32 protein-coding genes, 1 tRNA gene, 1 other RNA gene and 1 pseudogene are annotated in these 40671 nt (G+C 62.1%); 19 read left to right on the forward strand and 16 right to left on the reverse strand.

The annotated features are described in order from the left end of the window. Positions 1-948 (reverse strand): protoporphyrinogen/coproporphyrinogen oxidase (locus tag K419_RS0115660; protein WP_026842411.1); only part of this gene is annotated, 948 nt, incomplete at its 3' end. Positions 949-1101: 153 nt separating this feature from the next. Here K419_RS0115660 and K419_RS0115665 point away from each other — a divergent pair. Further along, positions 1102-1995, forward strand: a complete 894-nt coding sequence (locus tag K419_RS0115665) for a DnaJ C-terminal domain-containing protein (protein WP_026842412.1) — start codon at positions 1102-1104, stop codon at positions 1993-1995. An 83-nt stretch (positions 1996-2078) separates the two neighbouring features. Here K419_RS0115665 and K419_RS24490 read toward each other — a convergent pair whose 3' ends face one another. From K419_RS24490 to mfd, 4 genes and pseudogenes are all read right to left on the reverse strand, one after another. Further along, positions 2079-2630, reverse strand: coding sequence for a peptidylprolyl isomerase (locus K419_RS24490; RefSeq protein ID WP_318842537.1), 552 nt, complete (start codon positions 2628-2630; stop codon positions 2079-2081). Next, positions 2631-3038 (reverse strand): annotated as a pseudogene (locus tag K419_RS24495) (SurA N-terminal domain-containing protein); the annotation flags it as partial. A gap of 84 nt (positions 3039-3122) precedes the next feature. Continuing rightward, positions 3123-4085 (reverse strand): peptidylprolyl isomerase, encoded by a 963-nt coding sequence (locus K419_RS0115675; RefSeq protein ID WP_026842414.1) that lies wholly within the window; start codon positions 4083-4085, stop codon positions 3123-3125. Positions 4086-4144: 59 nt separating this feature from the next. Next, on the reverse strand, positions 4145-7618 hold the full coding sequence (gene mfd, locus K419_RS0115680; RefSeq protein ID WP_026842415.1) for a transcription-repair coupling factor: 3474 nt from the start codon (positions 7616-7618) through the stop codon (positions 4145-4147). A 232-nt stretch (positions 7619-7850) separates the two neighbouring features. On the opposite strand from mfd, the gene K419_RS0115685 reads away from it, so the two are divergent. From K419_RS0115685 to K419_RS0115715, 8 genes are all read left to right on the forward strand, one after another. Continuing rightward, complete coding sequence (locus K419_RS0115685; RefSeq protein ID WP_026842416.1) at positions 7851-8195, forward strand: hypothetical protein; 345 nt, start codon at positions 7851-7853, stop codon at positions 8193-8195. Between the two features lie 120 nt (positions 8196-8315). Further along, positions 8316-8406, forward strand: a tRNA-Ser gene (locus K419_RS0115690). 31 nt (positions 8407-8437) lie between these two features. Next, an RNA gene (gene ffs, locus K419_RS23210) (signal recognition particle sRNA small type) lies at positions 8438-8536 on the forward strand. A gap of 91 nt (positions 8537-8627) precedes the next feature. Then, positions 8628-10376 carry a DNA polymerase III subunit gamma/tau gene (gene dnaX / locus K419_RS0115695; protein ID WP_026842417.1) on the forward strand — a complete coding sequence of 583 codons (1749 nt, stop codon included), beginning with the start codon at positions 8628-8630 and terminating at the stop codon, positions 10374-10376. A 49-nt stretch (positions 10377-10425) separates the two neighbouring features. After that, positions 10426-10740: a YbaB/EbfC family nucleoid-associated protein gene (locus K419_RS0115700; protein ID WP_026842418.1), complete on the forward strand. Its 315-nt coding sequence runs from the start codon at positions 10426-10428 to the stop codon at positions 10738-10740. Between the two features lie 144 nt (positions 10741-10884). After that, the gene (gene recR / locus K419_RS0115705; protein WP_026842419.1) at positions 10885-11478 is read left to right on the forward strand and encodes a recombination mediator RecR; all 594 of its coding nucleotides are present in this window, start codon (positions 10885-10887) and stop codon (positions 11476-11478) included. Positions 11479-11638: 160 nt separating this feature from the next. Then, positions 11639-15190, forward strand: a complete 3552-nt coding sequence (gene nifJ, locus K419_RS0115710; protein WP_026842420.1) for a pyruvate:ferredoxin (flavodoxin) oxidoreductase — start codon at positions 11639-11641, stop codon at positions 15188-15190. A 105-nt stretch (positions 15191-15295) separates the two neighbouring features. Beyond that, a complete protein-coding gene (locus tag K419_RS0115715; RefSeq protein ID WP_012773903.1) occupies positions 15296-15496 on the forward strand; it encodes a cold-shock protein in 201 nt (66 codons plus the stop codon). An 82-nt stretch (positions 15497-15578) separates the two neighbouring features. Here K419_RS0115715 and K419_RS0115720 read toward each other — a convergent pair whose 3' ends face one another. Further along, positions 15579-16340, reverse strand: coding sequence for a pentapeptide repeat-containing protein (locus K419_RS0115720; protein ID WP_026842421.1), 762 nt, complete (start codon positions 16338-16340; stop codon positions 15579-15581). A 223-nt stretch (positions 16341-16563) separates the two neighbouring features. Between K419_RS0115720 and uvrA the strand changes: the two genes are divergently transcribed. The 4 genes from uvrA to K419_RS0115740 all read left to right on the forward strand — a co-directional run bounded on the left by uvrA (position 16564) and on the right by K419_RS0115740 (position 21446). Further along, complete coding sequence (uvrA, locus tag K419_RS0115725) at positions 16564-19407, forward strand: excinuclease ABC subunit UvrA (protein ID WP_026842422.1); 2844 nt, start codon at positions 16564-16566, stop codon at positions 19405-19407. A gap of 27 nt (positions 19408-19434) precedes the next feature. After that, positions 19435-19635 (forward strand): hypothetical protein, encoded by a 201-nt coding sequence (locus K419_RS0115730; RefSeq protein WP_026842423.1) that lies wholly within the window; start codon positions 19435-19437, stop codon positions 19633-19635. Positions 19636-19732: 97 nt separating this feature from the next. Further along, positions 19733-20299 (forward strand): hypothetical protein, encoded by a 567-nt coding sequence (locus K419_RS0115735; protein ID WP_026842424.1) that lies wholly within the window; start codon positions 19733-19735, stop codon positions 20297-20299. 160 nt (positions 20300-20459) lie between these two features. Beyond that, complete coding sequence (locus tag K419_RS0115740; protein ID WP_026842425.1) at positions 20460-21446, forward strand: serine/threonine protein kinase; 987 nt, start codon at positions 20460-20462, stop codon at positions 21444-21446. A 106-nt stretch (positions 21447-21552) separates the two neighbouring features. Here K419_RS0115740 and K419_RS0115745 read toward each other — a convergent pair whose 3' ends face one another. From K419_RS0115745 to K419_RS0115765, 5 genes are all read right to left on the reverse strand, one after another. Continuing rightward, entirely contained in the window at positions 21553-22056 is a 504-nt protein-coding gene (locus K419_RS0115745; protein WP_026842426.1) for an outer membrane protein assembly factor BamD, read from the reverse strand. Continuing rightward, complete coding sequence (locus K419_RS0115750; RefSeq protein ID WP_226377714.1) at positions 22053-23381, reverse strand: HAMP domain-containing protein; 1329 nt, start codon at positions 23379-23381, stop codon at positions 22053-22055. Before K419_RS0115750 ends, K419_RS0115745 begins: the two co-directional genes overlap by 4 nt. Before the next feature lie 44 nt (positions 23382-23425). After that, a complete protein-coding gene (locus K419_RS0115755; protein WP_026842428.1) occupies positions 23426-23950 on the reverse strand; it encodes a shikimate kinase in 525 nt (174 codons plus the stop codon). Between the two features lie 96 nt (positions 23951-24046). Further along, positions 24047-24334 (reverse strand): hypothetical protein, encoded by a 288-nt coding sequence (locus tag K419_RS0115760; protein WP_026842429.1) that lies wholly within the window; start codon positions 24332-24334, stop codon positions 24047-24049. A 28-nt stretch (positions 24335-24362) separates the two neighbouring features. Then, the gene (locus K419_RS0115765) at positions 24363-25148 is read right to left on the reverse strand and encodes a rhomboid family intramembrane serine protease (protein ID WP_026842430.1); all 786 of its coding nucleotides are present in this window, start codon (positions 25146-25148) and stop codon (positions 24363-24365) included. A 234-nt stretch (positions 25149-25382) separates the two neighbouring features. Here K419_RS0115765 and K419_RS0115770 point away from each other — a divergent pair, with 234 nt between their 5' ends. After that, on the forward strand, positions 25383-26843 hold the full coding sequence (locus K419_RS0115770) for a histidine kinase (protein ID WP_026842431.1): 1461 nt from the start codon (positions 25383-25385) through the stop codon (positions 26841-26843). Positions 26844-26884: 41 nt separating this feature from the next. Further along, positions 26885-28129, forward strand: a complete 1245-nt coding sequence (locus K419_RS0115775) for a LysM peptidoglycan-binding domain-containing protein (RefSeq protein WP_026842432.1) — start codon at positions 26885-26887, stop codon at positions 28127-28129. Positions 28130-28140: 11 nt separating this feature from the next. Here K419_RS0115775 and K419_RS0115780 read toward each other — a convergent pair whose 3' ends face one another. Further along, positions 28141-28860 (reverse strand): lytic transglycosylase domain-containing protein, encoded by a 720-nt coding sequence (locus tag K419_RS0115780; RefSeq protein WP_026842433.1) that lies wholly within the window; start codon positions 28858-28860, stop codon positions 28141-28143. Positions 28861-29072: 212 nt separating this feature from the next. Between K419_RS0115780 and K419_RS0115785 the strand changes: the two genes are divergently transcribed. Beyond that, positions 29073-29753, forward strand: a complete 681-nt coding sequence (locus K419_RS0115785) for a YceH family protein (RefSeq protein ID WP_026842434.1) — start codon at positions 29073-29075, stop codon at positions 29751-29753. Positions 29754-29953: 200 nt separating this feature from the next. Here K419_RS0115785 and gdhA read toward each other — a convergent pair whose 3' ends face one another. The 4 genes from gdhA to K419_RS0115805 form a co-directional block, all read right to left on the reverse strand. Then, entirely contained in the window at positions 29954-31303 is a 1350-nt protein-coding gene (gene gdhA, locus K419_RS0115790; protein WP_026842435.1) for an NADP-specific glutamate dehydrogenase, read from the reverse strand. Positions 31304-31672: 369 nt separating this feature from the next. After that, entirely contained in the window at positions 31673-32743 is a 1071-nt protein-coding gene (locus K419_RS0115795; RefSeq protein ID WP_026842436.1) for a type IV pilus twitching motility protein PilT, read from the reverse strand. 43 nt (positions 32744-32786) lie between these two features. Next, positions 32787-34499, reverse strand: coding sequence for a DUF4388 domain-containing protein (locus tag K419_RS0115800; protein ID WP_026842437.1), 1713 nt, complete (start codon positions 34497-34499; stop codon positions 32787-32789). Positions 34500-34703: 204 nt separating this feature from the next. Beyond that, positions 34704-35507 carry a triphosphoribosyl-dephospho-CoA synthase gene (locus tag K419_RS0115805; RefSeq protein ID WP_012528629.1) on the reverse strand — a complete coding sequence of 268 codons (804 nt, stop codon included), beginning with the start codon at positions 35505-35507 and terminating at the stop codon, positions 34704-34706. Positions 35508-35969: 462 nt separating this feature from the next. Between K419_RS0115805 and K419_RS0115810 the strand changes: the two genes are divergently transcribed. The 3 genes from K419_RS0115810 to K419_RS0115820 form a co-directional block, all read left to right on the forward strand. Further along, positions 35970-38453, forward strand: coding sequence for a penicillin-binding protein 1A (locus tag K419_RS0115810; protein ID WP_026842438.1), 2484 nt, complete (start codon positions 35970-35972; stop codon positions 38451-38453). A gap of 218 nt (positions 38454-38671) precedes the next feature. Beyond that, positions 38672-38956 carry an HU family DNA-binding protein gene (locus K419_RS0115815; protein ID WP_012528627.1) on the forward strand — a complete coding sequence of 95 codons (285 nt, stop codon included), beginning with the start codon at positions 38672-38674 and terminating at the stop codon, positions 38954-38956. Positions 38957-39415: 459 nt separating this feature from the next. After that, the coding region (locus K419_RS0115820; RefSeq protein WP_026842439.1) for a DEAD/DEAH box helicase at positions 39416-40671 on the forward strand (1256 nt) is incomplete at its 3' end.

Here is a 40671-nt window from a genome sequence, read left to right on the forward strand (position 1 = left end):
CCCCCCCCCGGACTTGAAATGGAAACTGAAGCCGCGGTAACTGTCGTGCGGCACGGTGTCCCGGGAAACGGCGGAATAGAAGTTCTCGCCGATGGGGATGATGCCGGCCATGGAGGGGAGCGTCAGCTTCCCTTTCTTGACCGCGGCACCTACCGTCTCTATGTTCTCCACCTTGATCTGCGTGAAGAGGCGGGAGAGTTCGGGGGAGATTTCGCCGGAGAGTTGCGCGGCTGCGGGGGGCGGGGTGGCCAAAACCAGCCGCGGCGCCTCGAAACCCTCGCCGCCGGCGAGTTCGATGACGTAACCTTTCCCCCCCTGCGCCACCCGGGCCACCTCGGCGCCGGTTACAACGGTGATGCCGGCAGCGGCGGAGAGCTTGTCGATCACGGTGTTGAGCCCCCCCTGCAGGGTGAAGCTCTTGATGACGTCTTTTCTCCTGGGTCGCTTGTTGAAGAGCATGTCGGCGGGAAAGTCGTTGGCGCGCTGCGAGATGACCGCGTTGAAAGCCGGTGCGAAGACCCGGTCGTAATTCTTGCGCCCCACGATGCGCCCGTAGTAGGAGGCGACGCTCTCCCCCTCTTTTTTAAGGGTGAAGATCCGCCATGCCGAGCCGAACAGCTCGGGGAAGGAGAGTTGCGAGGTTATGCTTTTAATCTCGTTATCGACAAGCATCTTGAAGGAGACTTTCTCCCTGGCCAGGATGCTCTCCATCATGCCGTGCTGCTCCATAAGCCCGATCAACCCCTGGTAGGAGTTGTAACAGGTGTGCGCCCCCAGTTCGAGCCAGAAGCCAGCCGCTTCACCGTCGAAGCGGTGCGAATGGAAGCACCCGCCCACCCGGCCGCTCTTCTCCAGGACCAGCGTGTTCAGTCCCGCGGCAGCGGCGTAGTTGGCAAAGCTGAGTCCGCTGATCCCTGCACCTATGACGATGGCGTCGAATTGCTTCATCTGACAGCTCCTCGCGTTAAAAAGTCGTTAATCACGCGCTTATATAAGCCCGGCTGCCGCAGCTTGTCAAGGTTTACAACATGTTGACAACCTTTGTTCCAGCTATTACATTCTGGACAGCTTATCCCATAGCAATAAGAAAGGACGTTACCCATGGCACAAAGAGATTATTACGAGGTCCTTGGCGTAAAGAAAGGGGCCTCTGTCGACGAGATAAAGCGGGCCTACCGCAAACTCGCCGTGAAATACCACCCGGACAAGAACCCGGGAGACAAACAGGCCGAGGAGCGCTTCAAGGAGATAAACGAGGCGTACGCGGTCCTGTCGGATCCCAAAAAGAAGGAACAATTCGACCAGTTCGGTTCCACCAACTTCCATCAGAAATTCTCCCAGGAAGACATCTTCAGGGGGTTCAACGTCGACGACATGTTCCGCGACCAGGGGTTCGGCACCGACGACATCTTTTCCCGTATCTTCGGCGACGCCCTAAGGCGCCAGCGCGGCGGCGGGCACGGGCGGATGGCGGCAAAGGGCGAGGACTTCTCCATGGAGATCCAGGTTACCTTCCGCGAGGCGTACGACGGGGCGGAGAAGCGTGTCGCCTTCATGCGCGACGGCGCCCGGGAGGAGCTGTCGGTGAAGATCCCGGCGGGGATCGAGAGCGGCGCGAAGCTCCGAGTCGCCGGGCGGGGAGGCGCGGGGCGCATGGGAGGTAGCTCCGGGGACCTCTACCTCACCGTCACTGTGGGGGCGGATCCGCTCTTTACCCGCGAGGGGGCCGACCTGGTGCTGAACCACGAGGTGAAATTTTCGCAGGCGGTGCTGGGGGGATACATCGAGGTCCCCACCATGTCCGGCGCCAAGCGGATCAAGATACCGGCCGGCATCCAGGCGGGTACCAAGGTGAGGCTCAAGGGGCTCGGGTTCCCTCTGGTCGGGGAGCAGGCACGCGGCGACATGTACGTGAGGATCGCGGTTCATGTCCCGGAAAAACTGAGCCACCGCCAGCGTGAGCTGGTGGAGCAACTGGCGGCAGAAGGGTTGTAACTTCAGGAGCAAAAGTAAAAAGCCGCTCCCGGATTCCGGGAGGGGCTTTTTTTGTCCCTGATCAGTGGGTTGCGGGAGAGGAGCTAGCGGAGTTCGATGGCTGCGCCGGCACGAAGCTCCTTCACCCACTGGGCGAAGCGCTCGTCGGACTTCTTCTTGTAGAGGGTGTCCTCGATGGAGTCCTTCACCTGATCGAAGGGCCGTCCTGCTTCCTGCTTCTTCCCCTCCAACTTGATGATGTGCAGCCCAGCTGGGCTGCGCACAATGGAGCTCACCTCGCCAGGCTTCATCGCGGACACGGTGTCCCCTATCTCGGGGAGCATGTCGGCCTTCTTGAAGGTCCCCAGGTCGCCGCCGTCTTTGGCTGCCGCCGGGTCGTCGGAGTACTTCTTGGCCAGAGCCGCGAAATCCTCTCCGGCGCGCGCTTTGGCCAGCACCTCGTTGGCGCGCGTTTCGGCCTTGGAGAGCTCCCCGGCGCCCCCCTTCTTGTCCACCTTGAAGAATATGTGGCGGGCGCTGTAAACCTCGCTGCCGCCGTATGCGGCGATGTTCGCCTGGTAGTATTCGCGCATCTCCCGCTCCCCCACCTGGACCTTGGAGCGGACCTCCTGGCTCATCAGCCTCAGGCGCTCCATTTGTTCCTTCAACTGGGTGCGGTACTGGGCCAGGGTCAACCCCTGGGTGACGAGCGCCTGCTCCAGGTTCTCCTGGGTCAGGTTGTTCTGCTTCTTCACGTCCTCTATGGCAAGCCGCACTTCCTCGTCGGAAACGTTGATGTTGAGCTCGCGGATCTTCTGCTCGATCAGTTTCCTCTCGACGAGGCGGTTCAACGCCGCTCCCCGAAGTCCGCTTTTGTCGGAGCCGGGAACCTTGTCCGCGTCCTTCTGGATCTGGAGGTACTCCTTGTCCAGTTCCTGGGTGGTGATGATTTCGTCGTTGACAATGGCGGCGATGCCGCTTACCTGTTTCGCGGTGGATGCTGCGGGGTGCAGCGCCAAAAGCGCCAGCACGGCGATGCCGATAATGATCTTGGACATGATGCTCTCTCTATTGCTTTTGCTGCCGGTTAGTAAAAACGGCCGGGCTCATGCCCGGCCGCCGTTGGTGCTGCCTTGTTCCTGCAGGCGCTAGCGCGCCTTGGGCTGTGCCGGCTGCTGTGCCGGTTTCGCGGCCTCTGCCTCGGGTGCGGCGCCCGCTCCCTTGCCCCCTTCTGCCGGCGCGCTCTTCAGCTCCTTCAGGGCATCTTCCTTGATGTTAAGCTTGGCGTTCTTCTTGAGTTCTTCCTTGAGCTTCTTGAAGGTCTCCTGCTGCCTTTCCGGCACCATGGCCGCCTTGATCTGGTCCTTCACATCCTCGAAGGAGCGTGCACCTGCGGGGCGGTCGCCGGTTTTCTTGATGATGTGGTAGCCGAACTGGGTCTTGACGATCCCGGAGGTCTCCCCCTCCTTCAGGCCGAAGGCGACCTTCTCGAAGTCGGGAATCATGGAGCCTTTGCTGAACCACCCGAGATCCCCACCTTTCTGCGCTGCGCCGTCTATGGAGTGTTTCTTGGCCAGTTCCTCGAAGCTTGCGCCGTTTTTCAGCTGGTTCTGGATATCTTTAGCCTCGGCTTCGCTCTTGACCAGGATATGGCTCGCCCTGATCTGTGCGCCGCTTTGGAACTTTTCCTTGTTCTTCTCGTAGAAGGCCTTCATGTCGGCGTCGCTGATGTTGCCGGACTCTTCGACCTTCTTCTTCAGGTATGCTTCGACGATGACGCGCTTTTTCAGGTCTTCGAGCTTCGCCGCCACTTCAGCGCTGCTGTCGATGCCCTCTTTTTTAGACTGCTGCAGGATCAGCTCGCGCACCACCATGGTGTCCAGCATCTCCTTTTTCCCTTCCGGGGTCTCGGTCATCGGCTTGAGGTAGGGGGGGAGAGCGGCCTGCTCCTTGTAGAAGTCGTTATCGGTGATCTTCGCGCCGTTGACCTCTGCCAGAACGATACCGTTACCCGGTCCCTTCTTCGCTTCGCTCTCTGCCTTTTGCTTGCATCCGGTCGCGGCTACGCAAAGCGCGAGTAACAGCACTGCGGCGGTCTTGGTGAAATGCACGGTTAGCTCCTTTTTCCAAAAAATGTAAGTGTATTCAAATGCGGTCGAACGCTAGCATATCAGCCTAGGCATTTCAAGAGATTTCTGGCCTCGGAAAGGACCCCCTCGAAGGAGCCGTCGGCCAGGCGCGCGTAGAGGCGGAAGTCCGGCGTGAACCGGTATTTCCCCTTCTCCTTCCTGAGCAAAGCCATGATGGCGTCGGGCGAGACGGGGGTTCGCTCGTGGAAGGAGAGGACCAGCTCGTTACCGGCCAGCTCGATCTCCTTCACCAGGAGCCGCTTCAGCGTCACCCGCAGGCGCATCACCTCCAACAGGTAGACAGCTGCCATGGGGAGCTGGCCGAAGCGGTCGGCGAGTTCCGCCCGGATATCGTCTATCTCGGCCTCGTCGGTCGGCTGGGTCAGCTTCTTGTAGATCATCAGACGCTGGTTCGGGTCCCGTACGTAATCCTCCGGGATGAAGGCGGGAACCTTGAGCTTGATCTCCGGCTCGACCCGCTCCGGCAGGGCCTCACCCTTCAGGGTGCGCACCGCCTCGTCCAGAAGTTCGGTGTAGAGTTCGAATCCCACCGCCGCGATGTCCCCGCTTTGCCGCGCCCCCAAGAGGTCGCCCGCCCCCCTGAGCTCCAGGTCGTGGGTGGCGATCCTGAAACCCGCCCCCAGCTCGGTCAACTCCTGCAGGATCTTCAGCCGCTCCCGGGCCTCAGGCGAAATGGCCCCCTCGCCGGGGATGAGGAGATAGGCGTAGGCGCGGCTTTTGGAGCGCCCCACCCTGCCGCGCAACTGGTAGAGCTGCGACAGCCCGAAGGTGTCGGCCCGGTTCACGATCAGGGTGTTGGCGGTCGGGATGTCGAGGCCGCTTTCGATGATGGTGGTGCAAAGAAGGAGGTTGGTCTCGCCATGCATGAAGGAGAGCATCACCTGCTCCAGCTCCTTCTCGGCCATCTGGCCGTGCCCCACCGCGATCTTCGCCTCGGGGACTATCCGCTTCAGTTCCTCGGCCATGGCCCCTATCGTCTGCACCCGGTTGTGGACGAAGAACACCTGCCCGCCGCGCCTGAGCTCCCTGAGCACCGCCTCCCGGATCAGCTCGTCCGAGGAGCGGGAGACGAAGGTCTTGATGGCGAGCCGGTCCACCGGCGGCGTATCGATGATGGAGAGGTCGCGTATCCCCATGAGCGACATGTAGAGGGTGCGCGGAATAGGGGTAGCGGTGAGGGTGAGTATGTCGACCACGGCGCGGAACTGCTTGAGCCTTTCCTTGTGGGCCACGCCGAAGCGCTGCTCCTCGTCGACGATCAAAAGTCCCAGGTCCTTGAAGACTACGTCCTTTTGCAAAAGCCTGTGGGTGCCGATGACGATGTCGACCTCCCCTTTCTTCACCCCCTCCAGGATCTGCTTTTGCTGCTGGGGGGTCCTGAAGCGCGAGAGCATCTCCACCCGGACCGGGTAATCCTTGAGCCGCGAGGCGAAACTCTCGGCATGCTGCTGGGCGAGGACCGTGGTGGGGACCAGGATCGCCACTTGTTTCCCGTCCAGGGTCGACTTGAAGGCGGCGCGCATGGCCACCTCGGTCTTGCCGTAGCCGACGTCGCCGCAGACCAGCCGGTCCATGGGGCGCGGGCTTTCCATGTCCGCGATCACCTGATCTATGGCCTGGGCCTGGTCCGGGGTCTCCTCGAAGGCGAAGGAGGCCTCGAAGGCACGGTACATGTCGTCGGCGGGGGAGAACTTGAAACCCTGCTGCACCTCGCGCGCGGCGTGGATCTTCAGGAGTTCTGCCGCCATCTCCTGCACCTCGGCCCTGGCCTTCGCCTTGGCCTTTTCCCAACCCGCCGCGCCGAGACGGTCGAGCCTCGGCTCGATCCCCTCCGCTCCCACGTAGCGCTGCACCAGGTTGATGCGGTCCACCGGGAGGTAGAGTTTGTCGCCGCCGGCGTATTCCAGGAGCAGGAAGTCCCCCTCCAGCCCGGTGAGGCTCAGGTGCTGGAGCCCGCGGTAGATGGCTACCCCGAAGTCGACGTGCACCATGTGGTCGCCCGGCTTAAGCTCCGCAAGCGAAGTAAGCAGCTGCTGCTTCTTCGCCTCGGAGAGCCCGCGCCGCTTCACCCTCTTGCCGAAGATCTCCTCCTCGGCGACCACGACCAGGCGCTCTTCCTCAAGCCTGAAGCCGCGGGAGATCTCCCCGGTCAGGATCTCGACACGGCCGGGGGGACGCGCGGCCACGTCCGCGAAGCAGTCCTGGGTGGAGTCGAGCGGGAGGCGGTAATGCGAAAGGAGCTCGTAGAGCCTTCTGGCCTGTCCCGCCTGGTGGCACGGGACCAGCACGCGGTTTCCCGCCGCGATCCAGGTCACCATCTTCTCGGTCAAGGGTGCCAGGACCCGATCCCCCTCAGGGCTCACCCCTAGCTTCAGGTCGCTGTTGGCGACACATTTCAGGCGGAGGGTCTCCCCCCCCTCGCCGGCTAGCTCCAGGCGGGGGAATTCCAGGCGGCGCCCGGCGTTCAGCGTGTCGTGAAACTCTTCGGGGGCGAGGTAGAGGTCGGCGGGGTCGCAGATGATGGCGTCGCGCAGCTCGGCGCGGGCCGCCGCCTTGGTGAGATCCGCTTCGAAGCGCTCGCACGCCTCCGCTATGGCGGCCGGGTCGACGAGGACGCGGGTAGCGCCGGGGCCTGCGTAGTCGAAGAGCGTCTCCAGCCCCGGATGGAAGAGCGGCTGCAGGAAATCCACACCGGGGGGGTAGATGGCGTGCTGCAGCTGCTCCAAAAGCTCGCGGCGCCGGTCGGCCCCGATCCCCAGGTGGTCGCAGCGCCGCTTCAGCCTCGGCGTGAACTCCTTGACCACCCCCTCCGACAGGATCACCTCGCGGGAGGGGAGCAGCACCAGTTCGTCAAGAGGCTCCAGCGAGCGCTGGGTGACCGGGTCGAAAAGGCGCATGGTCTCGACCAGGTCGCCGAAGAACTCGATGCGCACCGGCCTCTCCTGGTCCGGGGGGAAGATGTCCAGGATCCCGCCGCGCACCGAGAAGCTGCCGCGATCCTCGACGATAGGGACATGGGAGTAGCCCAGCTTCACCAGCTTCTCGACCAGGGTCTCGCGCTCGAGTTCCTCGCCGGCCACAAGGTACTGGCAGACGCCCCCCAAGGTCTCGCGCGGAATCACCCGCTGCAGCGCGGCGGCAAGCGGCACCACGACGGCCCGGGCGCCGCCGTCCATAAGGCGCAAAAGAGCGTTCAGCCGCTCCCCCACGAGGTCCGGGTGTGGGCTCGCCGCCTCGAAGGGGGTGACGTCCCAGCCGGGGAAGGGGAGTACCGCGTTGTGGCTGCAGCTGAAAAAGCGGAGCTCGCGGGCAAGCTCGTCTGCGCTCTCCTGGTCAGAGGTGATAACCACCAAGGGGGGGCCGGACTCGGTCATGAGCCGCGACAAGAGATAAGCAGGGGCGGAGCCGTCCACCCCCGCGAGGCTCAACCGGCTCTTTTCGGGGGCGAGTTTTTCCTTAATGCTCTTCAGGTATTCGGGTACGGGTATGGTCATCGCTGGAGACAGGGCCTTTCTCGGGTGGTGGGTGGCGCGAACGCCGATTGAGCATAGCAAAAACAGGGCCGATTATCCACAAAGATGGGCGAGAACTTTTGCCCGGAGAGCAGAAATATTTATAAAGAAAAAACGGGGGAGGCCGAAAAGTCATTTAAGTAAGGAAACCGCCACCGAAAGACCTGGTCAGGGGAGAACCCCAGTGCATATAGCCACACACATAGGTGAACCGATGAAACAAGAAGACATCCTGCACTCCGACGTGATCAATTACTTCGCTGGGGAGTTTGCCGCACTGGAAGAACGCCTGAAAGCGGGCCGTCTGGAGGACTACCGGGAACGTGTGCTGGTCAGCCGCAAGATCGCGGAAGCGTTGCACCTGCTGGCGCCGTACGTCCGCAGCGACCCCAGGGCCAGGCACCTGGTGAAAAGCGCCGAGACGCTGAAAAAGGACCTGCTCTCGGTCAAGTCCATCATAGAGAAACAGCTGCTGCAGCAAAAGGACCAGCAGTCGCTGTTGCAGGCCATCGTCAGCAAACGAAAAAAGGCGCGCCACCCGGACGAAACTGCCAACTGAACTCCCCCAGCGTCGCCGGGTGCGGCCTACGGGAAAGCCGACCCGGCAACTCTTTTCCTCCCAATGAAGAAATCGCTTTACAATTCCGACGGCGTATATTATATATCTCGCTCTTGTTGTGGAGAGATGTCCGAGTGGTTGAAGGAGCACGCCTGGAAAGCGTGTGTACGTTAATAGCGTACCGAGGGTTCGAATCCCTCTCTCTCCGCCATACTTACTAATTCCTTGCGGATAGACCTGATAGCTGGGTCCCGCGCAACGGAAGGTTATGAACCCCGTCAGGTCCGGAAGGAAGCAGCGGCAGTAACCGCCACCGTGTGCCGCGGGGTAGCCCAGCTATCAGCTCTTTCCGCAATCCCCCAGCCTCCCCCCGCCCCACGCGAACCATTGAACCAAACACCATGAACCACGACGCCATAGAGGTATGCCCCCTTGTCCTATCTCGTACTCGCTAGAAAATGGCGCCCCCAGACCTTCAGCGATCTGGTCGGCCAGGAGCATGTCAGTCAGACCCTGAAAAACGCCATCGACGGTGGGCGGGTCGCGCACGCCTTCCTCTTCACCGGGGCCCGCGGGGTGGGGAAGACCAGCTCGGCGCGCATCCTCGCCAAGGCGCTCAACTGCGAGAGCGGGCTGACCGTGGAGCCGTGCAATACCTGCTCCACCTGCCTGGAGATCACCGAGGGGAACTCTGTCGACGTCTTCGAGATCGACGGCGCCTCCAACACCGGCGTGGACGACATCAGGGAGTTGCGCGACAACATCAAGTACCTCCCGTCGCGCTCGCGCTACAAGATCTTCATCATCGACGAAGTCCACATGCTCACCACCAACGCCTTCAACGCGCTATTGAAGACGCTGGAGGAGCCTCCCCCGCACGTCAAGTTCATCTTCGCCACTACTGAACCTCACAAGGTCCCCATCACCATCCTGTCGCGCTGCCAGCGTTTCGACTTCAAGAGGATCGCGCTGCCGCGCATCGTCTCCAGGCTGCGCTACATCGTGGACCAGGAGGGGGTGCAGGTCTCGGACGAGGCGCTTGCCGTTGTGGCCAGAAAAGGGGACGGGAGCATGCGCGACTCGCTCTCCACGCTGGACCAGGTGCTCGCCTTTTGCGGCAACCAGGTCGCAGACGCCGACGTCGCGGCACTTTTGGGCGTGGTGGATCGCCGCCTGATCATGGACGGCTGCCGCGCCGTGCTCTCGAAGGAGGTGCGCTGCGCCCTGCAGATCGTGGCGCAGGTGGATTCCTTCGGTTACAGCATGAGGCAGTTTTGCCGCGAGCTGATCGACCAGTTCCGCAACGTGGCCATCCTGAAGGCGGTCGGCGAACCGGGGGACCTCTTGGAACTCTCCGAGGCGGAGCTTGGCGAGCTGCGCGCCCTGGCCGACGGCGCTTCGGCGACCGACCTCCAGCGGCACCTGACGCTGCTCCTGAAGGCCGAGGCGGAGATGGCGCATGCGAGCTTCCCGCGCCTGGTGCTGGAAATGACCATGATGAAGATGGCGACACTGGCGCCAGCGGTCGCGGTGCAGGAACTCCTCTCCCGGCTGGACTCGCTGGAATCCGGAGCGCCCGCGGCTCCGCGGCCGCCCCGCCAGGAGGGCGCCCCCCGCGCCGCCGCGCCGCCGGTCCAGGCGCCCCCTGCCGCCCGGGACCAGCACGCCGCACGCCCGGCCGCGCCCCCTGCCGCTCCGGCTCCCCAGCCCCCCCCTGCCCCGCCGGCAGCTTCAGTTGCGCCGGCAGCCGCCGACGCGGGGAGCGGCGAGCTTTGGGGGAGCTTCGTGCAGTTCGTCAAAGGGAAGCGTCCCATGCTAGGCACCGAGCTGGAGCAGGTCTACCCGGTCCAGGTCTCCCGCCAACTGCTGGAGATCGGCTGCCTGAACGGGACCTTCGAGCTGAAGAGGATGCAGGACCCGGAGCGGGTGGCGGAACTGAAGGAACTCGCCAAGACCCATTTCGGCGGAGCCCCGGCGGTGAGGATAACGGTGTTGAGCGAACCCCCGAAGGACGCGCCGCCGAGCCTGTCGGAAAAAAAAAGCCTTGAAAACGCCGAGCGACAGGCAACCCTGAGGCGCGAGGCGGAAGAGCACCCGCTGGTGGCCGCAGCGGTGGCGCTGTTCGACGGGGAAATCGCCGAAGTGAAGGAAATCCCCGGCAAGGATGTCATACAATCATAACGATGTTCCGCGGTACGCTTAGATCAATAAATGGAAATCGGAGGATAAGATGTCGAAAGGTTTAGCGCAGATCATGAAACAAGCTCAGATGATGCAGCAGAAGATGGGGAAGCTGCAGGAAGAAGCGGCGGCCAAGACCGCCGAGGTCGCCACCGGCGGCGGTGCGGTCACCGTCGTGGTGAACGGCAAGAACCAGGTACTCTCCCTGGTGATCAAGAAGGAGGCCGTCGATCCTGAAGATGTCGAAATGCTTCAGGACTTGGTGCTGACCGCTGTCAACGAGGCCCTGAAGAAGGTGCACGCCGAGATGAGCGAGGAGATGAGCAAGATCACCGGCGGGCTCAGCATCCCGGGCCTTTTCTAAGGGTACGGCCACCTGACAGCGGGATAGGTATAAAAGATGAGGGTGCACGCCGTAAGGTGTGCACCCTTTAATTATGGATTTCTTGGCTGAAAATTTTTTTCGTAAAATTAACCAGTAAAAACTTGTTTTATCCGTGGTGGGAATATGCTACATTTTTCGGGCTCGTTGACCAGGCTGGTTGGGGAGCTGAAGAAATTGCCCGGGGTGGGCGAGAAGAGCGCGCTGAGACTGGCCTTTCATCTGCTGAAGCATCCCAGCAATATCGAGGCGTTAGCGCAAAGCCTCCTGCAGGTGGGAGAAAGGGTGCATCTGTGCTCGGTCTGTTTTGCCATCACCGAGGACGATCCGTGCTGGATCTGTTCCGGCGAGCGCGATAGCGGCACCATCTGCGTGGTCGAAGAGCCGCAGGACCTTCTGGCACTGGAAAGAAGCCGCGCTTTCGGCGGCCGCTACCACGTGCTGCAGGGGGCACTTTCACCTTTAAACGGTGTTACGCCCAAGGACCTGAGGATTGCCGAGCTGATGCAGCGGCTTCAGGGGGGGGAGGTGCGCGAGGTGCTGATCGCCACCAATTTCACCGTCGAGGGCGAAGCTACGGCGCTCTACCTGACCAGGCTGATAAAACCGCTGTCTATAAAGGTCACCAGACTTGCACACGGCATACCTGTCGGCAGCGACCTGGAATATGTCGATGCCGCGACGGTGCAGCGGGCAGTCGAGGGGCGCTCCGAGTTGTAGCGGCGACCGGCGACCGAGAAGGAAGAGCCGCCGGAAAACAACGTTTGCCGCGGGGTGGATCGCTGTCCGCTGCCACACCGCAACAGGTCTTCAGTCACGGTTTAATGTTCCGAAAGCGTTTTTTCAAGGTCCAGTAATCTTCACCTACAGGAGGAAATCAATGTCCCGCAGAATGGTAACGATTGACGGCAACACTGCAGCAGCGCACGTGGCACACGCCACCAACGAGGTGATCGCAATCTACCCGATCACCCCTTCTTCCGTGATGGGAGAGATCTCCGACGAGAAAAGCGCCAAGGGCGAGAAGAACATCTGGGGAACGGTTCCCTCCGTGTCCGAACTCCAGTCCGAGGGGGGCGCTTCCGGCGCGGTCCACGGCGCACTCCAGGCAGGCGCCTTGACCACGACCTTCACCGCCAGCCAGGGCTTATTGCTGATGATCCCGAACATGTTCAAGATCGCCGGCGAGCTCACCTCGACCGTGTTCCACATCTCCGCACGCGCCATCTCGGCCGCCGCCCTCAACATCTTCGGCGACCACTCCGACGTCATGGCCGCCCGCGCCACCGGCTGGGGGATGCTCTGCTCCAACAACGTGCAGGAGGTCATGGACTTCGCGCTGATCGCCCAGGCCGCCACGCTGCGCGCCCGCGTCCCGTTCATGCACTACTTCGACGGCTTCAGGACCTCGCACGAGGTGCAGAAAGTCGAGGAGCTGACCTTCGACGACATGCGCGCCATGATAGACGACGACCTGGTGCAGGCGCACCGCCTGCGCGCCCTCACCCCGGACCGCCCGGTGATGCGCGGCACCGCGCAGAACCCCGACGTCTACTTCCAGGGTCGCGAGACCGTCAACGCCTACTACCCCGCAGCCCTCAAGATCGTGCAGGAGGAGATGGAGAAGTTCGCCGGGATCACCGGCCGCAAGTACTCGGTCGCCGAATATGTCGGCGCCCCCGACGCCGACCGCGTCGTCATCGTCATGGGCAGCGCCGCCGACACCGTGCAGGAGACCATCGAGACCCTGGCTGCCCAGGGGGAGAAGGTCGGTCTGGTCAAGGTACGCCTGTTCAGGCCCTTCCCGGTAGATGCCGTAGCAGCCTGCCTGCCGGCCTCCGTCAAGAAGATCGCCGTCCTCGACCGCACCAAGGAGCCGGGCTCTCTCGGCGAGCCGCTCTACCTGGACGTGAGGACCGCCATCGGCGAGGCCATGGCCGACGGGAAGACCTCGTTCAAGAACTACCCGATCATCGTCGGCGGCCGCTTCGGCCTGGGCTCCAAGGAGTTCACCCCGGGCATGGCCAAAGGGGTCTTCGACAACCTGAAAGCGGACAAGCCGAAGAACCACTTCGTCATCGGCATCAAAGAGGACGTGACCAACTCCTCGCTCGACTTCGACAAGAGCTTCGTGAACCCCTCCGCCGGGACCTACGCGGCGATGTTCTACGGTCTGGGCTCCGACGGCACCGTCGGCGCCAACAAGAACTCCATCAAGATCATCGGCGAGAAGACCGACAACAACGTCCAGGCCTACTTCGTCTACGACTCCAAGAAAGCCGGTTCCGTCACCACCTCGCACCTGCGCTTCGGCAAGGGGGCCATCCGCTCCCCGTACCTGATCGACCAGGCCGACTTCATCGCCTGCCACAACTTCTCCTTCCTCGAGAAGTACGACATGCTGACCAACGCCAAGCAGGGGGGCACCTTCCTCCTTTGCTCTCCGTTCGACAAGGAGCAGGTCTGGGACTCCATGCCGGTCGAAGTGCAGCAGCAGATCATCGACAAGAAGCTCAAGTTCTACGTGATCAACGCCATCGCGCTCGGCGAGAAACTCGGCCTGGGCGCCAGGATCAACGTGATCATGCAGACCGCCTTCTTCAAGATCTCCAACATCATGCCGCTTGACACCGCGCTCGCAGCCATCAAGGACGCCATCAAGAAGAGCTACGGCAAGTCCGGAGACAAGGTTGTCGACATGAACAACAAGGCGGTCGACGCGGCGCTGGAGAACATCTTCGAGGTAACTGTCCCGGCCAAGGCTAGCAGCGCCCTCAGGAAGCCCCCGGTCGTCGGCGCCCATGCGCCGAAGTTCGTCCAGGAAGTCACCGCGCAGCTCATCGCCGGCTACGGCGACGAGGTTCCGGTCTCCATGATCCCGGCCGACGGCACCTTCCCGACCGGCACCTCACAGTACGAGAAGCGCAACATCGCAGTCGACATCCCGGTATGGGACGAGCAGCTCTGCATCCAGTGCGGCATCTGCTCCTTCGTCTGCCCGCACGCCTCCATCAGGATGAAGGTCTACGACGCCGACAAGCTCTCCGGCGCCCCGGCGACCTTCAAGTCGGCCGACGCCCGCGGCAACGAGTTCAAAGGGATGAAGTGCACCGTGCAGGTAGCTCCCGAAGACTGCACCGGCTGCGCGGCCTGCGTGGCCAACTGCCCCGCGAAGTCCAAGGAGGACGCCAACAAGAAGGCGATCAACATGCAGTTCCAGGCGCCGCTTCGGGCCTCGGAAGCCGCCAACTACGACTTCTTCCTGGCGATGCCGGAGACCGATCCCAAACTGGTGAAGCTGGAGACCCTGAAAGGGAGCCAGCTGGCACGGCCGCTCTTCGAGTACTCCGGCGCCTGCGCCGGTTGCGGCGAGACCCCGTACCTGAAGCTCATGTCGCAGCTCTTCGGCGACCGCGCCATGATCGCCAACGCCACCGGCTGCACCTCCATCTACGGCGGCAACCTCCCCACCACCCCGTGGGCGAAGAACGCCGACGGCCGCGGCCCGGCCTGGTCCAACTCCCTCTTCGAGGACAACGCCGAGTTCGGCTTCGGCATGAGACTTGCCGTCGACAAGTTCAACCAGGCCGCGACCGAGCTCCTGGACGTGGTCTCGCTCCCGGCAGAGCTGGTAGCCGAGATCAAGGGGGCCGACCAGCAGACCCAGGCCGGCGTCGAGGCGCAGCGCGCACGCGTCGCCAAGCTGAAGGATCTCCTGGCAGGGTCCAAGGACGCCGCAGCCAAGAAGCTCCTCTCCATCGCCGACTACCTGGTGAAGAAGTCGGTCTGGATCGTGGGGGGCGACGGCTGGGCCTATGACATCGGCTACGGCGGCCTGGACCACGTCATCGCCTCCGGCAAGAACGTGAACCTCCTGGTCCTCGACACCGAGGTCTACTCCAACACCGGCGGCCAGGCCTCCAAGTCCACCCCGATGGGCGCCGTGGCCCAGTTCGCTGCGGGCGGCAAGCCCCAGGCGAAGAAGGACCTCGCCATGATCGCCATGGCCTACGGCAACGTCTACGTCGCCAAGGTCTCCCTCTCCAACCCGGCCCAGGTGGTCAAGGCGTTCATCGAGGCGGAAGCGTACAACGGACCGTCCCTCATCCTTGCCTACAGCCACTGCATCGCCCACGGCATCGACATGGCAACCGCGGTCGAGACCCAGAAGCGTGCGGTAGCCTCCGGCCACTGGCCGCTGGTCCGCTACAACCCGGACCTCGCCGAGCAGGGCAAGAACCCGCTCCAGCTCGACAGCAAGGCTCCGAGCATCTCCCTCGAAGAGTACGCCTACGGCGAGAACCGCTACCGCGTGCTGAAGAAGAGCAACCCTGAGGCTGCTGCCACCCTCATGGCCCGCTCCTCCGAGCTCACCGCCCGCCGCTTCGATCTCTATAAGCGGATGGCGGAAATGGACTTCGAGAACAAATAATGCTCAAGACCGCTTGACACCGGTAAAAGCGCTGCATAAAATCTTCACCTGTGCCGGGGCCGGTCCCGGCAGATCAACCGTAAAGCAGCAACAGGAGATGTGGTAATGGCTAAAGGCGTAGTGAAATGGTTCAATGACAGCAAAGGGTTTGGTTTCATCGAGCAGGAGAACGGCGAAGATGTCTTCGTGCACTTTTCCGCGATCCAGGGCGAGGGGTTCAAATCCTTGGCAGAGGGCGATTCCGTCACCTTCGACGTCCAGCAGGGCCCCAAAGGCCTGCAGGCCGCCAATGTGACCAGGGTTTAAAGGAAGCTTTAAACGTGAAAAAGCCCCCGGAGCTTAGAGCTCCGGGGGCTTTTTCGTTTTGCAGCGACTCAAGGTCCCGGCGCTACTCGATGCAGCTTCCGACCGAACCTTTCCGGCAAACCGTCTTGTCGGTCCAAAGCGCCCCCTCAAGCTTCGCGCCCGCGAGCCTCGTTCCCCGCAGGCGGGCCTGGTTCAGGGAGGCGCCGCGCAGGTTGGCGCCGGTCAGGTCAGCCAGTTCCAAGTCCGTCTCATCAAGCTTGGCCCGCTCCAGGTTGGCGCCATGGAGGTTGGTCCTGCTTAAATTGGCACCGGTCAGATCGTAGCCGACCAGGTTCACCCCACTCAAGTCGGTGCCGGAGAAGTCGCGCGTTGTCGATAGGATCCCCTGCAGCTCGGCCTGCGTCATGTGCCGGTTCAGGACCTTCACCTTCGCTTCTGCAGACTTCGCCCCTTTTTTCACCTCAGCGGACTTAGCCGCTTTCTTCGCCTTCTTTTTCGCTTTCGGGCCCGCTTTGACCGCTCCTTTTTTCTTTTTTTTAGCGGGCGCCTTTTTCTTCACTTGAGCCTTCTTGTCGGCCGCCGCCGAGGGGCCTTCGCTAGCCCCCTCCTTGGCCAAGGCCGCCAGCTTCGCCTTGGCCTCATTGAGCGCGCGGGCGTCAGCGCTGGCGGCATCTTTTGGCGCGGCACCGGTCGTAGCGGGAGCGGCGCCAGCCTTCGCCGGGGCTGCGGGGGCTGCCGGGGTCCCTGGGGCGGCCGCACAAGCGTCGGTCGCGGGGAGAGCCGCGGCAAGAAGCCAGGCAGCGAGGGAAATATACGCGGTATGGGATAAAAGACGGCGATTCATGGACGCCTCCGTGACGATATATGTTCTGTCCCCGGGACAGCCGGGGAAGGATGAAACTTTTCCCCTTATCGGCAGAAGGCCCCAAAACTGAAAGACGAATACATTAGCCCCCGTGTCTGCGGAGTCTCATTACATTGGCGGATGCATTAGCAAGGGGGGCTGTGCTATATTTGTCAATCGTGCCGCGCTGGGCACGGCCTAAGACAACTGTTACGGGAGCAACATGGCAACGGACAAGATCATCATCAAAGGTGCCTGCGAGCACAACCTCAAATGCATAGACGTGGAAATTCCCCGGGACCAGCTGGTGGTGATCACCGGCATCTCTGGGTCGGGAAAATCCACCCTCGCCTTCGACACCATCTACGCCGAGGGGCAGCGCCGCTACGTGGAGTCGCTCTCCGCCTACGCGCGCCAGTTCCTGGAGCAGATGGAAAAACCCGACGTCGAGTCGATCGAGGGGCTGTCCCCTGCCATCTCCATAGAGCAGAAAACGACCAGCAAGAACCCCCGCTCCACGGTTGGCACCGTCACCGAAATCTACGACTACCTGCGCCTGCTCTTCGCCCGGATCGGCAAGCCGCACTGCTACAACTGCGGCCGGCTCATCACCTCCCAGACCGTTTCGCAGATGGTGGACCAGATAGCGGCGCTGCCGCAGGGTGCGAAGCTAACGCTCCTCTCACCCATCGTGCGAGGCAGGAAAGGGGAGTACAAAAAGGAACTGACCCAGTTCAGGAAAGACGGCTTCGCCCGTGTCGTCGTTGACGGCGAGACCTATGACCTCTCGGAAGAGATCACCCTGGACAAGAAGAAAAAGCACGACATAGACATCGTCGTCGACCGCCTGGTGGTGAAGCCGGGGATCGAGAAGCGGCTCGCCGATTCGCTGGAGACGGCACTCTCGCACGCGGAGGGAATCGTCAAGGTGGCCCTCTCCCCGGACGCGGAGCGCGGCATCAAGGAAGAAACGCTCCTTTTCTCCGAGTCGGCCGCCTGCATCGAGTGCGGCATCTCCTATCCAGAGATGACCCCCCGCATGTTCTCCTTCAACAACCCCTACGGCGCCTGCCCAGACTGCACCGGCCTCGGCACCAGGATGTATCTGGACACCAACCTGGTGGTGCCGGACCACGACCTCACCCTGGCCGAAGGCGCCGTCGCCCCCTGGGAGACGCGCTTCTCCGGATGGTACCAGCAGACCCTCGCCGCCTTGGGCAAAAGCTACGGCTTCGACCTGCACACCCCTTACAAGCAGCTCTCCAAGAAGGCGAAAGACGTGATCCTAAACGGCTCGGGGGGGGAGCTGGTCGATTTCTGGTGGGTGGACGACGCAGGGAAGCGGCACACTTACAAGAAGGCGTTCGAAGGGGTGCTGAACAACCTGGAGCGGCGCCATCGCGAGACCGACTCCGAACAGGTGCGGGAGGAGCTGGAGAAGTACATGGACGTGATGCCCTGCCCCACCTGCCAGGGGGCGAGGCTCAAGAAAGAGGCGCTCTTCGTCAGGGTGGGTGGAAAAAACATTCAGCAGGTAACCGCCTATTCCATCCAGGACGCGCTCTCCTTCTTCGACTCTCTGGCGCTCACCGAGAAGGAAGAGGACATCGCCCGGAGGATCCTCAAGGAGATCAGGGAGCGGCTTAACTTCCTGGTCAACGTCGGCCTCGACTACCTGTCGCTGGATCGCTCCTCGGGAACCCTCTCCGGCGGCGAGGGGCAGAGGATCCGGCTCGCGACCCAGATTGGCTCCTCGCTGGTCGGGGTGCTCTACATCCTGGACGAGCCTTCCATCGGCCTGCACCAGCGCGACAACGGCAGGCTCTTGTCTACCCTGAGGCACCTGCGGGACATCGGCAACACGGTCCTCGTGGTTGAGCACGACGAGGAAACCATCTCCGAGGCGGACTGGGTCATCGACATGGGACCCGGCGCCGGGATCCACGGCGGCGAGGTGGTGGCAGAAGGCACCCCCGCCGAGATCATGGCCAACCCCCATTCGCTCACCGGCCGCTACCTCTCGGGCGCGCTGACGATAGCGATCCCCAAAAAGCGCAGGAAAGGGAGCCGGTTCCTCTCCATCGAGGGGGCCAACGAGAACAACCTGAAGGACGTCTCGGTCGACCTGCCGCTCGGAGTAATGACCTGCATCACCGGGGTGTCGGGGTCGGGAAAGTCCTCGCTCATCATCGATACCCTCTATAAGACCCTGAACCAGCGGCTCTATAAAAGCAGGGAAAAGGCCGGCGCGGTCCGGGCCATCCACGGCATGGAAGTGCTGGACAAGGTGATCAACATCGACCAGTCCCCCATCGGCCGCACGCCGCGTTCCAACCCCGCCACCTACACCGGCCTCTTCACCGAAATCAGGGAGATCTTCGCCCAACTCCCCGAGTCGAAGATGCGCGGCTACAAGCCCGGGCGCTACTCCTTCAACGTGAAGGGGGGGCGCTGCGAGGCCTGCGCCGGGGACGGCATCATCAAGATCGAGATGCACTTTCTTCCCGACGTGTACGTGCAGTGCGAGGTTTGCAAGGGGGCGCGCTACAACAGGGAGACGCTGGAGGTCCGCTTCAAGGGGCGCTCCATCGCCGAAGTCCTGGATATGACAGTCTCCCAGGCGCTGGTCTTCCTGGAGCATATCCCGCGCCTGAAGGGTAAGCTGCAGACCCTGGAGGAGGTTGGGCTTGGTTACATCAAGCTGGGGCAGTCCGCGACCACCCTGTCAGGCGGAGAGGCGCAGCGCGTCAAGCTCGCCAAGGAGCTTTCCAAACGTGCCACCGGGCGCACCATCTACATCCTGGATGAACCGACCACCGGCCTGCACTTCGCCGACATAGCGAAGCTCTTGGAGGTGCTGCACAAGCTGGTAGATGCGGGAAACACCATCGTGGTCATCGAGCACAACCTCGATGTGATCAAGACGGCGGACTGGATCGTCGATCTGGGTCCCGAGGGGGGAGACCGCGGCGGCGAGGTGATAGCAGTGGGTACCCCGGAGCAGGTTTCCAGGGTGGAGCGGTCCTACACCGGGCAGTATCTCAAGAAGATGCTGCCACAAGGTTAGCGAACGCGGTGAATCTAGGAGAACTCGATGAAGGACAAGCGCGACAATCAATGCGGCTGCAGCATTGAGCAAAGACATAAAAGTTGCGCCACCTGCAGCGGCGAGGATATTTTCTCTTACTGGTGCAAGACCTGTGACCGTTCCGTTCCCGAAGGGCGCTGCCCGTACTGCGGCTTAAAGGCACAGAAAAAGAAAGGAGAAATGGGGGAGCTTTCAGACAAAACGTGAACTATCTCTAACCAGAGCTGACGCTCAAAATTTTTGCGTTATAATTGCCACGTTCTTTCCCTGGCTGTATAAGTCGCCTTTATATAAGGCATTTATCATGCGAAAATTCATCCTCACACAAGCCGTGCTGTTTTTGCTTTTACTCACCCAGGCGGGATGCACCCACTTGCTGCCGCGGGGCAAAAGCATCACCGAGTCCCCTTTCCAGAACTATTCCGACGCGAAGACGGCCTTCGACCAGATAGAGATCGGCAAGACCACCGTCGAGGATCTGCAGAAGCTGGGGTTCGACGTGACCTCGGCTCCCAACTTGAAGCTCCTGAACTACCTGGACATAGCCGCGACCGTCCAGGCGATCCCGAACAAGGACCTGGATCCTGGCCTGCAGGCCTGCCTCAAGGCCAGGGCCGACTGCCGGGCCTATCTTTTCGAACCGAAGAGAACCTATACCAAACGGATAGGGAACTTCTGGCTCGATATCTTCAACTTCAAGCGCAAAAGCCAGGAGACAGGGTGGCGTTTCAAAGCCCTCATCGTCTTCGTCAACCACCACGTAGCCTACAAACTCTCCAGCGGCGAACCGAAGATCGACCAGGTCAACGACCAGGTCAACCCCCTCGGCCCGTTCCAAGCCCCCGCGGACTTTGTCACCCGCGCGCTTTAACCCCCCCGCCTACAGTTCCACTGCAAGACCTTTCCCCAGCCGGGCCAGCCTGAGGGTTCCGCGGCCGCGCCCGTCTCTTCGCTTGGTTTTCCGCAATGAATGGTGATATCTTAGAGGCGCTGGGCCGATCAGGGCGCCACGCAGAGGAGAAGCGCCATTTATGAAAGAAACCTCCCATCCCTTTTCCACCCTCACCCCCAACTTCATCATGGACGCCGTCGAAAGCCAGGGATTCCGTTGCGACTGCCGCACTTCCGCCTTGAACAGTTACGAGAACCGCGTGTACCAGGTGGGGATCGAAGAAGAAAAGCCGCTGATCGCGAAGTTTTACCGCCCTGGGCGCTGGAGCGACGAGCAGATCAGGGAAGAGCACCAGTTCTGCCTCGAACTGGCCGGACACGAGCTGTCGGTGGTCGCTCCTTGGGTGAACCCGGCTGGCGAGACCCTGTTCCATTTCGACGGGTTCAGGTTCGCCCTCTACCCGCGCCAGGGGGGGCACGCCCCCGAGTTCGACAACGACGAGAATCTGGTGATCCTCGGGAGAATGCTGGGGCGCATTCACAGCATCGGCGCCATACGCCCCTTCAAGGTGCGCCCCACCCTGGAAAGCCGCAGCTTCGGGCACGACAGCGTAGCCCTCATCAAGGAACGCTTCATCCCCGAGGAGTACCGCGCGAGCTACACGGCGGTCACCGACCAGCTCCTTTCCGCCATCGACGCTGCCTTCGCCAACGCGCAAGGGGTGACCCAGATCAGGGCGCATGGCGATTGCCATGCCGGCAACATCCTGTGGCGGGACGGCGCGCCGCATTTCGTCGACTTCGACGACGCCCGCATGGCGCCGGCGGTGCAGGACCTCTGGATGATGCTTTCGGGAGAGCGGTCGCGCCAACTGGTGCAGCTGGAACAACTGGTGAAGGGATACACCGAATTCCGCGATTTCCACCCCGGAGAACTCAGGCTGGTGGAGCCGCTGCGCGCACTGCGCATGCTGCACTACAGCGCCTGGCTGGCCCGGCGCTGGGAGGATCCCACCTTCCCAATCACCTTCCCCTGGTTCAACACGGTGCGCTACTGGGGCGAGCATATCCTGCAGCTGCGCGAGCAGTTGTCTGCGCTCGACGAGCCGCCCCTGGAACTTCCTTGAAAGCATAAAAAAAGGCGATCGTGACCGATCGCCTTTTTTTATAACCACCGCGACAGTTGCAGCTTGCAGCCGCCCCCCGCGCCATTTCCGTCCGGATGCCCGGCAATCAGCGCGCGCTTTTTTCCAGTTCCTGATCGAGCTGCTTCAGCCGTTCGAGGTTCTTGTTCAGGTCGTTGACCTCCTTGGTGAGGGACTGGTTGTTCCCCTTGAGGCTCTTGTTCTGGCGCCTCAAATCGTCCGCCACCTCGATCAGGTCGTTCAGGTGGTCCGCCTGCGCGGTCCAGGGGCTCTTGGGGTACTCCCTTGCCAGACGCTTGAGAAGCTGCTGGGCCTGTGCCGATGCCGGCCGTTCCAGCCCAGGCTTCAAGGTCAAAAGGGCCAGACGGAAAAGCGCCTGATCGGTTACTCCGGGAGCCGCGGGTGCGCTGACCACGGCATGGAGCGCTTTGACCGCACCGGCCTTATCCCCCTTCTCCAGCATCTCATCGGCCTGCTCCAATTGCCTGGACGCCGCATAACGCTGCACCAGGTTGCCCTGAGGGCTCTTGCCTGTGATGGCGCATCCCGAGCAAAGCGAGATGACGATAAACAAAGCTGCTTGCTTTTTCATGCTGCATCCCCTGGTGTCCCTACAAGATAGTTGCTTCCCGGGGTCTCCTTGGCGCTGTCCTTCACTTTGGCCGCTGCCCTGGCAATGTCTACGGCCGAGGAGAATTGGTCCCTGCCGCAGATGATCGCGGCGATGGAAATGGTGACCACCGGGAAGAAGCGCTGCACCCCGTAGCGGTCGCATCCCTCGATGCCGCCTGCCTTCAGGTCCTGCTGGCTGTAGTGCTTCACAACCTCGGCGTTGAAGTTCGCAATCACCGTCTCGCAGACGGGTTTTACCCTGTCGGTCGGTACCACCATCACGAAGTCGTCGCCTCCCACGTGGCCGACGAAGCCGGCGCCGCCTGCTTGCGCCTTGACCGCCGCCTGGATCAGGTCGCCTGTCAGCCGAAGCAGCTCGCTCCCCTTGGCATAACCGTAATGATCGCCGAACGGCTTGAAGTTATCCAGGTCGGCGTAACAAAAGGCGAAGGATGCCCCGCTTTTCAGCCGCTCCTCCAGTTCCCGTTCGATGGCGAAATTGCCGGGGAGCCTGGTCAGGGGGCTGGCATCGAGGCTCATCTGTTCGAGTACCTTTAGCCTCGCCGCCATCTTGGTGAAATCCCTCGCCAGGTCGCTGATCTCGTCCCCGAGCGGGATCTGCGGGTCGTAGTCGAAATCCCCGGCGGCGATCCTGTGCGTTGCGCTTTGCAATTTCCTGATGGCGCCGAAGATGCGATAGGTGACGAAGGGGGCGACCCCTATGGCCAGCAGGAACCCGGTCAGGGAGATGGCCACCGTCCACCAGATGGTGGCCTTCTGCTGCTCGTTCGCCTTTGCCAGCACCGCGTGCAGGATCGCTTTACGCTTAATGTAGGTAGCGTCCACCGCGTCCAGAAGCTGCCGCGCCGACCGCCGCAAGCCAATTTCGCTCCCCGGGGTACCGGAGAACAGTTTCGCCGACGCGCCCTGGTAGCTTAGGTACAGCTGCTTTAAATGTGTTACGTCCTGCTGCGCGCCTGAGCGCTCCAAGACCGCCAGGTTATGAAGCGCTTCCGACTCGCGCTGCCGGAACAGTTCGATGAAAGCGGGATCGTGCAGGATGGCGTATTTACCGGCAAACCCTTCCTGGGCCAGAAGCGAGGTGCGAAGTTCAATGAGGGCGCTCATTACCGGAAGATCGTTGTTCACGATTTGCCTGGAAGTGTTGTTGCTCTTGTAGATGTTGAAAGTAGAGAAGACGAGTGCTGCCATGGTGAAAAAGGCCATGGCGGCATACCCCGCGCCGATCTTCTGTATCAGGGTCAGCCTTGGCAGGCTGAGCTTCGCGGGAGCATTTGTATTCATGGGTGATGACATGGGCTAGATATTAGAGGACGCTGAGAGCAAAGTCAACGCTGTCGGTCCGAAGCAACATACTCCTTCCACTGTGACAGTACCCTTGCTGCCGCCTCTTGTGTGGTGCAACTGTCTAGCAGAACCACTATCTGCGCATGCCTGCGATAAAGCGGGAACCTCTGTTCATAAAGTTGTTCCAGTCCGCCTTCATCCATTCCGACGATGCCGCGCGGCGCTTCCAAAGATATGTGGCTCCGGATGGCATCAATGGGAAGATCGAGAAAAACAACCGTGGAGATGGAACAAAGGTGGCGCATGGCGGCCTCCGAGTAGACGACGCTCCCGCCGGTGGAAATCACGGTACGCTCCGCCGGGTCCAGGCTCAGTACCGTTTCCTCCTCTATCAGGCTGAAGGCCTCAGTCCCCACCTGGTCGATCACAGCCTGCAGCTTGAGGCCAAAGCGCTGCTCTATGAGCCGGTCCGTGTCCAGGAAATCCCAGCCCAGCCTGTCGGCGATGATTCTCCCCACAGCGCTCTTACCCGACCCGGGCATCCCAATAAGTGCCATCGTCTGCATAACCGCTCCAGCGCCGAAATGGTTGTCGACGCGCTGCCGCAGGCCCCATCCCTGAAGCCGCCTCAAGTCCTAAGCCAAATTCAAGGCAGGGTTCGGTCAGTTCTTCGCCGGCAGCAGCGTCGCTTCCAGAAGTTCGCGCAGCATCTTGTTGGCGCCGGCCTCGCGGTTCACGATCGCCTTGCGCTCCCGGCGCGACAGGAAAGCGCAGAGATGGCCCGCCGCCTCTGCGGTGCTTCCCGCGATGGAGGTGGAGAGGTGGCAAAGGATCTGCACCGGCAGGCCGTTTTTGAAACCCTCAACCAACTTGCCGATCTCCTCGTGCCGCTGTTCGTAGCTCCAGGTCTGATAGACTTCATCCCCGATATTGTTAAGCTGGTTCAGCATTTCTCCTCCATGTCCGGCTCTCTCGTCGCTACTTCTTATGCTCGTGGCTGAAGATATGATCCCTGCAGTAGCCGTACTGTCCGTTGCACTTGGGGCAGTAGCGGAAATCCATCTCGGGGTCGGTTTTGTCGGTGATGCCGCAGGTGGTGCACTTGTGGGTCAGTGGCTGCTCCTTCCTGGGCGCCTTCGCCACCGTCCTTGCTATCTGCCGCCGCCCCTGCCTCAGATTCAGCAGGATGTCCCTGGCGAAAAAGATCAGGAAGTTGGCAGTCGCCGCCAGCACCATCACCCGCGCCGTCCAATCCCCGAAAGTGAACTGGTAAGCGTAGCCCAGCCAGGTAAGCAGGGCAAGCCACTTGATCTTCACCGGGAGTATGAAGAAGAGCAGGATCTCGAATTCAGGGAACAAGGCGGCGAAAGCAAGGAAAACCGAGCCGGCGAGAAAGGCGTTGCTGATCGGGTAGGCCGGCACCAGGAAGGACGCCCCCAGCGTGATCAGGCACCCAAGGAAAAGGTAGGCGTTGTAACGGAAGGCCCCCCAGTACTCTTCAAGCGCCGAGCCGAGCATGTAGAAAAAATACCAGGCGATCAGCGTGAAGAGCACGCCGGAACGCGGTGGGTCGAAAGGTATGGTGAAGATGCGCCACCACTCTCCCGCCATCAGCAGATCGGCGGAGAAGTAGGTAGAACTCCGCTCCAGCTTGCCGGTGAGGTACATGACGTAGAAAAACGACTGTCCAGCGATCAGATATAGGGTCAGGTTCGGGATCGCGAAGCGTCCAAGCTTTCTTTCCAGCAGGTCTATGATTCTCATTGCGCGGGATCGGGTCCTTTTTGAGCCGGCAGCACGCTGCCGAGAGTTAGCGAATCGGCCCTCATGGTCGGAATACGTCGCGCAATCTACCACATTACTTTATTAAAGCGCAACCATCGCTCTCGTTATCAGGCAGGTGCCCTGGAGCTGCAATTTGATCCCATGGGTTGAATAATATTGATTATTGCGCTCCCCTCCCCTAAAATGTCGCGAATTCTAGATGAAAAGGAAAACATGACCAGCGTCCTCTTAATATCGGATACCGAAAGGGTGCAGCGCATCTTCCAAACCCTGGAAGGGAAGGAAGTGCTGAAACTGCATACGGCATCGACCCTCCCCTCGGGCGAGGCGCAGATCACCGCTTCCCCGTGCGACTTCACCTTCGTGCAGAGCCGCATCTCCGGTTTTTCCGGGGACATACTGCTGCGGCACTTGGAGAAGATGCTGCACAAGGGTGCCGTGCTGGTGCTTTTGGCAGGCGATGCCGAGGATGCTGAACAAGCGCGCAAGCACGGCAGGCAGTCGGTCGACCTCACCCTTGCGGACGACCTCCTGGCGCAGACTCTGCTGGCGGTAGTGACCGGCGCCCCGCTCCCGGAGCAAGGGGGCATCGAAGCGCCTTCGGCGACCAAGCCTGCCGCCGCGAAAGAGGCCGCGCCGCCCGCGTCGCCACCGGATACGGAAGAGAAGGAAGCCGAGCGCTCTGGCGCTTTCGCGGCTTCCCCCTCCCGGGTTGCCGACCCGGAAGCCTCCCCTTTCGAGGAGGCAATACAACGCGCCGCAGCTAACGTCGCCCCCATCAAGGCAAGCCTCCTTGAGGTTGAGGAGCGGGTCGAGATCGGAAAGAGCGGCGCCGGGACAGGAAAAACGCCAGCTTCGCCCGTCGCTGCCGGGCAACCGGTGCGGCCGGACGACATTTATGCCGGAGAGACCCTGCTGGAAGCGATGCGCCGGGCGGAAAAGAAAAAGAGCCGCCGCCCATACCTTCTCATCCTGCCCGCCCTGGTGCTGATCGCCATCCCGTTCATCTCCTACACCGTGGGCAAGAGGTCGCCGGCAAATATCGAAATCGCACAGGCTTTCAAGCCGGCGGCGAAGCCATCCGCCTCCCCCCAAGCCCTGCCGCCGAAGGCAGCCCCTGCCGCTCCGCCGGCCGCCCTTGCGGAAAAGCCCGCCCCCCCCCCAGCACAACCGGCTCTACCGCCCGCTACTCCCCAGACGGCAAAACCAGCGCCGCCACCGCCACCCGCTACGGCTGCGCGTCCCGAGCCGACCGCGCCGGCTGCACAAAAGGCGGCCCCGCCTGCCGCCACTGCAGCGAAACCTGCCGCCAAGCGCGGAGCCGAGCGGCTCCCCCCGGTGCTGAAAGGAACCAAGCCCGACCTGCAATACGGCAAGACCCACCCGGGGTGGGAGCGCTACCTGGGGCTCAGGGCGGAATACAAGCTCTTCCGCGAGAACCACCTGTACAAAGCCCTTCAGGTGGTTTCTGTCGACGGCGGGGCGATTTCCGAGGACCTCTTCAGGAGGATCCTGCGGGAGTTCGGCGGGGCGGACGACTACCGCGTCGAGTCGAGCGAAAAGAAGGGAGGCTACTTGGTCGAGCAGGGCAGCACCAAAGGGAACACCGCGCTCACCATCTATCGCAACCACAACAACCGCACGATGAAGGGCTTTGTCGTTTATTACCGTTGATGGCCCCGCCGGTCCTGAAATAAAGGAAGTGAGGTAACTTGATGACCAATCCGACCAAGGCCAAGGGAATGCTCCTCTTGGCGCTCCTTTCGCTGCCGTGCCAGTTGCACGCAGCACCCCCCCAGTATGAAATCGACCTGAAGGAGTTGGACCGGCAAAAGCCTGCCCCAGCCCCGAAACCGGCAAAGAAAGAGGCTCCGGCCCAAAAGCACACCCCGGTTAAAAAGGAAGCACCCGGGGAGACTCCTCGTCCCGCCAAGGGAGCAGCACCTTCCAGTGCTTCCGGGGAGTACGTCCGCTATACGGTAAAGCCGGGGGACCACATCTTCAAGATCCTCATGGTGAACTTCGGGATGTCCAACGAGGCCGCGGAACGGTTGACACCTGAGATCGTGCGGATCAACAACATCAGCAACATCAAGGCGCTGACGGTGGGACGCACCCTGCTGATACCCGCACAGGGAAAGCAGGCAACAAGCGGACACCATCCCAGGAAAGAGAAACACAAGGAAAAGCCTCGGACCGCCGCCCCCGAGGCTAAGACATCCCACGAGAAAGCGCCTGCCGCGCCGTCGGCCCCTGCCCCGCAGGCACCCGAAGCGGCACCGAGGGCTCCGGAGCCTGCACCGAGGGCACCTGAACCGGCACCTGCGCCTCGCCCTGCTGAGCCTGCACCTGCCGCACCCGCGGCGAAACCTGCTCCGGCTCTTGTTCCCGTTCCGGCTCCTGCTGTAAAGGCTCCCGCTCCCGCTTCTGTTCCCGCACCGGCAGCGCCGGCCGCAGTACCGGCTCCTCCTGCTGTGCCGCAGGCTGCCACCTGGGTCTGCCCCGCGGCCAAGAAAAACACGGCAGCCATCGTCGACTCGCTGCTCAACGCCCTCTCGACCTCCTGGAGCAAGAGCAAAATCATCCACTCCGGCAGCGGCGCCCCCACTACCTTCAGCATCAGGGTGGACCGCTACTTCGAGTACAAGGGCGCACGCTACGTCATCAGCATCGGTGAAAGCGACCCGTACAACTACACCCTGATCAGGCTGCTTGAGGCGGCAGGGTACCGCGTACTCATGCTGAGCGGAGGCGAGGACTTCAAGACCACCTCTGAGAAGCTGTTCAAGCTCGTGGGCATCGAACCGGCGTTCGGAAATTATCCACTGTCAGGGGGTAATCAGGCGGCGGGCTACCTGCTCCAGCAGGAAGACGCGGGGGGGAGACGGGTGTTGCTTACGGAAGGCGCGCCGCCCCCGGGGCACAAGTGGGTGCTGCCCCTCGGGTGCGGCCCGAAATAGGATGGCCTGAATTACGGAATGGGGGATGCTGCCGCGTCCCCCTGCTCCATGCCGGGGTCCCCGGCACTGGGGGCCAGCGAGTTCTGCTGGATGTTGCCGGGAAGCGCGCTCTGCAGAGACGACTCTGCCAAGGAAGGAGTTTCCTCCTTCAGCACCTCTTTCGGGGACGGGATCGCCCCTTTCACCTTCACGGTGAATTCCTCCCCTTTTCCCTTGGCTGCATCGTCGACCCAGCCCTCAACCTTGTCCCGTACCAGATCCTCGATCCTCCTGTTGAGCGGCGTATAGGCCGCTTCCTGCTTCAACGGCTTCACGCGCTGCAACTGGTCGAACACCTTCTTGGAATATTTGTCGCGCTTGTCGGGGGTCTGACTGTTGTAGCAGCCGATGGCCTTCCAGGTGTAGCCGTACTTCTCCATGCACATGGACAGTATCCAGGCCCCGGTCTTCACGCTGTTGCACGGGTCGCCGAGCGAATTCCAGCGCCCCTTGCCGATGGTGGGAGCCCAGATGGAGTTGATCTGCATCAGCCCGAAATCGTAGGAACCGTTGGTGTTGTAGTTGACGGCGGCGGGGTTGAAATTGGATTCGACCTTGGCTATGGCGCGTAGGATCTGCGGATTGATGCCGTATTGCTGGCCGGCCTCTTCGAAACAGAAGGCGGAAGCATCGTTTGCCAGCGCCAGGTTCAAGGCGGCAACCGCAAGAAGCAGTTTGGCTTTACCTGTCATCGGGACCTCTTTTGGGGATGTAGGGTCATCTGCAGGAGGCTTGCTGGGGTGAGTTTACCTGCGGATATCAGGCCGGGCCTCCGTTCGCGGCCGGGCACAATCCGGCCAATAATACCTTTTCCGGCTGATGATGTCACCAGCTAATATGCCAAACCGCCGCACCTTGCCGCGCGGCGCTTCCGGCCACCCCCCGGGGGCAGAAGGAGCAGCTGATGAGAATGAACCTGAGCGAGCTGGAAATAAGGATCCTTGGGTGCCTCATGGAGAAGGAGCTGTCCACTCCCGAGATCTATCCCCTGACCCTCAACGCCTTGGCAAGCGCGTGCAACCAGAAATCAAACCGCGATCCCGTGATGTCGGTAACCGAGGCCGACCTGCTGCGCGGCTTGGAAGCGCTGGGCGCACGAGGCCTCGCGAGGCTCACCACGACCGGAGGACGGGTCGCAAAGTACTGCCATTCGGCAGCCGACAACTTGAGGCTTGCCGCCGCCGAGCGTGCAGTACTGGCAGAACTGATGTTGCGGGGGGCCCAGACTCCGGCCGAGTTGCGCAGCCGCGGCGAGCGCATGACCGAAATGGGTGACATCGATACGGTTGAGGAGACCCTGCGGAAGCTGCAGCAACACGGCCCCCCCCTGGTGGTGAGGCTGCCGCGCCAACCCGGGCGCAAGGAGCAGCGTTACCTCCAGGTCTTCGGGGGGTTGCCTGAGTTCCCCGACGAGCCGGACCTATCGGAGGAGATGGAGCCGCCGGCAGGCCCGAGAGCGGCTGTCGGGCGCCCCGCGGCAGGAAACGAGCGGCTGGAGCGGCTCGAGGAAGGCATAGGTTCGCTGCGGCAGGAGATCGCCGCACTGCGCCGGGAGGTGCAGGAGATGATGGAGGCCTTCGCCTAAGCTCCAGACCTCGTTCCCAAGGTCCACCTTGGGAGCGCAAAGCCCATCGAAGCTCCAGGTTCCTCCGGCATGCAAAGCTCTAGCTTTGAGCCGCGTTGGGTTCCTAAGCTGGAGCTTGGCAACCCGGCAAAAGCAGGCAAAAAAAGAAGGCCCGGCATCTCTGTCGGGCCTTCTTTTTTCTGTAACGGTGCAGCTTCCTACTAGATCAGGCCATGTGCGACCATCGCCTTGGCGACCTTGATGAAGCCGGCGATGTTGGCGCCGTTCACGTAGTTCCCGGGGGTGCCGTACTCTTCTGCGGTCTGATAGCAGGTGTCGTGGATGTTCTTCATGATCTGCGCCAGACGCTGCTCGGTGTATTCGAAGGTCCAAGCGTCGCGGCAAGCGTTCTGCTGCATCTCCAGAGCGGAGGTGGCCACGCCGCCTGCGTTGGCGGCCTTACCCGGGCCGTAGGCGATATTCGCCTCGAGGAACACCTTGACCCCTTCGGGAGTGGTCGGCATGTTGGCGCCTTCGCCGACCGCAATGCAGCCGTTTTTGACCAGGGTCGCTGCGTCCTTGCCGTTGATCTCGTTCTGGGTCGCGGAAGGCATCGCCACCTGGCAGGGGATATCCCAGATCTTGCCATTGGCGATGTACTTGGCGTCCTTGTGGTACTTGGCGTAGTCCTCGATGCGGCGGCGCTCCACTTCCTTGAGCTGCTTGATCAGGTTGAGGTCGAGCCCTTTCTCGTGGTAGATGACGCCGTTGGAGTCGGAACAGCTGACGCACTTGCCGCCCAGCTGGTGGATCTTTTCAATGGTGTAGATGGCGACGTTGCCGGAGCCGGAAACGGAGCAGACCTTGCCGTCGAAGGATTCTTTGCGCACCTTAAGCATCGCATCTACGAAGAAGGTGGCGCCGTAGCCGGTCGCCTCGGTGCGCACCAGCGACCCGCCCCAGTCGAGGCCTTTGCCGGTGAGGACGCCGGGCTCGTAGCGGTTGGTGATGCGCTTGTACTGGCCGAACATGTAGCCGATCTCGCGTCCGCCCACCCCGATGTCGCCCGCGGGAACGTCGGTGTGCTCGCCCAGGTGACGGTACAGTTCGGTCATGAAGCTCTGGCAGAAACGCATGATTTCGTTGTCGGACTTCCCTTTGGGATCGAAGTCGGAGCCGCCTTTGCCGCCGCCGATCGGAAGACCGGTCAAGGAGTTCTTGAAGATCTGCTCGAAGCCGAGGAACTTGATGATACCGAGGTAGACCGAGGGATGGAAACGCAGGCCGCCCTTGAAGGGGCCGAGGGAGCTGTTGAATTCGACGCGGAAGCCGCGGTTGATGTGCACGTTCCCTGCGTCGTCCTGCCAGGGCACTCTGAAGATGATCTGGCGCTCCGGCTCGCAGATCCTCTGGATGATCTTGCGCTCGGCGAATTCCGGGTGCTTCACCAGCACCGGTCCGAGGGACTCGAGGACCTCGCGTACCGCCTGGTGGAACTCTACCTCACCGGGGTTGCGCTTGAGTACTTCCTGGAAAACCGGCTCTACTTTCTCGTCAATCAGTGGCGACATACTACCTCCTAGTGGCATGGTAAGAGTGTTTTGGTCACTCTTTAATCAGTTTCACACTGCCGGGGGAAGCTCCCCCGTCAAGTGCCACATTTGTATGCACGTGCTGAACCATTTTTGTGCAGCTATGCCTGAAAAAGATGCAGTCAATTGTTACCCCGCCGATTTATTTGACAATTTTTCAGGAGACGTTGAGATGCCCTGCTTCCTTTTTGTGCAAAACCGGATCCTACCGTTTACATTTACAACACAACTAATGTCAGTTTTTACTCAAATACAGGTACGACGGCAGGGCAAATAGGGCAGGCGCAGATAAAAAAAGGGGGGTGCCGCAATAAACGGCACCCCCTTTTTCTCGTGGCGATGGCGAGGCTAGTTGGTGAACATCAGTTTGCGTTCCAGGTCCATGGAGTGGGAAAGCCGCTTGGCGTCCTCCATGGTGATCTGCTCCTGCTCGTGTAACTGGATCAGGTGCTGGTCGAAGGTCTGCATCTGGTACTGGCTGCGGCCGTTCTCCATGTGCGCCTCGATCTCGTCCAGCCTCCCCTCCCTGATGCAGCTTTGGATGGTGGTGGTGGCGCGCATGATCTCGAGGACCGGAAGGATCGCCTCGCCGGTCTTGTTCATCACCAGGCGTATCGAGACGGTGGCGACCAGGATGTCCGCAAGCCTTTGGCGCACGATCTCCTGGGCGTCGGGAGGGAAGTGCCCGACGATCCTGTTGATGGTCGATACCGCACCCTGGGTGTGCAGGGTGGAGAGAACCAGGTGGCCGGTCTCGGCCGCCATCAGGCAGGATTCGATGGTGGCGGTGTCGCGCATCTCGCCGACCATGATCAGATCCGGGTCCATGCGCAAAGCGGCTTTTACCGCAGAACTGAAGCTGTCGGTGTCGATCCCTACCTCGCGCTGGATGATGCAGCTCTTCTCGGACTTGAACAGGAATTCGATCGGGTCCTCGATGGTGATGCAGTTGTAGGCGAGGTTTTCGTTGATGTAGCGCAGTATCGAGGCGAGGGTGGTCGATTTGCCGTTGCCGGTCGGGCCGGTCACCAGGATGAGTCCGTTGGGTGCCTTGGCGACCTCCCCAAGCACCGCCGGCAGGCGGAGTTCTTCAAAGGTGCCGATGTTGGCGGGAATGACCCTCATGATGATGCCGAAGTGCCCGCGCTGCTTGAAGATGCTGACCCGGAAGCGCGCGCCGCTCGGCAGGGAGAAGGAGGTGTCGAACTCCTTCTGGTCGGCCTCCCAGCGGCGGTTGTTGTGTGCCATGATCTGCGACGCGATGAATTCCGTATCCTCGGAGGTGAGGCTGGGGAGCTTGGAGCGTATGATCTGTCCCTTGCCGCGGAAGAACGGGGGATTGTCCACCTCGAAATGCACGTCGGAAACCTTCTTGCTGAAGGCTATTTCAAGTATTTGGACGAAGATCTTGGAATCCATGGCCCCCCCCTGTAACTGAATGGATGACATCGAAACTTGGTTCTTATTTTTGCGCGCACCTTTTGCGATAGAGCACGTTGTCTATGATGAGCCCCGCGTGTTGGGAGAGTATCTCGAGCAGCTGCAGTTGAGGATCGCCCCCGGCGCTGGAGCCGAAATCGGCGTAGATGACGGCTATGACCCTGCCGAAACTCCTGACCGGAAGCAGGAGGATCCTGCTGCTGGCGGGAGCCCCGATGGCGGAGAACATGGTCTCGCGCACGGCGCGGTCGGCGTCGCCGTAGTAGCTCTCTCCCTCCAGCGCCTTTTGATACAGGTCGGGCTCGCCGGTCGGGATGCGCAGCTTCACCGAGGTGACGGCGCCCGTGTCGCTCGCTCCGATGGCGCGTTCGGCGATCAGTTCGGAGCGCACCACCACCAGGGTGACCCCGCGCTTGAAAAAGCCGCAGGCCGCCTGCAGCAGCGCAAAGGTTACCTCCGGCGGGTCGCGCTGCTCCGAAAGGGCCAGAAAGCTGCTTCTGAACCTGGGCAACAGCGCGAGCCCGGGCTCCTCGCTGCGCTTTTCCAGGTAGCCGGCCAGGGCCCGGCAGCTCTCGATGGTATCGGCGATGAAGCTCCCGGCGCGCTCCTTCCTGGTGGCGCGGGGCAAAAACGCACTGGCTCCGGCGTCGAACGCGCGTGCGAAGAGCGCGTAGTCGCCGGGGGAGGCGAGAAGGACGATGGGGAGGTCGGGATGACGTTCCCGTCTTTGCTGCGAGAACGCGAGCAGAGCAGCGCCGTCACCCGGCTCGCCGGCATCCACCAGCAGCAAGGGAAGGCGCTGCCTGGAGAGGGCCTGGTCGAGGACCGCATCGACATGGGAAGGATCGTCGGTCGCGCAGAGAAAGCTTGCGCCGCAGACGGCGGCCACGCATTCGCGCAGCACCTTGTCGGTGGCGTAGAGCACCACCCCGGTCCCCGCGAAGGCCCCCTCCTGCGGCTGCGGCAGCTGCTCCAGGTAGCGGAAAAGCAGCTGCTGTTCCTCCACGGGGATTCCCGCCAGCTCGTCCCGGAGCCTGTTGGACGGGGTGTCGGGGAGCTCCTCGGCCAGGGGGGCGAAGTGCTGGGGGATGCGCCTTTCCAGCTCGTCCAGTTCCTCCAGCCCCAGGTCGACGGCGGATATCTCAGCGGCGCCGGCGGGCGCTTCCGGCATCGGGGGCTCTGCGGTGCCGAACATGGCCTCGGGGGTGAGGGTGCCGTCGCGCTTACGCTCGTCGTAGATGCGCAGGGCGTCCATCAGCAGGTTCTGCGTGTTAAGGTGGATCTCCTGCTTGACCTGTTCGGGGAAGTAGCGGTAGTCGTCGGAAACGACGGACTCGTTGACGTCGAGGGAGAAGGTCCCCTTGGTCCAGGTGAGGACCTCGACGATGGTCATTTCGATCAGCGCTTCGAGTCCCTTGTAGGCATCCGAAGTCTTGACCCCCCCCCCCTCGATCAGGGTCTGGATGATCGGCTTGCGCTGCGAGCCGGCGGACCTCTGCTCCTTAAGCGCCAGATCGAGGTCCTCTTTGGTGATCAGCCCCATGTCGAGCATGATCTGGCCGATCCTGACGCTGTTGTTCACGTGATTCGCGCTCACCACGAACCCGTCCACAAAGGCCAGCTGGCTCTCACCCTTGGCGCTTTTCAAGGTCAAGGTGCCGGACTTGCCGGTCGCGTGCAGCAGCTGGATCACGTCGACTATGGGCAGGTGCTCTAAATCGCCGTCAAATGACATGCAGGTACCCTTATATTGGCTGGTGTTGCGGGTATGAAGAACCTTCGGCTTTACTTTCGGGGGCCGAGCCCGGGAAGGCTCTTCTCCCCTACGGCTGCCAAGGCCCCTGGTAAGCGGCGTGATATTAGCATGCGTAAAGGGTCAAGTAAACCGAAACTGCTCGGGTTTTTGGCAGGATGGGCAGACGCGGGGGGCGCGGCAGGCTCAGGCAGCCTCGAGCTCGCCGGTATGGCTCAGCCAGGCGAGCGCCAGGGCGAGCACCCCGGCTACACCTCCCATGGTGAGCCTGGCGCTGGTGTAGTGTGAGTTCCGCTCGGCGAGGAAGGCGAGGAAGTCGTCCCGCTGCGCCACCATCCGCTCCAGGTACCTGCCGTCCTCCCGGACCGTCCTCAGTCCGCTTCTGCCGCCGCTTTTCAAAGTGGTGCTGTCTTCCACCGTCTGCATCAGGCGCCCCAGCATGGCGAAGACGGCGCTGCCGCGGTTGCCGCTGGCGACCTCGCGCCTAAACACCGGGAGCGCCTGTTCGAACAGGGAGGGGAGGCCGGCCAAGGCCTCCTCCCTGATCCCTCCGCCCTGGAAGCGGTTGCGCACGCGGGTGGAGGAGCCGGGCTCGCCGTGCTCGAAGAAGCGCGCGGCAAGGGCTGCGATCGACGCGCGCAAGGCGGTCTCGTCCCGGCTAGGGGCGCAGGCGCTGGCGCAGATGAGAAGCCCGCCGAGAAAGATGTACCCCTTGTGGCAGCTGCTGCCGATGGCCCGCTGCACCGCCCGCTCGGCTGCGGCGCCAAGGCGCACCTGCTCGGCCAGGTCCGCACCGCCGGCTACAGCCTGGCTCAGGTCGAGCAGGTACAGGGCCACTACCTTGAGGGACTCCTCCATTATCGCGATGTCGAGGCCGGGGAGCGGCCCGCTGTCGGCAAGGTCGACGAGCCCCGGCTTCGGGGTCAGGTAGAGCTCCATGAACGCGCCGCGCACCAGGTTGTGGGCCAGCTTTTCCAGATAGTTACGCATTTCACCTCGGGGTCAGTCGCCGGTTGGTATCTTGAGCGCGCTATCTTAGCACCTTTTCCGGCGCCAAATAAGCCTGTATACGATATCCGGCCTCGACCATGTCCCCCTGGGTACCGGTGCCGGCGCCAACCCTGCTTCAGGAACTATCTCGACAGGGAGTCAATCGGGTCGCGGCGGGAAAACTTTATAAATATTTCCTTCTTAGCGAAGCGCCGGCCCGCGACTCCCCGCCGGCAAAGGCTCCTTTGCACAATAACCTTGAATTCATAGGTGGTTCTAGGATAATCTCGCTCTGGCATCCTGCTGCAGGCCCTGCCCTTGACACCCAGATGCACCGCCCCGGAAGCTCACCTTCCCCGCCGCGGGGGAAACGCTCTCGCCACCCCCGCCGTACCGAACCTTCCAAGGCACCACGCCCCGCCTCTGCCGGGCGCATCCGACCACTGGAGAAACACAGAACTTATGGAAACCTATAAGGCGCAGCCCCGGCAGCAAAACCGCAGACTGAAGCAGCGATCGGGAGGCAAAGTCCTCCTCGCCGCCTTCGCGACCGTTTCAACCATCCTGTTTCTCGCCTTCATCGGCTATTTCTTTTACCTTCTGGGAGCGCTCCCCAAGGTGGACCGTCTGGCGGACTACCGCCCGCCCATCCTTTCCCAGGTCTACGGCGCCGACGGCACCCTGGTGGGGGAATTCTACCTGGAGCGGCGCACGGTGGTCCCGGTAGACAAGATGCCCAAGCGGCTGATCCAGGCCTTCGTCTCCGCCGAGGACTCGAACTTCTACCAGCACAAGGGTATCGATTACGTCGGCATCGCCAGGGCCGCCTTCAAGAACCTGGTTTCCATGCGCAAGAAGGAGGGGGCCTCCACCATCACCCAGCAGGTCGCCAAGTCGATGCTGCTCACCCCGGAAAAGAAGTTCTCCCGCAAGCTCAAGGAGGCGATCCTCGCTAAAAGGATGGAGGAGCGGCTCTCCAAGGACGAGATCCTCTACATCTACCTGAACCAGATCTACCTCGGGGCGGGGGCCTACGGCGTGCAGCTTGCGGCCGAGACCTACTTCGGCAAGGAAGTCGAGAACCTGAACCTCGCGGAGATGGCGATGCTGGCCGGGCTCCCCAAGGCCCCCAACAGCTACTCCCCCATCAAGCACCTGGACCGGGCCAAGGAGCGCCAGGCGTACGTGCTGGAGCGGATGGTGAAGGAGGGGTACATCACTCAGGCCGAGGCGCAGTACGCCAAGGCGACCCCTATCGTGATCCAGCCGCTCAAGAAGGTGAACGCGGAGCAGTCGGCCTACTTCCTTGAGCAGGTGCGGCAGCAGCTGGTGCAAAAGTACGGCGAGGAGCGGCTCTACAAGGACGGCCTCAAGATCTACACCACCATGAACGGAGAGATGCAGAAGGCGGCCTATACCTCGGTCGTGAACGGCCTGAAGGCGGTGGACAAGCGCCAGGGGTTCCGGGGGGCCGCGAAGTACCTCCAGGAAGCAGAGGTGGAGCCTTTCTGCAAGAAGGTCGAGGACGAGATCGACGACCTCTCCCTGAAGGAGGGGAGCGTCTACCAGGGGGTGGTGACCGGCGTGGACCCAGCGAAACGCGAGCTCACCGTGCAGGTGGGGGAACGGACCGGGACCGTCCCCAGGAAAAACATGGAATGGGCCGGGAAGCTGGAGCTGATCCCCAGGTTCGGAAAGCCTGAGGCGAAGCGCGCCATCGGCCTTGGCGCCGTTTTGGAGCTGCAGGTGAAGGTGCCGGATCAGAACAGGACCGGGGCGGTGTTCGCGCTGGACCAGGTCCCTGAGGCGCAGGCGGCGCTGATAGCCCTTGACCCGTTGACCGGGGGGGTGCGCGCCATGGTCGGGGGGTACGACTTCAAAAAGAGCCAGTTCAACCGCGCCATGCAGGCCAAGCGGAATCCGGGCTCCGCGTTCAAGCCGGTCATCTACGCCGCCGCTTTGGACAACGGCATGACCACCGCAAGCGTCATCGACGACTCCCAGGTCGAATACGAAAGCGGTGCGGAGAAGGCCTGGAAGCCCAAGAACTACGACAACGTCTACCGCGGACCGGTCACCATGCGCGAGGCGCTCACCGAGTCGATCAACGTGGTGAGCGTGAAGATCCTGGAACAGATCGGGGTGGGAACCGCCATCGAATACGCCAAGAAGATCGGGATCACCTCTCCCTTGGCCAGCAACCTGACCCTCGCCCTCGGTTCCTCCTCGGTGACCCCTATCGAGCTCACCAGCGCCTATGCCGTGTTCGCTTCCGGCGGTTACCGGACCACCCCCTACTTCGTCACCAAAGTGCTCGACCGCGAGGGGAACGTGCTCGAGGAGACGGCGGAGCCGAAGATCCCCGTCTTCAGCCGCATGTCGTCTGCCGGCGAAGGGGGTGAGAACCCGGCGCCAGGCGAGGATGGGGAAGGAGCGGCACAAAAGCCCGCCGAAGCCGTCTTGAACTCGGCCACAGGGGGGGGCTTTCCGGTGATCCCGCCTGAGACCGCCTTCATCATGACCAACCTGATGCAGAGCGTCGTCACCAGCGGCACAGGCGGCAGGGCGCGCGCCGTGGGGAGGCCGGTCGCCGGCAAGACCGGGACCACCAACGACATGAAGGATGCCTGGTTCGTGGGATACGTGCCGCAACTGGTGGCGGGGGTGTGGGTAGGGTACGACCAGGAGCGGAGCCTGGGAGCCGGAGGGTCGGGGGGCCAGGCGGCAGCGCCGATCTGGACCGACTTCATGCAGCGCGCCCTCGCCGGCCTTCCGGTGAAGTCGTTCCCCACCCCGGGGAACGTCACCTTCGCCCTCATCGACCCCCGCACGGGGCATCTGGCACGCGAAGGGACCCCCGGCGCGGTGCAGGAATGTTTCATCGCCGGGACGGAACCGACCAGCTACGGCGCCGAGCCGCAGGCCGATGCGGGCTCCGCCCCGTAACATGCTGTTTTCACTGCGCTTAAGCAGACATGGCTCGGAAGTAAAAGGCGACGGCGGCAGCGCCGCGAAGGTGCGCCAGGCGCGGTTTCACGGCTCCCGCCGGAGGCTAAAACCGCTCCAGTTCTGGAAAAAAAGGGGTTTATTCCAATAAAACCCTTGCAAACTGCGAATATATGATTATAGTGACCCTAATTTAATCCAGCCAAGGAGGGTCTCACATGACTAAAGCAGAACTGGTCGAAGCAGTGGCAAAGTCCGCAAACATCCCCAAAGGCGCAGCTGAGAAGGCCGTCGGTGCATTCATCTCCAGCGTCAGCGGCGCATTGAAGAAGGGAGACAGGGTAACCCTGGTCGGCTTCGGCAGCTTCGAAGTGGCCTCCCGTCAGGCCCGTACCGGCAGGAACCCGCAGACCGGCAAGGAAATCAAGATTGCCGAAGCCAAGGTGCCCAAGTTCCGCCCCGGCAAGGCTCTCAAAGACGCCATCGCCGCCAAGAAGAAGTAGCACCGGACCAGAAGAGACGTGCCCCTCCGCGACTGTCGCACCGTCCCCGGCACGCACAGAAAACCCCGCTTATGCGGGGTTTTCTTTTTAGTAGAGGTATACGCTTTGGCCAAAATAAAAGCTTGCCTTATACGGATGGCTGTAGTAAAGCTGTTTGCCTGACTGACTCAGTTCCATCAGGGGGCATCCCCCTTCCCATCGATCCAACCCCTTCGCATTCAGGTTAATCCCCACAAGAAATGCGGCAGCAGCTATGGTTGGCGACGATGTTTGGTTTGCCGGTCATAAGGCGTGTTGCCGTTTCAGCTTTTAATTGCTTCGCGACAAATGCTGTCGCAGCGGCCCTCTCACGCCCAACACTTCACCGACCCTTTTGCAAAAAGAGCCGACCGCCGCCCCCGGGGATCTTCGGGCTGTGTCGCCGTGCGCTTTTGCCAAAAAAGGGAGCAAAGGAATCACATGTCTTTTGAAACTCTGAACCTCTCCGCACCCATCCTCAAAGCAATCCAGGCCTGCGGCTACACGCAGCCCACCCCGATCCAGGCGGAGTCGATTCCGCTCGCGCTCTCCGGGCGCGACCTGATCGGCAGCGCACAGACCGGGACCGGCAAGACCGCGTCCTTCGTGCTCCCCGCGCTGGAGCGCCTGCTCACCCCGTCGCCGGCGCGCGGCAAGGGCCCGAGGATCCTGGTGCTCACCCCGACCCGCGAACTGGCCATCCAGGTGGTGGACGCGGTGAGAAGCTACGGCAAGTTCATGCGGGTGCGCTGCGGTTCCATCCTGGGCGGGATGCCCTACCGCGACCAGATGATGCTCCTGGCCCAGCCGGTCGACATCATCGTGGCAACCCCCGGGCGCTTGATCGACCACCTGGACCGCCGCTCCATCAACTTCTCCAGGCTGGAGATGCTGGTGCTGGACGAGGCGGACCGCATGCTGGACATGGGCTTTTCCGAGGACGTGGACCGCATCGCCGACGCGGCCCCCGCCGAGCGCCAGACGCTCCTCTTCACCGCGACCATGGACGACGCCATGGCGAAACTGGCCCAGCGCCTGCTCAAGGACCCGGTCCGGGTGGCGGTGGAAGGGACGGAAGTCGCCAACCTGCAAATCGAGCAGCGCCTGCACGTCACCGACGACATGCGCCACAAAAACCGCCTGCTGCAGCACCTGGTTTCCGACGCAAGCGTCACCAAGGCGATCATCTTCTCCGCCACCAAGAAGGACGCCGACCAGCTTGCCTTCGAGCTCTACTCCCAGGGTCACGCCGCGGCGGCCTTGCACGGCGACATGTCCCAGGGAGCACGCAACAAGACCATCACCAACATGCGCCGCGGCAAGGTGCGCCTGCTGGTAGCGACGGACGTAGCGGCTCGCGGCCTGGACGTTACCGGCATCAGCCACGTCATCAACTACGACCTCCCGAAATTCGCCGAGGACTACGTGCACCGCATCGGCAGGACCGGCCGCGCCGGTGCTACCGGCATCGCCATCTCCTTCTGCTCCATGAACGAGGTCGTCTACCTCGACCGCATCGAGCGCTTCACCGGGAAGAAGCTGCCGATGCACGTGGTCGAAGGTTTCGAGCCGACCCGCCCCCTGAGGAGAGGGAACAGCGGTGCGCCCGGCGCGAGGAAGGGGCGTCCCTCCTTCGATCCGCGCAAGAAAGGGTTCGCCCCCAAAGGGCGTTCCGACCAGGGGCGTTCCGACCAGGG

Source organism: Citrifermentans bremense R1, from assembly GCF_000426865.1.
GTDB classification, from domain to species: domain Bacteria; phylum Desulfobacterota; class Desulfuromonadia; order Geobacterales; family Geobacteraceae; genus Geomonas; species Geomonas bremensis.

Bases quoted from the DNA above. Each gene is read 5' to 3' on its own strand.
- K419_RS0115665 (WP_026842412.1), top strand. From the start codon at position 1,102: ATGGCACAAAGAGATTATTACGAGGTCCTTGGCGTAAAGAAAGGGGCC.
- K419_RS24490 (WP_318842537.1), bottom strand. From the start codon at position 2,630: ATGGAGCGCCTGAGGCTGATGAGCCAGGAGGTCCGCTCCAAGGTCCAG.
- mfd (WP_026842415.1), bottom strand. From the start codon at position 7,618: ATGACCATACCCGTACCCGAATACCTGAAGAGCATTAAGGAAAAACTC.
- K419_RS0115685 (WP_026842416.1), top strand. From the start codon at position 7,851: ATGAAACAAGAAGACATCCTGCACTCCGACGTGATCAATTACTTCGCT.
- K419_RS0115700 (WP_026842418.1), top strand. From the start codon at position 10,426: ATGTCGAAAGGTTTAGCGCAGATCATGAAACAAGCTCAGATGATGCAG.
- recR (WP_026842419.1), top strand. From the start codon at position 10,885: ATGCTACATTTTTCGGGCTCGTTGACCAGGCTGGTTGGGGAGCTGAAG.
- nifJ (WP_026842420.1), top strand. From the start codon at position 11,639: ATGTCCCGCAGAATGGTAACGATTGACGGCAACACTGCAGCAGCGCAC.
- K419_RS0115715 (WP_012773903.1), top strand. From the start codon at position 15,296: ATGGCTAAAGGCGTAGTGAAATGGTTCAATGACAGCAAAGGGTTTGGT.
- K419_RS0115720 (WP_026842421.1), bottom strand. From the start codon at position 16,340: ATGAATCGCCGTCTTTTATCCCATACCGCGTATATTTCCCTCGCTGCC.
- uvrA (WP_026842422.1), top strand. From the start codon at position 16,564: ATGGCAACGGACAAGATCATCATCAAAGGTGCCTGCGAGCACAACCTC.
- K419_RS0115730 (WP_026842423.1), top strand. From the start codon at position 19,435: ATGAAGGACAAGCGCGACAATCAATGCGGCTGCAGCATTGAGCAAAGA.
- K419_RS0115735 (WP_026842424.1), top strand. From the start codon at position 19,733: ATGCGAAAATTCATCCTCACACAAGCCGTGCTGTTTTTGCTTTTACTC.
- K419_RS0115740 (WP_026842425.1), top strand. From the start codon at position 20,460: ATGAAAGAAACCTCCCATCCCTTTTCCACCCTCACCCCCAACTTCATC.
- K419_RS0115745 (WP_026842426.1), bottom strand. From the start codon at position 22,056: ATGAAAAAGCAAGCAGCTTTGTTTATCGTCATCTCGCTTTGCTCGGGA.
- K419_RS0115750 (WP_226377714.1), bottom strand. From the start codon at position 23,381: ATGAATACAAATGCTCCCGCGAAGCTCAGCCTGCCAAGGCTGACCCTG.
- K419_RS0115755 (WP_026842428.1), bottom strand. From the start codon at position 23,950: ATGCAGACGATGGCACTTATTGGGATGCCCGGGTCGGGTAAGAGCGCT.
- K419_RS0115760 (WP_026842429.1), bottom strand. From the start codon at position 24,334: ATGCTGAACCAGCTTAACAATATCGGGGATGAAGTCTATCAGACCTGG.
- K419_RS0115765 (WP_026842430.1), bottom strand. From the start codon at position 25,148: ATGAGAATCATAGACCTGCTGGAAAGAAAGCTTGGACGCTTCGCGATC.
- K419_RS0115770 (WP_026842431.1), top strand. From the start codon at position 25,383: ATGACCAGCGTCCTCTTAATATCGGATACCGAAAGGGTGCAGCGCATC.
- K419_RS0115775 (WP_026842432.1), top strand. From the start codon at position 26,885: ATGACCAATCCGACCAAGGCCAAGGGAATGCTCCTCTTGGCGCTCCTT.
- K419_RS0115780 (WP_026842433.1), bottom strand. From the start codon at position 28,860: ATGACAGGTAAAGCCAAACTGCTTCTTGCGGTTGCCGCCTTGAACCTG.
- K419_RS0115785 (WP_026842434.1), top strand. From the start codon at position 29,073: ATGAGAATGAACCTGAGCGAGCTGGAAATAAGGATCCTTGGGTGCCTC.
- gdhA (WP_026842435.1), bottom strand. From the start codon at position 31,303: ATGTCGCCACTGATTGACGAGAAAGTAGAGCCGGTTTTCCAGGAAGTA.
- K419_RS0115795 (WP_026842436.1), bottom strand. From the start codon at position 32,743: ATGGATTCCAAGATCTTCGTCCAAATACTTGAAATAGCCTTCAGCAAG.
- K419_RS0115800 (WP_026842437.1), bottom strand. From the start codon at position 34,499: ATGTCATTTGACGGCGATTTAGAGCACCTGCCCATAGTCGACGTGATC.
- K419_RS0115805 (WP_012528629.1), bottom strand. From the start codon at position 35,507: ATGCGTAACTATCTGGAAAAGCTGGCCCACAACCTGGTGCGCGGCGCG.
- K419_RS0115810 (WP_026842438.1), top strand. From the start codon at position 35,970: ATGGAAACCTATAAGGCGCAGCCCCGGCAGCAAAACCGCAGACTGAAG.
- K419_RS0115815 (WP_012528627.1), top strand. From the start codon at position 38,672: ATGACTAAAGCAGAACTGGTCGAAGCAGTGGCAAAGTCCGCAAACATC.